Source organism: Chryseobacterium daecheongense (assembly GCF_003729955.1).
GTDB classification, from domain to species: domain Bacteria; phylum Bacteroidota; class Bacteroidia; order Flavobacteriales; family Weeksellaceae; genus Chryseobacterium; species Chryseobacterium daecheongense.
Window position 1 is genome coordinate 1,730,145 of record NZ_RJTX01000001.1, and the last position, 48,042, is coordinate 1,778,186.

The window sequence follows — 48,042 nt, forward strand, 5'->3', positions numbered from 1 at the left end:
ATGTAATTCACATTTTTTAATCCTAAATTATTTACTTTTTGAACCAACTCACCAATAGCCTGATCAACCAAATGAACAGCATTTTCAGTTTCTTTGGTATCAGGGCCATAGTGGTGTCCGCTTCCGTCTACTTCCGGAAAATACAATGAAATAAAATGAGGCCTTTTATCCATAGGCAATTGCAACCAATCAATCACTTTATCAACTTTCTCGGAAGGCGTAAATTTTTCGTGATATGGGTAATAATAAGTGGGTCTCTTCCCTCCTGCATCGCTTGCAGAGCCCACCCACATTAATGAAGCAGAGATCATTCCCTGTTTCTCGGCTAATCCCCAAAGTGGAACTCCACCATACCAGCTTCCATCTTCAGCATTTTTCTTATCACTCATCGCATAACCTTCTTTTCTTTGATAATCATAAAAATAATTATCAATTAAGCCGTGATGGGATGGATAAAGTCCGGTAACCAGGGTCCAATGGTTTGGGAAGGTAATGCTTGGATAGCTGGGAATCATTGCTTTTGCCTGAATACCTTGAGATGAAAATTTCTGAAGATTTTCAGCTTTATATTTCCGGGCATAATCATAGCGAAAACCATCCGCAGAGATCATGATGACATAAGGCTTCGTCTGTGCTTCCACGCTGTTATATCGATTCGGAATCACTATTTGAGCCGTATCTACATTGCCTTTTTGGGCAAAGACTGACAACGAAATAAACAGCAAGAATAATTGTATTCCACGCTTCATGAGAAAAATTTTCAGCAAAGTTACTATCTGTATTCCGCTGCTGAAAGTTTGGCAGGTTAAAAAAACATTAAAAGCCCTTTTTAGAATTGTTGTAAATAAAAAAGCCACTTTTCAGTGGCTTTTCAATTTATTCTTTGATTAATTTTTCATAAGATAAAGTTCCATCCTTTAAAGTAATCTCGAAATAATAGCTTCCTGATTTCAAACCGGAAACCGAAATACTTTCCCCATCCATTTTCACAGATCTTACTTTTCTTCCTGAAGATTCATAAATATCAATCGATTTTATTTTATCAGCATTTTTGAAGTTCACTGTTTCTCTGGCCGGATTTGGATACAATTTAATGGCTTTGTTTTCCAGTTCTGCATCATTTACGCCTAATACTGCAAAAGTTCCACTTGTAACAGATGTATTAGCAGCTCCTCCATGTGGGCTGATTGTTAAACCTGCTGTACCTGTAATGACACATTTGGCAGAGATCGTACTCGCTGTAGCATAATTAAACTGATAATCATTAGCACCATCTGCAGTCGTTAAATTACGTTCGTACGACATTGAAACTGTTGAACCTGATATAGAAGGCGCCGTAACCACCGTCCAATCCTGGGTATCTGAATTATAAACTCCAATACCGCCAAGGTTTCTGTCATTAAATCCCACATCACTATAAGTCAAAGCATCAGTAGGTGCTCCGGACATCCCAAAGTTTGCCCCGCTTCTGAATGTAAATCCAAACCATCTGTCGGATGGTCCCGTTAAATCCAATCTAACTTTATTTGTTGTATTGTTTAAAGTAATATTAGCCGTCACAGATCTTGTACCGACGGTGCATGTCATAATTCCTGTGGATTTTTGCTGAGAAGATGCTAAAAATCCTGTTATTAATAGTAAAGAAGATAATACTCGCTTCATACTTAATTTTTTAATAAGTTAATAATTTCGTGATTTTTAGAGAAGATAGCATATTCAAATGCTGTTTTCCCTTGTTTATCTGCCAATTCTTTGTTTGCTTTATTTTTCAGTAAAATGCTTACCAAATCCTTATCCTGAAGCTGAACTGCATAAATTAATGGGGTAATCCCGTTTGTATCAGCAAGATTAGGATTGGCACCTCTTTCCAATAACTTTTGAGTGAGTTGCTTATTGCTTTTAAAGACAGCAGCAGTAAGTGCAGATCCCTGTGTACTGCCATAGTTAAGATCTTTCACATTTTCTATTAAAAATTCTGCAACAGCATTATTTCCTCTATAGCAAGCTAATATTAATGGCGAAAATCCATTTTCGTTAGTCGTATTAATAATATCCGGATTTTTCTTCATCAATTCTTTTACTTCAGCAACTGTTCCGGTTCTTGCAATATCAAAAATTGATTTTGTAGTTTCCTGAGCTGATAAAAATGAACAGCTTAGAAACATTCCTATTATTAAGAGAAGATTTTTCATTGTTTTACCAGTACATAATTGTATTCAACATTTACATTTTCAGCAATTTTCTTCGTAACCATTTTAGGGATTTTCACATTGTAATCCGCTGGTCTTGCTACGAAGCCTCCCTGTACATATATTTTCCCATCCTTAGAGTAAATGGTTGCGGAAGAAGTAACCGCTTTATCCACTCCATGAAAATTAAGTTTTCCCTGAACGGTATATTTTTGAGGAGATGCAGTAAGCTTGGTTTTATCGAAGTTCAAAATTTTTCCTGTAAAAGTAGTCTTTGGGTATTTTGAGGATTCGGCATAGCTTTCATTGAAATGCTCTTCCATTAATTTCACCTTAAAATGAAAGTTTTTTACTGCAGAAATAGAAGCCATATCTCCTGTGTCCCCATTCAAAACAACAACATTATTGTCATCCTGTGCAAAAACGTCTTCAAATAAAGGAACAGATGCCTCAAACGTTACTTTTCCCGTTTTGGAACTATACTTTTGTGCCAAAGCCAGGTTCCCGAACAGTAACGCAACCATGATTAATATTACATTTTTCATTTTCCTATTTTTTCTTTTTTCTAATTTTCCACAAGACCATCTGCTTTCCACTTAATGAAAGTATTGATCTGTGTCTGTGATAAAGCCCCGCCTTGAGGCATTTTTGCCGGATCGCCATTAGGCCTCTGTATCCTGTCTAAAATATTATCAATATGGGTTTTCACCTGATTATAGCTCGTCCATGGCTGAAAAGAAGCAGCTCCTCCTGCGGAATGACACACAATACAATTGGCTTCCACGATTGGTTTTACGTCCTTGTTATAAGTTACCTTTTCAACAATAGGCGTATTGTCTGAAATTTCTTCATAGGTTCTGCTTTCACAAGCAATTAAAGTAACGGCGAGTGATGATATAAATAGTATCTTCTTCATTCTAAAAAACTCTATAAAGATTAAACCCAAAGAAAATATGACCTTTTCCCCACTCTCCCGTTGCATTGGATAAATATCCTATGTCGGAATTGAGTTGGGAGTTGGTGAATAAAAGCTGGAACACATGTCCCCCTGTTTCTATATCCACTCCTAATGACAATGGATTTTTATAGAAACTGTGATTATCAAAATTGACAAAATATTCTGCATTCACGGAGATTCTTTTAGACACTTTATAGCGTCCTCCTAGTCCTGCAAGAAATTGGTTTTTGTCTTCTATATTCGGATCATATAAATTTTTATGTACATAAGAAGGGGTCAACTGCAAGGAAAATTGATCATTAAATCTTCTTGAAATCAAAGCCTGTGTAAGATAGGAAAGTCTATCCCCAAATTTTAAATGCGGATAATTGTCCTTATCCAAATCTGTATTTACAGCCATTACATTGTAGCCTACAATATCCACAGGAAAATTATCATTTTGTTTTACCAGTTTGTACTTGGCAGCACCTTCAAAAGTTTTCATGTTGGTCTCTCTTGAAAAGCTTAAGGAAAGTCCGTCTGTTACTCCATAAATAACTCCTAGTTTAGTAGAAGCATCATCCAATCCAAAAAAGTTTTTAAAGCCGGTACTTATATCTCCAAAGCGGTGGGCAACCACAATATACCATTCATTTTTTGCTGAAAGCTTGGTAGACTGTGCGGTAACTACCTGTAAGGCTTTGAAGGCGGGTGGTGAGGTTTCGGTTGTTTTGAGTGTGTCAATATCTTTCAGCAAATCTTCCTGGGAATAGGCAAGACCTGAAAGGAATATTGACAAAAATAATAAAGTTTTCGTCATATAAATTTAAATTAAAATGTATATGACAAACTTATCGAGTTATGATTCTAAAATTATGTGATAAAAGTCACCTACTAGATTGTTTTTATCAATCGGGATATTAAAAATAGTAAACAATATTTATTAGACAATTCTAACATTTTCATTAGAAGGGATTTTCAATCCTTCTTTTGTCTGGAGGATTTCACCTTCATTCTCCATTTTTTTCAAAACTCTGCTTACTACTTCTCTGGATGTTCCCAGATTATTAGCAATTTCTCTGTGGGTAAGTTTTATAGGATTGTGCCCGGTAATTGAAATCTGTTGTTTTACATAGCTCAAAATTCTTCGGTCCAATTTATGGAATACAGCTTCATTCACCATGTTCATTACATCGGTAAATCTTTTGTCGTATTCATAATAAAAGATTTTATTGATTTCCGGGAAACGGATCAGCCAATGATGCAAAACGGAAACGGGAATCAATAACACCTCCGAATCTTCTTCGGTAACCGCATATACTTTGCTTGTATAATCTCCAAAAATAGATGCAAATGTCATCAGACAGCTATCATCTGGCCGTACGTAGTAGTAAATAAGTTCCCGGCCATCATTTAAAGTGTACACTTTAATGGATCCCTTGATCAAAAAAGGAATATATCTTACTTTCTGCCCTTCACGTATGATCTCAGTTTTAGCTTTTATAGTATCTACCACAGCATGTTTCTGCATTTCGCTTGAAAAATCGCTGCCTAAAAACCCGAATTTGTTAAGAATAAACTTATGATCGACCATATCCATTACATATTTATAACAAATATATAAAATTGAAGTATTGATATGACAAGAATATGTTAAACTTTTATTATAAATTACAAATAAAACATGAATATATTTTTAAAATCAACATGTTTTATGATTTTCATTTAAAATATTAAAAAGAGTGCATAAAAAAATGCCTCAGTAAACCGAGGCATTCTTATGATGTATTGTAAAAAAATCTTACGCTTGTACATTGTTACCACCTAATACGAAAGGCTCAACTTCTTTGATTTCTCCGAATTGCTGCTCGTAGTTAGCGATGTTTTGTTGAAGAGCACTTAATACTCTTTTAGCATGAAGCGGAGCAAGGATCACTCTTGATCTTACTTTAGCTTGCTGAACACCAGGCATTAATTGGATGAAATCTACTACAAACTCAGATGGAGAGTGATTTACCAATGCTAAATTAGCATAGATCCCAGCAGCTACCATTTCGTTCAATTCGATGTTGATGTTTCCGTCTTGATTTTGATTTTGATTGTCCATGTTTTTTTAAAAAAATTTTAATTTTTATATCTTAAATTATAGACTACGAATATAAATCATTTAAAACTTAAAATCCGTAATCTATAATTAAAAGTTTTAGTTAATATCCTCGAATTCTTTCTTAGAACCAACGATTACATTCTGATATTCTTTAAGACCTGTACCTGCAGGAATTCTGTGTCCTACAATTACATTTTCTTTAAGACCATTCAGATCATCTACTTTACCTGCAACAGCCGCTTCGTTAAGAACTTTTGTAGTTTCCTGGAACGATGCTGCAGACATGAATGATTTAGTTTGAAGAGCTGCTCTTGTAATCCCTTGCAATACAGGCGTTGCTGTAGCAGGAAGTGCTTCTCTTACTACCACTAAAGCTTGATCTTCACGTTTCAGCTTAGAGTTTTCGTCTCTTAATTCTCTTGCCGTAATCATCTGACCTGGCTTGAATTCTTTAGAATCTCCAGCATCTACTACTACTTTAAGACCGAATACTCTGTTGTTTTCTTCTAAGAAGTCATACTTATGCTCTAAAGCACCTTCAAGGAATTGAGTATCACCTCCATCAACAATCTCTACTTTCGTCATCATCTGTCTTACGATGATTTCGAAGTGCTTATCGTCAATTTTTACCCCTTGTAGACGGTAAACTTCCTGGATCTCATTAACAAGATATTCCTGAACCGCAGTTGGACCTTTAATTCTCAAGATATCTTCCGGTGTAATAGAACCATCAGAAAGCGGAGCTCCTGCTCTTACGAAGTCATTCTCCTGAACAAGGATCTGGTTGGAAAGTTTCACTAAGTACACTTTTCTTTCTCCGGTTTTCGCTTCAACAATAAGTTCTCTGTTACCTCTCTTAATTTTTCCGTAAGAAACTACCCCATCGATTTCTGTAACCACCGCCGGGTTTGAAGGGTTTCTTGCTTCGAATAATTCGGTAACTCTCGGAAGACCTCCGGTGATATCCCCTGCTTTCGCAGATTTTCTCGGGATCTTGATTAAGATTTTACCTGCTTTGATTTTTTCACCGTCATTAACCATTAAGTGAGCTCCTACCGGTAAGTTGTAAGCTTTTTGCTCAACTCCTTTAGAATCTACTACTCTTAATGTAGGTACGGCTTTCTTATTTCTTGATTCAGAGATTACTTTTTCTTCGAATCCTGTTTGTTCGTCAATTTCAAGCTGGAATGAAACCCCTTGGATGATATCTTCATATTCTACCTTACCTGATGTTTCAGCAATGATAACCGCGTTATACGGATCCCACTTACAGATCAGATCTCCTTTCTTCACTTTATCACCAGGCTTCACTGCCAATACGGAACCGTAAGGAACGTTGGCAACCATTAGCGGAGTTCTTGTTTCGTTGTCCGCAACCAATCTGAATTCTGTTGAACGGGAAACTACAACTTCAGCAGTGTTACCATTTTCATCTTCAGAAGTAATGGTTCTTACTTCATCCATTTCAACGATACCGTCTCTTCTTGCAACAATTGATGGGTTTTCTGATACGTTTCCTGCAGTACCCCCTTGGTGGAAGGTTCTCAATGTTAACTGAGTTCCCGGTTCCCCGATGGATTGTGCTGCAATTACACCTACCGCTTCACCCATGTGGATCACTTTACCTGTTGCCAAGTTTCTTCCGTAACATTTAGCACAGATACCTTTCTTAGCTTCACAAGTTAATGGTGAACGAACCTCAACTGCTTCTAATCCTGCCTCTTCGATTCTCTTCGCCAATACTTCGTTGATTACCTGGTCTGCTTCAGCGATTAATTCGTCTGTTTCAGGATCATAAATGTTATGAAGAGAAACTCTACCTAAGATTCTTTCGGAGATTTTTTCAACGATCTCGTCATTTTTCTTAAGTGCAGTAACTTCAGTACCTCTTAAAGTACCACAATCGTCTTCTGTAACGATAACGTCTTGTGCAACGTCTACCAATCTTCTCGTTAAGTAACCAGCATCGGCTGTCTTAAGAGCGGTATCCGCAAGACCTTTACGTGCACCGTGGGTAGAGATAAAGTACTCAAGGATCGAAAGACCTTCTTTAAAGTTCGCAACGATTGGGTTTTCGATGATTTCCGCTCCGGTAGATCCGGCTTTTTGCGGTTTTGCCATCAAACCTCTCATCCCTGATAACTGACGGATCTGTTCTTTAGATCCCCTTGCTCCAGAGTCAAGCATCATATATACAGAGTTGAATCCACCTTGGTCAGATTTCATTCTGCTCATGATCATTTCAGTTAATCCAGCGTTGGTGTTTGTCCAAACGTCGATTACCTGGTTATAACGTTCTGTATCTGTAATAAGACCCATGTTATAATTCGCTCTAATCTCATCTACATTTTCAACAGCCTGAGCAATCATCTGCTTCTTCTCAGCAGGAACCACAATGTCTCCTAATGAGAATGAAAGACCTCCTTTGAATGCGTTTGAATATCCTAGATCTTTCATGGCATCCAAGAACTTCACGGTTGTAGGGAAGTCTGTATCAGCAAGGATCTTACCGATAACGTTTCTCAATGACTTTTTAGTTAAAAGCTCATTGATATATCCTACCTGTTTAGGTACAATCTGGTTGAATAGAATTCTACCAACAGTAGTTTCAATTAATCTTGTTACTAATTCTCCGTTTTCTTTAACCGGTAGTTTACATCTTACCTTAGCATTTAAAGAAACTTTTCCTTCAGCATAAGCAATTTCCGCTTCTTCAGGAGAATAGAATGCTAAACCTTCACCTTTTACTTTATAATCTTCAGTAGAACTAGCTTCTTTAGTCATGAAATATAGACCAAGTACCATGTCCTGAGAAGGTACGGTAATAGGAGAACCGTTTGCAGGGTTCAAGATATTCTGAGAACCTAACATCAATAACTGAGCTTCAAGGATCGCTTCTGGTCCTAACGGTAAGTGTACCGCCATCTGGTCACCATCGAAGTCGGCGTTGAATGCAGTTGTTACTAATGGGTGTAGCTGGATTGCCTTACCTTCGATCATCTTAGGTTGGAAAGCCTGAATACCTAATCTGTGAAGCGTAGGTGCCCTGTTCAATAGTACCGGGTGACCTTTCATCACATTTTCAAGGATATCATATACTACGGGTTCTTTTCTATCAATAATTCTCTTCGCAGATTTTACTGTTTTTACAATACCTCTTTCGATTAGCTTTCTAATGATAAACGGTTTGTACAATTCCGCAGCCATATCTTTAGGAATACCGCACTCGTGAAGCTGTAAGTTTGGCCCTACAACAATTACCGAACGCGCAGAGTAATCAACCCTTTTTCCTAATAAGTTCTGACGGAAACGACCTTGCTTACCTTTCAATGAATCTGAAAGTGATTTCAATGGTCTGTTGGATTCAGATTTTACTGCTGAAGATTTTCTTGTATTATCGAATAATGAATCTACTGATTCCTGAAGCATACGCTTCTCGTTTCTCAAGATTACTTCTGGAGCTTTGATCTCCAATAATCTCTTCAAACGGTTATTTCTGATAATTACTCTTCTATAAAGGTCATTCAAATCGGAAGTTGCAAAACGTCCTCCATCCAATGGAACTAACGGTCTTAGTTCTGGCGGGATAACAGGAAGCACACGCATGATCATCCACTCAGGCTTGTTGATCATTCTTGTATTAGCACCTCTCAATGCTTCTACAACGTTCAATCTTTTTAAAGCCTCAGTTCTTCTTTGCTTAGAACCTTCGTTGTGAGCTTTGTGTCTTAAGTCGAAAGACAATGCATCAAGATCGATTCTTTTTAATAGATCCTCAACAGCTTCAGCCCCCATTCTGGCGATGAATTTGTTTGGATCTGAATCATCAAGATACTGGTTTTCCACAGGAAGAGTTTCCATAATATCAAGGTACTCTTCTTCTGTTAAGAATTCCATATGTTCAAAATCAGAACCATCTAATTTTTTAGCAATACCCTGCTGGATCACCACATATCTTTCGTAGTAGATGATCATATCTAATTTCTTAGAAGGAATTCCTAAAAGGTATCCGATTTTGTTTGGCAATGAACGGAAATACCAAATGTGCGCAATTGGAACTACAAGGTTAATGTGCCCGATTCTCTCTCTTCTTACTTTTTTCTCAGTAACTTCTACCCCACAACGGTCACAAACAATCCCTTTATAACGGATTCTCTTATATTTACCACAAGCACATTCGTAATCCTTTACAGGACCAAATATTTTTTCACAGAACAACCCGTCTCTTTCAGGCTTGTGCGTTCTGTAGTTAATAGTTTCCGGCTTTAAAACCTCCCCTCTCGATTCCTGAAGAATGGATTCCGGTGAAGCTAAACCGATGGTTATTTTATTAAATCTACTTGATTTATTTTTATTTGACATTTGTTAGATTTTAAATTTTAGATTTTAGATTTTAGATTAATTTCTGAATGTTACCATTCAACATTATAATTTAAAATTTAAAATTATTCCTCTAGTCTTACGTCTAATCCAAGACCTTGTAGCTCGTGAAGTAATACGTTGAAAGATTCCGGAATACCTGGTTCAGGCATTGCTTCTCCTTTCGCGATCGCTTCATAAGTTTTCGCTCTACCAATCACGTCATCCGACTTCACAGTCAGGATTTCTCTTAGGATATTGGATGCTCCGAATGCTTCAAGAGCCCAAACCTCCATCTCCCCGAATCTCTGACCTCCGAACTGAGCTTTACCTCCTAACGGCTGCTGAGTAATCAATGAGTAAGGACCAATAGAACGTGCGTGCATCTTATCATCAACCATGTGTCCTAGTTTCAACATATAGATCACCCCTACAGTTGCAGGCTGAGTAAATCTTTCTCCGGTACCCCCATCATAAAGGTGAGTATTACCAAATCTCGGAAGACCAGCTTTATCTGTATATTCAGTGATCTGATCAAGACTTGCTCCATCGAAGATTGGTGTAGCGAACTTCAATCCTAATTTCTGACCAGCCCATCCAAGAACTGTTTCATAAATCTGACCGATGTTCATACGGGAAGGTACCCCAAGTGGATTCAATACGATATCTACCGGTGTTCCGTCTTCAAGGAATGGCATATCTTCTTCACGAACGATTCTTGAAACGATACCTTTGTTACCGTGACGTCCTGCCATTTTATCTCCTACGTTCAGCTTACGTTTCTTAGCGATATATACTTTAGCCAGCTTCATAATACCTGCAGGAAGCTCATCCCCAATAGAAACTGCGAATTTCTCACGGTTTTTAACTCCTTGGATATCGTTGTACTTGATTTTATAATTGTGAATTAATTGTTTAATCAATTCATTCTTATCAGCATCAACTGTCCAATCTGAACCACTAACGTTTACGTAATCTTCAACTGATGTCAATAATTTATGAGTAAACTTCACTCCTTTACCGATGATTTCTTCATCAAGGTCGTTTTTCACTCCCTGAGAAGTTTTACCGCTTACGAGTGTATTTAATTTTTCAATTAAAGTGTTTCTCAAATCATCAAACTTAGCTTTGTAAGTGTTTTCAATTTCTTCAAGCTTAAGTTTTTCTTCAGTTCTCTTCTTTTTATCTTTAATATTTCTTGAGAACAATTTCTTATCGATCACCACCCCTCTTAATGAAGAGTCAGCTTTTAATGAAGCATCTTTCACATCACCTGCTTTGTCACCGAAGATCGCTCTAAGAAGTTTTTCTTCCGGAGTAGGATCTGATTCTCCTTTTGGAGTGATCTTACCTATCATGATATCTCCAGGCTTCACTTCTGCACCGATTCTGATCATACCATTCTCATCAAGATCTTTGGTAGCTTCTTCAGAAACGTTTGGAATATCCGCTGTTAATTCTTCCATACCTAACTTGGTATCACGAACTTCAAGAGAGTATTCATCTACGTGGATGGAAGTAAACCAGTCTTCACGTACTACTTTTTCATTGATTACGATCGCATCCTCGAAGTTATATCCTTTCCAAGGCATGAACGCAACCACTAAGTTTCTACCAAGAGCTAATTCTCCGTTTTCAGTAGCATAACCGTCACAAAGTACCTGTCCTTTCTCTACCGTATCTCCAACTCTTACGTTTGGTCTTAGGGTAATCGTTGTACTTTGGTTGGTTTTTCTGAACTTAGTAAGGTTATATGTTTTAGTAGCAGATTCGAATTGTACTAAATCCTCATCTTCGCTTCTTTCATATTTGATAACGATCTTGTCTGCATCTACGTACTCTACAACACCTGTACCTTCAGCATTGATCAAGATTCTTGAATCTTTTGCAACTTGCTGTTCCAGGCCTGTACCTACGATTGGAGCTTGCGGCTTCAATAAAGGAACTGCCTGACGCATCATGTTTGATCCCATCAATGCACGGTTCGCATCATCATGCTCCAAGAAAGGAATCAATGAAGCGGAAATACCGGAGATCTGGTTTGGTGCAACGTCGATAAGGTCTACCTGATTAGGCTCCACTACCGGATAGTCACCATCCAATCTTGCAATTACTCTGTCTGTACTGATAGTACCATCATCGTTCATTTCAACGTTTGCCTGAGCAATTACTTTTGCTTCTTCATCTTCAGCGTTTAGATAAATCGGATCTGAATTCAAATCAATTTTACCGTTTTCCGCTTTTCTGTATGGCGTTTCAATGAAACCTAATGTATTGATTTTTGCATAAATACCTAGAGAAGAGATCAAACCGATGTTCGGTCCTTCCGGAGTTTCAATCGGACAAATTCTTCCGTAGTGCGTATGGTGAACGTCTCGAACCTCGAAACCTGCTCTTTCTCTCGATAAACCACCAGGCCCTAGTGCAGAAAGTCTACGCTTGTGCGTGATTTCTGAAAGCGGGTTGGTTTGGTCCATGAACTGAGAAAGCTGGTTGGTACCAAAGAATGAGTTGATTACAGATGTTAAAGTCTTCGCATTAACAAGATCAAGAGGTGTGAAGATTTCGTTATCTCTAACGTTCATTCTTTCTTTGATCGTTCTTGCAATTCTTGAAAGACCTACTCCGAACTGTCCAGCCAATTGCTCTCCAACAGTTTTAATTCTTCTGTTAGAAAGGTGGTCAATATCATCAACCTCAGCTTTAGAGTTTACAAGCTCAATAAGGTGTCTTACGATCGCAATAATATCTTCTTTTGTAAGAACTTCAGTAGTTGTAGGAATGTTAAGACCTAATTTTTTATTCAATCTGTAACGTCCTACTTCACCTAATGAGTATCTCTGCTCAGAGAAGAATAATTTTTCAATGATTCCTCTTGCCGTTTCCTCATCTGGCGGATCTGCATTTCTTAACTGACGATAGATGTATTCTACCGCTTCTTTTTCAGAGTTGGTAGGGTCTTTTTGTAATGTATTCTGGATGATAGAGAATTCATTGCTGTTTTCTTTGTGGATCAGAATTGATTTCACACCAGCATCCAAAATAAGGTCTAAATGTTCTTTTTCAAGAACAGTTTCTCTATCCAGGATGATCTCGTTTCTTTCGATAGAAACTACTTCCCCTGTATCTTCATCTACGAAGTCTTCGAACCATGTGTTCAATACCCTCGCAGCTAATGTTCTTCCTTCTACTTTTTTAAGGGCAGCTTTAGAAACTTTTACTTCTTCAGCAAGGTCGAAGATCTGAAGGATATCCTTATCAGACTCATATCCGATTGCTCTTAATAAAGTTGTTAATGGTAATTTTTTCTTACGGTCGATATACGCGTACATTACGCTGTTGATATCGGTAGTAAATTCCATCCAAGATCCTTTGAAAGGGATAATTCTTGAATAGTACAATTTAGTTCCGTTAGCGTGGTACGTTTGCCCGAAGAATACACCAGGTGAACGGTGTAACTGGGTAACAATAACTCTTTCAGCACCGTTGATGATGAAAGATCCACTAGGCGTCATGTATGGAACCGGGCCTAAATATACATCCTGAACTACGGTTTGGAAATCTTCGTGTTCAGGGTCTGTACAATACAATTTAAGTCTTGCTTTCAGAGGAACTGAATACGTTAAACCTCTTTCCACACACTCATCGATTGAATAACGTGGAGAATCTACCAGATAGTCTAGGAATTCTAGTACGAATTGGTTTCTTGAATCCGTAATAGGGAAGTTTTCCTGGAAGGTTTTGTATAAACCTTCGCTCCTTCTGTCTTCAGGAAGTGTATCAAGCTGGAAAAATTCTTTAAACGACTCGATCTGGATATCCAGGAAGTCCGGAGTAATGATTTTTCCTTTCGCCGATGAGAAATTAATTCTCTGATTTCCCTGAGCTGTTGCTGTTGTTTTACTCATAAAACTTTTAAGAAAGGGGTTAAAAAATATTTTGATTTATTAAAAAATATCAGGAACAGAGAAAAGAGGAGAGAGAAAAGATAAACGACTTCAAATGTTTGGCGCTATTAGAAATAGTCTTTATTCTTTTTTCTTTATTCTTAAAATCTAATTCCTAACTGCAACACTGGTATATCTTTTCACAGCGTAATGCAAAATATTTTTATTACTTTTGAGGCAGAAATCACCCGAATATCTATATACACGAAATCCCTTCCATTCTAATGAAAGAGTTGATTTCTAGTATTTTATAGATTTACAAACAATTATTCGCGCCAAAAGAGGAGCAAAGGTACAAAAAGTTATCCACATTCACAAATAAAACCACTTCAAAATGAATAGGTTATTTTTTGTATATCTTCTAAGGCTGTTTTAAGTTGATAGTGACACTTCATATATAATTAAAAATAAGTTTCGATCAATTATTATAAAAAAGGTCACCCAAAAACGGGTGACCATCCTTATTATGAAAGTTATACTACACGCTATTACTTAACAATAACTTTGTAAGTTTTTACTGTAGATTTTGTTTCAATTTTAATTATATACAATCCCGCCGGAAGTGACGAGGTATTGATTTCTGTACCTCTTGTGAACTTATCAGATTTTACTAATTGTCCTTGAGTTGAGAAAATGGTATATGTTCCTTCTTCCGAAGATCTGACATTAAGGTTTTCACCTGCTTTTACCGGATTAGGATAGATTTTAATATCATTCATTGCTGCTGTTGCATCCGCAATATCAGATGCTTTAGAAGCTGTTGCCTGACCATTTTTAGCAAACGTTGCATATGGGGAAAGTGGAGAGTTTGGAGCTCCTCTTTTCACAATATCTGTATCTGCAGGATTAGTAACTCCAGTTGCAGGATCCATAATACCATCTAGATCCGCATCGATTACAGGAGTAATGAAGCCTCCTCCATATTGGTCTAAATTTGCTTTTCCAATGGCATGTAGATCATATTGTGTATTATTACTTGCCACATTTAAGAAGTCAGGTAAATTAGTTCCACTTGTATTTTTCAATGCATATTTCGGTGTTCCTGAATCCGGAGTTGTTTCCAAAACATCTGCGATACCATTGTTTCCAACTACTACACCTGCATCAATAATACCGTCGTGGTTAGCGTCGATTGAATTGATAACTGATTGAGGGATACCTGACTCGAACAGATCTAGTACACCATCATTATCAGAATCCAGATCTTTATAGTTGGCAACACCATCTCCTAAAATGTTTACAAAACTTAAATTTCCTTCAAGATCATCATCCTCAAAGAATGCATTATTATCAAAGTTCTCATAAACATCCATGATACCATCATTATCTGAATCTCCATCACAAGCATCAGCAACTCCGTCTCCATCTGTATCAATAGCATTTGATTTATCATTTAAAGCAGAACATCCTTCAGCACAATCCGGAATACCATTACCGTTAGTATCAATGTTGTCATTACCATTAGGACATTTGTCGTTACAGTTCGGAACTCCGTCTCCATCATCATCCATCTGAACAAATGCATTATAGATCATATACGATTGAAGCAAACCTGCACCTAAAGGATTACTAATTTCAATCTTCATTCTGTCGAATGGTTTGGTAGATTTAAATCCTACATAAAATCTGTTAGAAGATGTTACGAAGAAATCACCGCTTAAAAGCTGCCCTCCTGTTTTTCTTTCTGTTTCTGTTGTTCCGTTATAGAAAATTACATTGATAGATTTCAAAATATCTACAGAAATAACACTTGCCGTTTTTTCCAGTGTGAATCCACCAAATGTATTGGCAGGATACAGACCTGTATTACTTTTTACTGTTAACCTTGCTCCTGTTAAGAAAGATACCAATGGCATATTAATAGTAGCAAAATTTGTTAAGTTAGTATCTGTTACATTATACGGATTGTATAAAGTTGCTTTTAAAAGTCCCGGAATAAGAAGCCCGCCAAAAGCACTTGTCCAAGATGATCCCGGTACAATTTCTCCTAATCTGGAAGACCCCGAAGTCTGAATATATTCATTACAATCACAGCTTTGAGGCTCTTCAAATGCATAATACACTTTTAAACTTCCTAAATTAAATCCAAGAGTCTGGGTAACTTTTAATCTTATTTCATTGAAAGGCTTAGTTGAAGTTAAAGTTACTTTTTGCTTTCCTGAGCCATAACTTAATACTTTGATATTGATAAGTCCTCCGCCATCACTTAAAGTTTTAGAATCCTGTAACTGTCCGAATAAATAAGTTTCAATCGTAATGTTTTTCAAAAACTCAGCACTTAAAATCTTACCCTGATCATCCGGCTCAATAACAAATCCGGCTCTGTTTCCGGCAGGATAAACCTGATCCTTATCCAATACCCCCACAGAGTAAGATCCTAATAAACCTGCCGGTAATACGATTGCACCATAAGAACTTTTATCTCCGTCTCCAATTCTCTCTCTGTTTTCCACATAAGAAAGAGGAGCTAAAAAGCTACTGCTTCCTGATACATTTCCATCAACACCACTTCCTGCGATGATATCATCACAAATCCCATTATTATCAGTTGGAACGGTAGTCGGGTTGAAAGCAAATGCATAATACACATTCATTGAACCGAATAATCCTACCAAACCAGATTGGTATAATCTTACTTCATCAAAGCTCTTAGTCGTTTTAAAATGTAAGAATATTCTATTTTTAGACCCTCCAAAAGCAGGAACAGAAATTAATGTTGCAGTTGTGCTAGATTCCTGTAAAACACCTGCTTTATACGTACTTATTTTCAATGAACTTAATAATTCCGCTGTAATAAAACTGGTTCCCGTATCTACATTAAAACCTGTAATGTAACCCGCCGGATAGGTAACGTTATTGTTCTTAACTGAAATCCCATTTCCACTTAACAAAGTCGCAAAGTTTCCCATGCTTACTTTATTATTAAGATCTGCATCTACAACAGGGTTCATACTCCCGTTGTAGCATCCTAAACATATACCGGTGTTGTTTACCGGTTTAGCTTCTGTTCCCATCCCTCTTATCGGAATGTAACCTTGAGCAATCCCTTCTACCGACATCATCAACGTCAGCAAAACGGTTACTACATTCTGAAATAATTTTTTACTCATTTTGTTATTTTTTTAAGTTTTTTTATAATTATAGATTAAGTTGGCTCCAAGTATATGTACTACCCGCAGTTCTTACACAACCAAAGAAAGAACCTGTAGTGGAATTGATAAGAAAATATTTAATTGATCCTTCTTCTGCAGCACCACATGGCTGTGATTGTGGAGTAGTTGTTACTGCTGTTGGCAAATATTTAATTGAATTCTGTATGAATAAATCCGAGTTTCCAGTTAAGGCCGTTGCAGCAGGTACATTGATGGCAACCTGGGTTTTAGCAGTAATGGATGTAGGGTTTGCAGTTGCCTCCGATCCATAAAAATAATGTGTGCTATTAGCATAGGTCGTAGAATTGGTTTTTGCTGTCATCCCGTTATACCCGATAATCATTGAATTATTTGTACTTACATTATTTTCTTTACCAAAGGCAAAGGTGTTTGAAGATGTTGTCCCAGAAACTTTATTTGTAACCCCAAAAAGGAAAGCGGCACCTGAACCCAACCCAAATGTTGAGGCTTCATTTGCAAAACCAATTGCAAGCGATTGTGTTCCGGATGTCAATTTATTATCCCTTCCTATGGCATAACCTCCTACAGTTACGCTATTTGTATGACCTATTGCAACTGCAGCCGTACCTATACCAGGAGCTTTAACCGCATTAGTTGAACCTAATGCAATGCTTGTCCCATTATTCGTAGGATCAATACTATTAGATACCCCCCAAGTAAAGGAAGATAAGTTTTCTCCCCCGCCGGTTAAAGTTCCATTAGTGTCTAAAATACCATGTACCTTAGTATTAGTAACCACAGCTAAATTTTGATTTGAGGTTGTCCCAATAAAGTTATTATTCGGTGCAGTACCTAAAGCTGTGCTAGACGCTGTAGTGTTATTATTTCCTGTTATTTGCCAGTCGGCAGTTGCTGCCGCAGGGGTTGTAGGTGCCCAGTTGGTTCCATTAAATGTTAAAACCTGATTGGCTGTTGGAGCCGTATTACTTATTGCAGTTCCTTGTAACTGGTTTGCATTCCAAAGTGGAGCGGTATTATTGACCGTTAAACTGATATCACTTCCTCCCACTACAGAGCTTGTTATTCCTCCTGATAATACGAATGCATCAGTTGCACCCGATGCACTTGTACCTTCCGCAATATTATTTCTGTCAATTCCAATAGTGGTTGCTCCACTTGCTGTAGAAGCTGTTATTGGAGAAGTTCCAGTAATACTTGTAATACCAGCCGCAGATGCTGTCTGCCAAGTTCCCACTCCATTCGCATCTGAAGTCAAAACTTTGTTAGCACCTTGTGAACCGTCTACCAGCTGAAATCCATTTCCTGATGATGACACAATATGAAGCTTAGCATTGGGATTAGGAACACTGATTCCTACATTTCCATTATTAAGCACTGTGACCATCTCAGTATTGGAAGAATTATTAATTTCCAATGCTTTGGTTGCGGCTGTATTTCCCTTCGTCACAACGTCCATCATAGCACTTGGCGTTGGAGTATTAATACCAACTTGTGCGTATGCCAGACACCCGCAAAAGGATAAGGCCGCCACCGTAAATAATTTGTTTTTCATTTGTAATGATATTTGTTGTTTTTTGTGTGTTTTTTTATTTTGAAATGTGTTTTGTTTAAAAAAGTATTGATGAAATGGCCATCAACTCTTAGCCAAATGATGATAAGAGTTAACCATTTTCATGAGTATTCATCATATAAGAAGTAGCTGTCCAATATTCATCCGGACAGTATCATTACTTTTAAATTTTTGCAAGCATTTGCTGTTTGAAACAGCAAAAGAATTCAGTTTTTCTTTCCCTACTGATGTGTTTAATCTTTCCGAAGCCAGAGCCATCCAAATTTGAAGAATAGCTACAAAGAAGCTTTGGAAAAGAAGGTAATTTCTTTTCAATCTAGTGTGTGTTTTTTCAGGTGCAAATATAGTATTATTTTCAAATAAATGTCATTTTTTTTGAATAAAAAATATTAAATTAAATAAAACACATAATTACTATTTACCACATTGTTTATTTTTTTACCAATTATTCAATTATAATTATATATACATAGTCATATTCCAAAAATATACAAATACCTTTATGAACAACTCACCATGTATTGAGGTACAAAAACAAAAAAAGCCTGAGCAAAATGCTCAGGCTTATTATTTTAGAGTTAAATTGAATTATTTCAATTCTACTTCAGCACCAGCTTCTTCTAATTGCTTCTTAAGAGCTTCTGCTTCGTCTTTAGATACACCAGTTTTGATTGGAGCTGGAGCACCGTCTACGATATCTTTAGCTTCTTTAAGACCAGCACCAGTTAAATCTTTTACTAATTTAACGATAGCTAATTTAGAAGCACCTGCAGACTTAAGAATTACGTCGAATTCAGTCTTTTCTTCAGCAGCATCACCTCCTGCAGCTCCACCTGCAACTACTACAGCAGCAGCAGCTGGCTCAATTCCGTACTCATCCTTAAGGATAGCAGCTAATTCATTTACGTCTTTTACTGTTAAGTTTACTAGCGTTTCAGCTAAATTTTTTAAATCTGACATTGTTGTAATGTTTTTGTTGATTATTTATTTAATTTTTTGAGTGTAATTATTCAGCAGCTGGCGTTTCGTCAGTGCTTTCTGCAGCAGGAGCTTCCGGAGCTTCAGCAGCAGGAGTTTCTTCCACAGCAGGTGCAGCTTCTTCAGCTTTAGCTTCTACTGTTTCAGGTTTGTTTTGAAGAGCAGAAACAACTCTCTGGATTGGAGACTGAAGTAATCCGATAATTTCACCGATCATTTCTTCTCTAGACTTGATGTTAGCCAACGCGTCTAGGTTATTGTCACCAACGTAGAAAGTTTCCTGAAGGTAAGCAGACTTCAAAGCTGGCTTCTCTTCTTTCTTTCTGAACCCTTGGATTAATTTTGCAGGAGCATTTGCAGTTTCAGAGATCAAGATCGCTGAATTCCCTTTGAAAGTTGGGAACATCTCAGAGTAATCTACTCCTTCGATTTGCTCCATTGCTTTTTGTAAAAGGGTATTTTTCACCACTTTTACTTTGATATTTTGTTTGAAAGCTTGTCTTCTGAAATCTGAAGATTTAGCAGCGTTCAATCCTTCTAGATCTGCTACGTATACTACTTTTGCATCCTGAAGCAAGTCTTTGATCTCTTGTATTGCTACAACTTTTTGGTCTTTTGTCATTGTCTTAAGGATTTAATATTAGTTAACAGATTTAGTATCGATTGCAATACCTGGGCTCATTGTAGAAGACAGGTAGATGCTTTTTACGTAAGTTCCTTTAGCAGCAGTCGGCTTCATTTTGATCAATGTCTGGATTAATTCCTGAGCATTTTCTTTCAATTTAGCAGCATCAAAAGATACTTTTCCAATTCCTGCGTGAACGATACCATATTTATCTACTTTGAAATCGATTTTACCAGACTTCACTTCAGAAACAGCTTTACCGATCTCCATAGTTACAGTACCTGATTTAGGGTTTGGCATTAAACCTCTTGGTCCTAAAACTCTACCTAAAGGTCCTAATTTACCCATTACAGCAGGCATAGTAACGATAACGTCTACATCTGTCCAACCGTTTTTGATTTTATCTAAATACTCGTCAAGACCTACATAGTCTGCACCAGCTTCTTTAGCTTCAGCTTCTTTATCCGGTGTTACAAGAGCTAATACTTTAACATCTTTACCAGTTCCGTGAGGAAGAGATACTACACCTCTTACCATTTGGTTCGCTTTTCTTGGATCTACTCCTAGTCTTACAGCGATATCTACAGAAGCATCAAATTTTGCAGTGTTAACTTCTTTTACAAGAGCTGAACCTTCTTCAAGGTTATAAATTCTACCTTTTTCTACTTTGCTTAAAGCTTCTTTTTGCTTTTTTGTTAATTTTGCCATTTCTTTAAGTTTTAAGCGTTAAAAGTTGGTTTAGTTCCTGTTACTCTTAATCCCATAGATCTTGCAGTACCTGCAACCATAGAAACAGCTGAATCCATTGTAAAGCAGTTAAGGTCTGCCATTTTATCCTCAGCGATTTTCTTTACCTGATCCCAAGATACAGAACCTACTTTGTTTCTGTTTGGTTCACCGGAACCTCCCTTGATCTTAGCCGCATCCATTAACTGGATTGCTGCAGGTGGAGTTTTAATAACGAATTCAAAAGATTTGTCTTCGTATACTGTAATTACTACAGGTAAAACTTGCCCTGGCTTGTCCTGAGTTCTTCCGTTAAATTGCTTACAAAACTCCATGATGTTTACACCTGCAGAACCTAATGCCGGACCTACTGGCGGAGACGGGTTTGCTGCCCCTCCTTTCACCTGAAGCTTTACCATTTTAAAGACTTTCTTAGCCATTTTTTGTTTTTTAAGTTTGAATAATTAATGAGTTTGGAAGCATTATTATTCAGCAGGTTATCCATTCTCACATTAGATAAACCTACTTTTCGGACTGCAAAAGTATAAAATATTTTTGAAATAGCAAATGGAATGTGTTGATTTTTAGAAAGATTTCATAATAAAACTTTTTACATAAATTTATAACAAACAAAATATTATGAAATTCAAATTTTTATTTTTTGGTATATTTTTTATACTCTTCTCCCTTGTCAGGGCACAAAATGAGTTCATCACTGTCTGGAAACCTAGCAATACCGGCTTTATTCCCAGTCAAAGCACTGCTAATCAGATTTATTTCCCGGGAATAGGCGACAACTATACTATTTATTGGGAGGAAGTTGGCTATCCTTCTCATAACGGAACATTATCAAATGTAACAACCGTTCTTAATGTTCCTCTTTTAATTGATTTTGGAACACCATTGAATCCTGTAGCCAATAATGCAACTTACACTGTAAAAGTAAGCCAGGGAAATGGCAATTTTAACCGTATTTGTTTTTATGCGCCCAATATGTTCTATCGTGGAGACAGCCATAAAATCATTAATATAGCTCAATGGGGAGATGTTCACTGGTCAAGCATGGAGAGAGCCTTTAATTACTGTACAGAGATGGATGTCACGGCCACAGATATTCCCGACCTTTCTAATCTTTCTACACTGGCTGGAATGCTTGCCGGATGTTATAACATGATAGGAAACCCTTCTATTAATAATTGGGACACTTCTAATGTAACCAATTTATCAGAATGTTTCAATTTTGCCACCAAATTCAATCAGCCAATCAGCAATTGGGATATTTCTAATGTAACTGATATTTCCTATATGTTTGGAAACGCTTATTTATTTAATCAGCCTATTGGAAACTGGAATACTTCTCATGTCACAAATATGGCCGGCGTTTTTCTTGGAGCACTTGTCTTCAATCAACCACTTGCCAATTGGGATACTTCAAAGGCGACCAATATGAGTCAATTATTTTCCAATGCCGAATTATTTGATCAGCCCATAGGGAATTGGGATACTTCCAAAGTAACCAACATGGCCAATCTGTTTCATGGCATTAAAATGTTCAACCAGCCTATTGCAAGCTGGGATATTTCTAAAGTTACCAGTATCGCTTACATGTTTAGTGGAGCTCATCAATTCAACCAACCTATTGAAAACTGGGATACTTCTAGTGTAACAGATATGAGAGGGGTGTTCAGGGAAAATAAAGCCTTTAACCTGCCTATAGCAAACTGGAACACTTCCCTGGTCACCAATATGCTTGATATGTTTGCTTCATCAGAAAAATTCAATCAGCCCATAGGAAACTGGGACACTTCAAAAGTTACGGATATGGCTTATATGTTTTATGAAGCAAGGGCATTTAACCAGCCTATTGGAAACTGGGATACTTCAAAGGTGATCAATATGTTATATATGTTCACGGGAGCTCAGATGTTCAATCAGCCTCTCGGAAACTGGGACACTTCAAAAGTAACGGATATGCGTCATATGTTTAAAAATGCTCCTAAATTCAATCAGGATTTAGGTACATGGAATTTATCCCTTGTAACACAGATGGACAATATGCTGGATTCCTCTGGCATGAAGTGTAACAATTATAATTCCACTTTATATGGCTGGGCAAACAATTCTTCTACTCCCAATAATTTAATTTTAGGAGCTTCCGGCTTGAAATATTCCACGGCACAGGCTATTGCCGCAAGAAATATACTATCTAATACTAAAGGTTGGTTCATTGTTAATGATATTTATGATCCTGAATGTGACGTATTAGCCACTTCGGAAGTCCATAAGAAGAATTTGAAGTTTTATCCTAATCCTGTAAAAAATACCTTATACTTTTCTGAAGATTTACAAAACATTGAAATTTATTCTATGGATGGAAAACTACTGAAAAGAAACACAAAAGCAAATCACATGGATATTCCGGAACTATTGAAGGGAATTTATATTTTAAAAGCGACTGATCTTTCAGGAAATCTTATATCTGAAAAAATTATTAAAGAATAAGATCTAATGATATCCGAAAATAAAAGACCACTTGATAAGTGGTCTTTTTACGTAAATAAATCCTGAACTATTTCTTGATGAAATTTTCAGTTCTGGTTTTATTTTTTGTTTTTATCTCTAAAATATAAGCTCCGGATGGAATATTTCTAATATCAAGTTGTTTAACATTCTTTTCAAAATTTATTATTTTTTGTCCAGAATTACTATAAACTGAAATTGATGTGATCTCATCATTTGTTTGTATATTAATAAAATCTCCAGCAGGATTAGGATAAATTTTAAATGATAAATCCGTTAAGCTTTCGTCTTTAAGGTTTTTGGCTTCTGCCTTATTCATTGTTTTGCTTAGAATTTCATTCTCTAGTGGTATTAAATCTCTTTTAATTAATTTTAGCATTACCCCTTCTCCTGGTAAAAGTTCAGGAATAGTAATTGTTGTTGTATTGGTAACCGTATTAAATAATTTAGGTATTGTACCGAAGGAATTATTAGGAGAAATGTACGAGTCTACTCTTGGAGAAATATATGATCTAAAATATTGCCCTCCAAAACTTAATGTAGTAGAAAATGCACTGGTCGTTATATCTTTATTTACAACCCAAATATAATATTCCGTATCTGTAGAAATTGCTCCGGCTTTTTGATATAATGATAAGAGGATATTATCGTTGTTCACATCTTTAATGACCCCGGTGTTATTTGAAGCAACCAGTTCATCGCTCCCAAACGGACGCCCTAGATTCATATAAGTATCACTTTTATGTAATGTAGCAATGTGCTCCGAAGTCATTATAACCGGACCTATAACTTCTTTTAAATATCTATTGACCTTCTGAACAGAGGAGTAAGTGGATGGATATTCATCAATTCCATTTACATAGGACCAATACACTAAGCCTTTTGCTCCATAAGCAATTGCACTTGATGTAATAAATTTAAGCTTAGGCTCATAAGGTGCAGTAGTAAAGTTTCCAAATATTCCATTGTGAGATTGAACCACAAACCAAAAAGGCCTATTATTACCTAAGTTATCTTTAAATACTTTCATATTATAAAAAAAGTCTGTCTTAAAAGGTTCATTATTCTTTAAAGGATAGTGGTCAAAGGACACAAAGTCAGTTTCGTTGGCATTGATATATGTATTCAAATAATTTTCATATTCAGCGTCATTCTGTGGCACGTCCCAGTATCTGGGAAATAGATTATAATAAAGTGGATTTTCTGGAAAATTCAGCTTAAAAAAGTCAGTCCATTTTTTAACATTATCATAGTCAACGACTCGCGGTTCATCACCTAAAAAAATCCCCATGACTGCTTGATCTAAACCCGTAGGCAGATCATTCTTAAAACGGCTTAGCAATTCTTGTTTATATGCTGGCAATCCATCAGGATTCTGATAGCTTGCAATATTATATCCTGATAAAAAAACCTTCAAAGAACTTTTTTTGGCTAATTCTAAATAAGCATATATTTTAGCATAATTATTACTACTAAACATAATATCGGGAGCTACCAAAAAGTCAACATATGCATCTTTAACTTTTTGAAACTTAATAAGGTCATTATAATAATATGAAAGTGTAGGACCAAGTAAATAATTATAATCTGTATAATTTCCAAGAAGAAGATTATAATCCCAACCTCCTAAACCTGTTATAGACTCGTCTACCAACCAACTCCCTGTAGAAAGTGATATTACACTCAGATCACTTTTATTATCATGATCATAATCAGCTGGAACTGGGTAATAATCTGCACCTCCATATTGATCGTAAATTTGAATGAAATTACCGAACCCATCTCCAGCATAATCAATTTTCCACTTCTCTCCTTCTTTTACTGCTATATCTGCAAAACCATCTCCATCATAATCTGCAGGTACAGGGATTGTATCAGCTAGCCAATTTGTAGATATTATTTCTTCCCAACCCCCAAATCCAGAATTTGGCGCACTAATAACAGCATAATCAATAAGCCATTCTCCATTATCTCTTTTCACAGCAAGATCTGTAATACCATCATTATTGTAATCAGCAGGAACCGGACGTGCTTCATGTCCGCCATATTGAGTTAAGTCAATATCCCAAGATCCAAAGCCATTATATGCCAAATCAATTCGCCATTGTCCACTATCAGTTTTCACAGCTATATCCGTCATATCATCATCATCATAATATCCGGGGACAGGTATTGCATCACTACCCCCATAATTAAAGTTAATAAGAGGCGCCCAACCTCCAAATCCATCGATCGCATAATCAATTAACCATAATCCTGAATCCGTTTTTACTGCAAGATCCAATTTGCCATCCCCATCATAATCTCCAGGAACAGGTATTGCATCATCACCCCCATATTCAGGATAGCTTGCATCCCAAGAACCAAAGCCATTATTTGGACTATTAGGATTAGAGTCAGCATAATCGATAAGCCAATATCCTCCAGAAGTTTTCACACTCATGTCTGCGTAACCATCATTATTATAATCTGCCGGCACGGCTCTAAAATTGGCTTTCATAGACGGGGGAGCAAGTACTCCGATTTGAAAAGTATTTGTCTGACTAAACGATATATTAAAAAATATAACGAATATTATTAGATAAAAACATTTAATTTGCAGATAAGTATTTCTCATGGGTTAGAATTTATTTTAATATCTAATATAGCAATAATGCATTTTAAATTAAAAAATAAATATATAATGACCATTTTTTATGAGTTTAGTATATCCATACTTGTTCTACCTGTATATAGCCCAGTACCATTGTGATCCGTACCGAAAATAAGTATAGAAAATTCAATTTCTTAAAACCACATTTAAGAATAAAAAAGAGAGTACAGTTTGTACTCTCTTTTTTAACATACGTTCTTTTTTATGACTTCTTAATAATCATTGTAGAATGCATAAGCCTGAAATGAAGATCCTGCAAAGGCACCACCTTGAACACAACTGGAAGCCGTTGCAAAATCAAAACAGGTTCCTAATAACTCAATACTGTGTGTCCCGGCACCTAATAAAGTGATATAACTTCCAGTATTATAAAATATCCCGGTAATATTGGTTCCAGATGCCGTATTATTAGTATAAGTATTTGTAGACCTTACTACATTCGTTCCATCTACATTCAGATGGGTTCTCAATATTTTTAATCTACCATCCGAAGGTGCCGAAGCCAATGTTACAGGTACTGAAAAATTAATAACCACAAATGCGGGTTTTGTTAAAGTAATGGACTGATTACTTATGCTTACAGGGGTAGGAGTTCCCGTACCACCTGCATTTACTGAAGGTAATGTGGTTAGATTAAATAATTGCACCATCTGCTGATTGAGATGGTTTTTTTTGACATAATCCACATTTCCATTCGCATCGGAAATCAAAACATTATCATACGAAACGTTTGAAGACTGATCAGTTTGTGTTCTTACTCTTAATGTTCCATTAACATCTATAGTTCTGGAAGGGGATGTTGTGTTAATCCCTACCTGCGCATGAAGACATACGCTAAAAAGCGAAATAATAATAATTTTTCTCATAATTGTTTTTTGTTTTGGGTTAAAGTTAATATAATATCCCAAATGACAAAAAAAAATTCGCTACCTAACGTAAGAAATAGGTAAATATTTTAAAAAATAAAAAAATAATACATCTAACTAAAAGATTTAACTTTCAAAATATTTTTTATTGGTCAAAATCATTAAAATCAAACATATATTATGTCAAAAATAACATTATGTTCATTAGAAAGTAAGTTTCTTTTTGAAATTCCTAATAACAGGGGGAAATAACAAAAAAAGACTGCTTGAAGCAGTCTTTTTTTATATTGTAAAAGTAAAGATTAAATTTTCTCTACCTGCATATAGCTAAGTTCCATTGGAGTTTTTCTACCGAAGATCAGTACAGAAACTTCAATCTTCTTCTTATCTTCAAGGATTTTTTCTACTGTTCCGTTGAATCCGTTGAATGGTCCGTCAATTACTTTAACGTTTTCACCTACTACATAAGGGATTTCAACATCAGTAGCAAATTCTGAAAGCTCATCCATTCTTCCCAACATTCTGTTCACTTCAGATTTTCTCATTGGTACAGGATCACCACCTTTTGTTAAGCTCAAGAAAGAGATAACTCCAGGGATATTCTTGATAATATGAGGAATCTCACCCATCAGATCAGCTTCGATCATCAGGTAACCAGGATAATAAGGTCTTTCCTTAGGAACTTTTTTACCGTTTCTAAGTTGGATAACCTTTTCCATAGGAATAACCACTTGAGTAACGTACTGCTCAAACCCTAAACGTTTGATTTCTGTCTCAATATAGTTTTTCACTTTATTTTCCTGTCCGCTGATTGCTTTCAGCACATACCATTTCAATTCGCTCATTATGGGAAAATACTTTTTTAGTTGAACACGTTGATTAGCATTCCTATTATGTTGCTGATTGCTTTAGAAAACAATTCATCAACTCCAAAGGTAAATAACGCAAGGATAACAGTTGCAATGGTTACAACGATAGTAGATGACTGTAAATCGCTCCACTTTGGCCATTCAACTTTATGTCTGAATTCGTTATAAGAACCTTTTAAAAAATCGATAAATGAACTCATAATTTATATTTGCACGGGCACAAGGATTCGAACCCTGATCAACGGTTTTGGAGACCGGTATCCTACCATTGGACGATGCCCGTAGATTAAAAAGTTCCGTAAGCTTCCTTACGGAACTTTTATTTATACTAAATGATTAGTCTAAGATTTCAGTAACCTGACCAGCACCAACTGTTCTACCTCCTTCTCTGATCGCAAATCTAAGACCTACGTTAAGAGCGATTGGTTGTAACAATTCTACAGTGATTGTTAAGTTATCACCAGGCATTACCATTTCTACACCTTCTGGTAAGAAGATCTCACCTGTAACGTCAGTAGTTCTTACGTAGAACTGAGGACGGTATTTGTTGTGGAATGGAGTGTGACGTCCACCTTCTTCTTTAGAAAGGATATAAACCTCAGCTTTGAATTTTTTGTGTGGAGTTACAGATCCAGCTTTAGCGATTACCATACCTCTCTTGATGTCAGTTTTTTCAATACCTCTCAACAATAGACCTACGTTATCACCAGCTTCACCTCTATCTAGGATTTTTCTAAACATCTCAACCCCAGTTACAGTAGAAGTTAACTTCTCATCACCCATACCTACGATGTCTACAGCATCACCAGTATTGATAACTCCAGCCTCGATTCTACCAGTTGCTACAGTACCTCTACCTGTAATAGAGAATACGTCTTCGATTGGCATCAAGAATGGCTTATCCTGATCTCTTACTGGTTGCTCGATCCAAGTATCAACAGCATCCATTAATTCTTCTACAGTTTTAACCCACTTCTCATCTCCGTTAAGAGCACCAAGAGCAGATCCCTGGATTACTGGAGAGTTATCTCCATCATATTCGTAAGTAGATAATAAATCTCTAAGTTCAAGCTCAACAAGCTCTAATAATTCAGCATCATCCACCATATCCACTTTGTTCATGAAAACAACGATTCTTGGTACATTTACCTGACGGCAAAGTAGGATGTGCTCTCTAGTTTGAGGCATTGGTCCATCAGTTGCAGCACATACTAAGATAGCTCCATCCATCTGAGCAGCACCAGTTACCATGTTCTTTACATAGTCGGCGTGACCTGGACAGTCAACGTGTGCATAGTGACGTTTTTCAGTTTCGTACTCAATGTGAGCTGTATTAATAGTGATACCTCTTTCTTTTTCTTCTGGAGCAGAGTCAATAGAAGAGAAGTCTTTTTTCTCAGCAAGACCCTTGTTAGCTAATACGCTACTGATTGCAGCAGTAAGAGTAGTTTTACCATGGTCAACGTGACCAATAGTACCAATGTTCAAGTGTGGTTTGTTACGATTAAACGTTTCCTTTGCCATGATTTAAAATTATTTATTTATTGTTTATTCAAAATTTCGGTTTGCAAATATAGCGATTTTTTAAATATGAAAACCTTTTTATTAAAAAAAGTTTTCATATTCAAAATCCAAAGAATTACAAACTCATATTTCTCTGTATTGAGATTGCAAATTTACACAAATTTCTCAATTGAAAAAATCCTAAAAAGGTATTTCCTAAAAAACTCTGCATTTTATATAAATTATCTGCTATTAGGAATAAAGAAGACCTCTTTTTCTTATCCTATTCAGGAAAAAAGTTATTGTAAATCCAAGACAGATAAACTCTCGTATATTCTTTTAATCAACCTAAAAAATAAACATTATGAAAAAGTTTTTACGAGCCTTATTCGCAGTGATAATATTAGGAACTTCTTTATCCTGTGATGATTCAGAAGATGTCAACATGCCTGAAAATACCATTCAGGGGCCAGATCTTGTGGTATATGGCGTTACACCCGCCAATGAGCTGGTTTCTTTCAATGCAAAAAAACCGGACATGTTCTTATCAAAAAGTGCTATAACCGGAGTTGCTTCCGGAGAGCAAATTTTAAGTATCGATTTCAGACCTTCTACAGGCGAGCTCTATGCTTTGTCCAGTGCAAGCAAGTTATATGTCATTAATACTTCTTCTTCATCAGCAAGAGCAATCGGAACCGCTGCATTTACACCTGCTTTATCAGGAGCCATTGCCTCTATTGATTTTAACCCAACTGTAGACAGAATAAGATTAGTAAGCAATACAGGGCAAAACCTCCGTCTCCATCCTGAAACCGGAGCAACAGCCGCCACAGATATGGCTATTAATGGGTCGGGAACACCTTCCATTACAGGTATTGCCTATACCAACAGTAAAGCAGGGGCATCTTCAACAATTTTGTATGATATTGATGTTGCTTCAGGAAAACTGTTCAAACAGGATCCACCTAATAATGGAACTTTAGTGGAAGTAGGCAGCTTGGGGATTACCTTGAGCGGACAGGCAGCGTTTGACATTAATCCCAATAATAGTGTTGCTTTATTAGGAGCAGGCAATAATTTATATTTAGTTGATATCAACAACGGAAAAGCCGGTCTTATAGGTTCACTTCAGGAGCCCATCCGAGATTTGGCAATTCCAACAGAGCCCGTAGCTTACGCGGTGGATTCCTCCAATAATTTACAGATCTTTAATCCTGAAAACCCGAGCCCTATTTCGAAAGCTATTGCCGGGCTTCAGTCAGGAGAAAATATCCTTGGTATAGATTTCCGTCCTCTGAACGGGCAATTATATGCGCTGGGAAGCTCAAGCAGGCTTTACACCATCAATCTTGCTACCGGAGCGGCTACAGCAGTAAACACCACTCCATTCTCAACGATGCTTCAGGGAACTGATTTCGCCTTTGACTTCAACCCTACCGTTGACAGGATAAGAGTGGTAAGCAATACAGGGCAAAATCTACGCATCAATCCGAATGATGCCACCATTGTCGCTGTAGACGGAAATATTAACCCAGGTACTCCTGCCGTAAGTGCAGCTGCTTACACTAATAATTTTGCAGGAGCTACGGCAACGGTTTTATTTGTTATAGATCATAATAGTGATAAACTTTATCAACAAAACCCGCCTAATAATGGAACTCTAACAGAAACAGGATCTTTAGGCATCGACATAAGCAGTGCCAATGGATTCGATATAGGTAGTAAAAGTCAGAAAGCTTATTTAATGGCAACTGTAAATGGTACTACAAAAATATATACAGTAAATACCTCAACGGGAGCTGTAACATCTCTTTCCAATTTCCCTAATGCAGTAAAAGCTTTTTCCATAGGATTAGGATTTTAGCTCGTAATGCGATTTCAATAGGTAGAAGCCCGGGGCAAATAAGTTCCGGGCTTCATTCATTAAAAATATTAAAAAAGATGATCAGATCTCCTGTGATTTCTTTGTTCTGTTAAATATCCAGAAAATAACGGGGAAAATAAGCAATGTCAGTATCGTTGCTGTAATTAGGCCCCCAATGATGACAATAGCCAATGGTTTTTGAGACTCAGAGCCAATTCCTGTAGACAGTGCTGCCGGTAAAAGCCCGATGGAAGCCATTAAAGCAGTCATTACCACAGGTCTTGTCCTGGATCTCACACCGTTTAGAATAGCAGAATCAAGAGACAAACCGTTTCGGACATTTTGATGGAATTCCGTGATCAGGATTACCCCATTCTGAATACAGATTCCCAATAAAGCGATCATTCCCACTCCGGCTGATATTCCAAAATTCATTCTGGTGATGTGTAACGCAATAATTCCTCCAATCAAAGCAAAAGGCACATTAGCCAGAACCAAAAGAGAGTCTTTCATGTTCCCGAAAAGCACGAACAAAAGGAAGAAGATCATCAGAATACTTACCGGTACCACCTGGGCTAACCTGTGAGAAGCTCGCTGCTGATTTTCAAATTGCCCGGTCCAGCCAATGGAATATCCATCCGGCAGATCAATTTTTGCCACTTCTTTTTGTGCATCCGCAATGGTACTTCCCAAATCCCGGTCTCGGATGGAAAATTTCACTCCGATGTATCTTTTAATGTCATCTCTGTAAATAAACGCAGCACCATTATCTTTAACGATATTACTGATTTCTTTGAGAGGTATCTTTGTGCCGTCCTGTGTGGGAACCATTAATGAGGCAATATCATTTTCATCTTTCCTGTATTCCTGCGAGTATCGTAAGCGAATAGGGAATTTTCTTTCTCCATCGAACATTTCCGAAGCTGTTTTCCCACCGAAAGCCATTTCCAGTACAGCCTGTGCATCTGCCGGCATTACTCCGTAAGCAGCCATTTTATCTCTGTCCAACACAACACTTACTTCCGGCTGGCCTATATTTTTGATGATTCCCGGGTCTTTAACTCCGTTAACATTTTTAATAGCTTTTAAAACTTCTTCTGCCAGTTTATCCAGTGTTTCGAGATTATCTCCATAAATTTTAATTCCGTTTTCCGCTTTGAATCCTGCAACAGCTTCCGCCACATTATCGGAGATCGGCTGGGAATAATTAAAAGTAATCCCCTGATAGCTTCTGAGCTTTTTATCGATTTCTTCAATGAGCTCTTCATAACTGATGTTCCTTTTCCATTCTTCTTTAGGCTTAAGGTTGACGGCAAACTGTACAAATCCGAATCCGTTCGGGTCTGTTCCGTCATTACTTCTACCCGTTTGTGCCAAAACATCAGTGACTTCCGGAAAACTCATAATGTCTTTTTTTAGCAGATCCGCAGTTTTCAAAGATTCTTTTAATGAGGAACTCATGGGCATTTCCGCGGTGATCCAGAGTGAACCTTCGTTCAGCTGTGGTAAAAACTCCGTTCCTAAAAATTTAGCAGAAAACAGAGTAATCCCCAGAAATGAAAGAGCCACGATTAAACTCATTTTTTTATGTTTAAAAGTATAGTTGAATCCCTTCAGCACAATCCTGTCCCAAAAGTTGACAAACGGATTGTTTTTTTCCTTTACGTTTTTATTTAACAGAAGGTGTGAAAGAACCGGGACTAAAGTCAATGTGAAAATTAAAGCTCCTATTAATGCAAATCCTAATGTGAAAGCTAAGGGGGAAAACATTTTACCTTCTACTTTTTGGAATGAGAAAATAGGGATCAGCGAAGTGATGATAATTAATTTTGAAAAGAAAATGGCTTTTCCCAATCCTGTTCCGGTCTGTTTAATCCATCCTGCTTTGGCTAGTTTGTTAAACCTTTCCGTTCCATATTGGTGGGCTTTATGATCGAGCATTACGAAAAGTCCTTCCACCATGACGACGGCTCCATCAATAATAATCCCGAAGTCAACAGCACCCAATGATAGTAAATTAGCACTCATTCCTGCCATTTTCAAACACAGAAAGGCAAACAATAATGATAACGGAATAATGATGGAAACAATGAAGGTGGTTCTCCAGTCTGCCATAAAGATCAGCACCATTACCGTAACCAAAATGATCCCTTCAATAAGGTTATGCATTACGGTGTGGGTTGTAAAATCCATCAGATTGTCACGGTCGTAAAAAGTGACCATTTTTACATCTTTCGGCAATACCTTCTCATTGAGCTCTTTAATTTTAGCTTTTACTCCTACCAAAACTTCACGGGGGTTCTCGCCTTTTCTCATAACAACAATTCCTTCCACCGTATCTTCATGATGATTCAACCCGGCCTGTCCTACTCTCGGCATTGAGCTTTCATGAACATCGGCTACATTTTTAACCAATACCGGATTCCCGCTGTCATTTTGAATGGTAATATTTCCGATATCGGCTACTGATTTCACTAAACCAATACCTCTTACCACATAAGCCTGTCCGTTTTTTTCAATCACATCACCCCCTACATTCAGATTACTTTTCGTTACAGCATCATAGACCTGAAGCGGTGTAAGATTGTATTTATCCAATGCTCTCGGATCAATGCTCAGTTCAAAAACTTTATCCTGTCCTCCGAAGACATTAATGTCTGCTACTCCGGGAACTCCTCTCAAAGCCCGGTCTATCACCCAATTCTGCAAAGTCAGCAATTCACGGGAATCTTTGGTTTTGCTTTCCAATGTATATCTGAAAATCTCACCGGTTGGCCCATAAGGCGGCTGTACTTCCGGATCTACCTCATCAGGAAGGCTGACAGTTCTTAATTGATTGTTGACCTGGTTTCTGGCAAATGTATCATCCACTCCATCATCAAAAAGAATCTTGACAATAGACAAACCAAACATCGTTGTACTTCTAACGCTTGTTTTTTTCTGAACCGGACTCATTGCCAATTCTATGGGAGTGGTTACAAAACGTTCCACTTCTTCCGCACTTCTTCCGTTCCATTGGGTAATGATGACAATTTGCGTATTGGTAACATCCGGAAAGGCTTCAATGGGCATATTTTTAAAACTTATGAAGCCTGAAATTGCCAGAATCGCTACCCAGATAAAGGTGAATGCCTTATTTTTCAATGAAAAGGCAATGATATTTTTGATGAATTTGTTCATGCTATGATTTTGATGACCTAAAAAAGCCGTTGAAGAAATTTAGATTTTAGCTGTTCAGAGACCGGTAAATCAACAATTGGTTATCTGTAATTACCTGTTCTCCTTCAGATAATCCTTCAGAGACGTAAGTGGTGTCTCCCACCTGTTTTAATACCTTTATCTCTTTGACCTTTACATTCGTCCTGGACTTGAAGATCACTACAAAACTCCGGTTATCATCAAAGATCACTGCTTTGGACGGAACGGTAAGTGCCTTATTATTTTCCGAACTGGTGACTTTAATGGTAGCTTTGCTTTCAGGAATTAATAATCCGTTGGCATTATCCAGCACTACTCTTGCCTGCATGGCGTTGGTTTGAGGATCGATGATCTTGAAGATCTTATCTATTTTTCCGTAGAAAACTTTATCGGGATATGACAACGTGGAAACTTCGGCTTTCATTCCGAGGCTTATTTTATCAATATCGGATTCATTAACGTTCATGATAGCCCATACATTGGTGGTATTGGCTACATCGAAGATATTATCGCTTCTGTCGCTTCTCAGCTGCATATCCTTATTGATATTTTTCTGAACGATATAACCGCTGATCGGGGCTATAACACTGTAGATATTTCCTTTTCTTACGTTATATACCGTACTCACTGCGGAAGCTCTCTGCAACTGGTCCTGTGCTTTTTGTAGTTCACTTCTGGCTTCCAAGACATCTTTTTCCGTATTTAATCTGCCTTCATACATTTCTTTGGCTACCCGTAAATTATTTTGAGCTACTACCAGATCTGTCTTAGCATCGCTTACATCTTTTTGAATTTCCGCCAGTTCTGTACTTCTGATGGTAGCTAAAATCTGTCCTTTCTTCACATAATCGCCCAATTCAACATTCACGCTCAAGACATTCCCGCCTACTAAAGGATACACATCGATATAGCTGTTTTTATCCGCAGATATTTTTCCATAAAAGCTGTAATCATCTTCTATGTATTTTTCCTCAACTTTTGCCAAAGAGATGGATTTTAACATGGTGTTGCTTAATTCAAAGCCTCTTTTAGATTGTAGAGCTGTTTCCTCCTGCTTTTTCGAGCAGGAAAAAAATAAGAGTATGAATACAGAAATGATATAATTTTTCATTTTAATAGAAGATTTTCGTTTGCACTAGTTGGTTGAGCTCTTCCGCCGATTGAATGACCTCATTTTTCATATCGTAGATCTGAAGAGCGGTTTGTCTGTAGCTTTCCATAAAATCTACAAATTCAATGAGGTTGACATTCCCGTTTCTGAAGTTTTTAAGCATTCCGTTGTACACCAGATCCAGGTTATCAAGATCGGTGGTTTTAATTTCCATTAATTGGTCATACTGATTTTTCCAGGTCTTAAATGCTGCTTCTACCTGGGTTTCAAGACTGAGCTTCTGATACTCTGCGTTTTTCTGATTTTGCTGAATGGAATAATTGGCCTTTTCTACATTTCCCTGATTGGCTTTCCACAAGGGCAATGGGATTCCTACCATCAGATTCACTTCATTCTTAAAAGTCCCTCCATTCTGGTCCCATCCTGCCCCTACATTCAAATCCGGAACATTTAAGGATTTCTGCCATTGAGCATACAGCTTACTGTTATCAATCAGTTTTAAATAATATTGGTAATCCGCATTATTTTCCAATGCTTTTCTTTTTAGTTCTTCATCATCTCCGAAAGGCTGAGAGGCCAGTAGTTCTTTTGCTTCGTTATCCGAAAGCCGGGGTTCAATATCTTCCGTAATTCCGGTTAAAACCTTCAGATTTCGTTGCTGCTCCAGTATATTTTTATTGATTCCCAGTTTATCATTATTAAGCTGAATTACGATACTCTGTAATCTGACCTCATCTTTAAGAGATACATTTCCTTTGGCAGATTGTATTCGGTAAGCATTGAGAAGATCATTCATATATCTCAACTGTTTGTTGGTATTATCCAGTTTCAGGTTTTCGTAGTAAAGATTAAAATAGGCGGTATGAAGCTGAGTTCTTAGGTCAACCAGCAATTGGGAGAACTGAAGCTGGGCCAGCTCTTTGTTTGACTTGGCAAAAGCTATTTCATTTTTCTTTTTTCCACCCATATAGATCAATTGGGTTACCTGGGCGCCTTTTGCATGTCCCACATCAAATGCTTTCTTGCCTTCAGGATTATACGCATTGATTTGTCCGCTCAACTGCGGAAGCTCCCAAATTTTACTCTGCAAAATATCTGCATCTGCAATATTGATGTTGTATTGTTCAGCAAGTACCTGCAGATTGTTATTCCGGAAGGCTTCTTCACAATCCGAAAGCGACATTGGACGTTGTGCTGCCATGAATGAAGAAATGACCACAAACAGTCCCGCAATTCTGTTTATTTTCTCAATTTTCATGAGACAAAATTGCTTTTCTGCAATTAAAACGAACTTAAAGGGGGCTTAAAAAAAAATTAAATTATTTTTTGAAAAATACTGTGAATTGATTAATGTGCTCTTCAGGAGAAGAATAAGTAATTTCCGCACCATGGTATTCAAGGATTCTTTTGACAATTCTGAGACCTAATCCGGAACCTGAAATATTCTGGGAATTGTTTCCTCTCATAAAAGCTTCAAATAATTTGGGCTGTTCTTCTTCAGGGATTGTACTTCCTTGCGAAATCACATCTACAGTAAGCTGAGAATTGGTTTCCGTAATCAAAACATCCACTTCTGTATTATCAGAATATACTGCTGCATTTTTGAATAAATTGATGAATACAATATCGAGTAAAGACTGGATTCCTTTTATGGTCAAAAGAGCATTCTCAGAAGTGTTTTCAGAGATCAGGAAATCCATTTTAAGATTCGGATAGCTTTTTTCTACGATTTCAAAAGATTCAAAGATCACTTCATCTATTCTTACTTCTTCGTAAATGCTCTGGATATTTTCTTTATCAAATTTGGTAAGCAAAAGCAGAGAATTCGTTAAGTCTGATAATTGATAAACATCTTGTTGAATTTGTTTTAATGAAGATAATGTTTCCGGAGCGTGCTGTTCCAGCTTGATCAGGTTTTCCAACTGAAAGGCCATTCTGGTAAGAGGCGTTCTGATCTCATGAGACGCACTTGCTGTAAAGTCCTTTTGTGACTGAAATACATCGTTCAGTCTTACAATCATGGTATTGAAAGATTTCGCCAGTACATTGATTTCATCTTCTGATTCCTGAACCGGGATCTGAGTCGTTAATTTGTGGGCGGTAACTTCTGAAATTTCCTGGTTTAAGTCTTCCAGCGGACGCAGAAACTGCCCCATAAAATAATAGCTGAAAAAACCGATGAGAAGCACGCTCATTACATATGCCGTTATTAAAAGATATTTCAAATAAGCCAGCTTAGACTTTCCGTTACTGTCAAAAGCACTCGTAAGGATATAATAATTTTCTCCGTTAATGGTTTTTAGAGCGGCATATATTTCCGGAACCGTTTTCTCAGAGTATATCGCTTTTTTTTGATCCAGTTCTTTTAGCAAAGCATTATCCCATGTCACATTTCTGTCTTTTATGGTGCTGTAAATAAGCTCCTTTTGACCGTTAAAAATCAGAATGGTTTCATTTAAAAGGATATTGTCTGAATTTTCATTAAAAAAAACAGGGGCTTCTTCTTCAAAGTCTTTTGATTTGGAAATAAAATGGGAAGTGAATTCAAGTCTCTGCCTGAATCTTTCTTTAAATTCTTCTCTTCTGAAATCATTGAAAGATATATAAATAACCGCCATTACAATACCAAATAGTAATGAAAAGGCTATACTGATCGTTAATGCTATCTTTCGTTTTAAAGACATGTTACAACGGGCTTAAATAGTATCCAAAGCCGGAACGAGTATGAATGAGCTTCACTTTAAAATCCTTATCAATCTTTTTTCTTAAAAAATTGATGTATACTTCTACCGTATTGGTATTGGTGTTGAAATTATGCTCCCAGACATGTTCTGTGATCTGCTGTTTAGAAACGGTTCTTCCCTGTGCTTCAGCAAGATAAACCAACAACTGGAATTCTTTTAAGGTAAGTGCTATTTCATTTCCGCCTCTGTATACTTTTTGCTCGGTTTTATTGATGATGAGATCATCAACTCTTACGATATCTTGGTCTGTATTATCTGCGGGTCCTTTTCTTCGCATCAGAGAATTGATGCGTAATAACAGTTCTTCAAACTGAAAAGGTTTTACCAGATAATCATCCGCCAGTCTGTTAAAGGCATCTTTTTTATCCGAAAGATCTCCGTAAGCTGAAATAATAATGATAGGCGTATTCTTATCGAAAGAGCGAATGGTTTGGCAGACATCCAATCCGTTTATTTTAGGGACATTAATATCCAACAGGTACATATCGTAGGTATTGCTTTTGATCTGGCGAAGAAATGTTTCCCCATCATAAATCTTATCACAGGTAAAGTGATTTGATTCCAAAAACTTGCACAGTTCAGCCGAAAGAATAAGGTCGTCTTCCAATAAAAGAATATTCATCGAAGTTTATTTTATACGAATTTAAAGATTTTTTTAAGGATTTGAATCAAATAGCAATCCATATATCAGCCTAATGGATAATTTTAATTAAATTTTAAGCATCTGCAAGGAGATTTCTTAGAATAAAAAAATCCCGGAAGAATCCGGGACTGAAGTGAGCCAACTACGGGACTTGAACCCGTGACCTCTTCCTTACCAAGGAAGCACTCTACCGCTGAGCTAAGTCGGCGTCAAACAAAAAAATCACACTAAGCTGCGTGATTTTTGTTGAGCGGAAGACGGGGGTCGAACCCGCGACATTCAGCTTGGAAGGCTGACGCTCTACCAACTGAGCTACTTCCGCAATTTTGTTTCCAAAACTATTGGTAACGCTGTGCAAACTTATAAAAAACCTTTTAAATCTGCAAGTTTTCTTTTATAATATAAATGTGGGGAGAGCAGGATTCGAACCTACGAAGCCGAAGCAACTGAGTTACAGTCAGTCCCATTTAGCCACTCTGGAATCTCCCCTCATGTTATATTAAAATTGAGCCTCCAGAGGGATTCGAACCCACGACCCCGAGATTACAAATCACGTGCTCTGGCCAACTGAGCTATGGAGGCAATTTTAAAGGACTGAAAGCATTCAGGGAAACTCTACCCTACGCTATATCAGGTGTAAAAAAAAATCACGCCTATTGGGTGATTTAATGAGCGGAAGACGGGGGTCGAACCCGCGACATTCAGCTTGGAAGGCTGACGCTCTACCAACTGAGCTACTTCCGCAATTTTGTTTCCAAAACTATTGGTAACGCTGTGCAAATCTATAAAAAAGCTTTTAAATCTGCAACTTTATTTTGAATATAAAATGTGGGGAGAGCAGGATTCGAACCTACGAAGCCGAAGCAACTGAGTTACAGTCAGTCCCATTTAGCCACTCTGGAATCTCCCCTCATGTTTATATTAAAATGAGCCTCCAGAGGGATTCGAACCCACGACCCCGAGATTACAAATCACGTGCTCTGGCCAACTGAGCTATGGAGGCATTTTAAAAAAAGAATTCAAAAGATCACTGTTCCTTTTTGCGAGTGCAAATATAGAACGGATTTTTTGAATTCTCAAATTTTTTAATAACTTTTTTTTAACTTTTTTCTTAGGCCATTTCTTTTTTCTTGATTAATAGCTTTTTAGCAGTATCAACACAAAGGTCTAAACTTTCTTCAAAAGTTGTGGTTGTCTTCTTTACGACGATGTCATCTCCCGGAACTGCCAAAATAATCTCAGCCGTTTTATTTGCTTTATCTGCGTTATTTTCTACTTTTAGAAAGACTTTGCATTCCTGAATTTTATCATAGAAAGTCTCAAGTTTGTTTACTTTTTTGTCAATGTGAGATTCTAATGGTTCGTGAGGAGTTAAACCAATTGATTGTACTGTGATCTTCATAATTCTTCTTTTTTTGAAGCTCTAGGATGAGCCTGATTAAACACTTTTTTCAATTGTTCGATGTTAGCATTCGTATAGACTTGAGTACTTGCAAGACTGGAATGCCCTAATATTTTCTTTACTTTTGAGATCTCAGCCCCGTTGTCTAAAACATGTGTAGCAAAGCTATGTCTCAGAATATGGGGACTTCTTTTTTGTTTCGAAGTTATAAGACTAAGGTACTTATTAACTACCACATAAACAAATTTTTCAGTGAGTTTTTTCCCCTTTTTGTTCACAAAAAAATAGGATTGATGTTCATGTTGAGGATTCCTTATTTTTAAGTAATCCTTGAGCAGATTAGTAAGATCTTCGGAGATCGGAATAAACCTTTCCTTATTTCCCTTTCCTATAACTTTCAGTTCTTTTCCGTTTATGTTTACATTGTCAAATATCAGGCCACAAAGCTCTGCTTTTCTCATCCCCGTCTGGTATAGCACTTCCATAATGCATTTTTCCAACACATCATGCATGGCTTCAAAAACACGGTCATTCAGCTCCTGCATTTCTTCTTTAGACATGGGAATCTGCTTCTCCGGATAAAACTTTAGGGAAGAGATACTTTCCGTAGGAGAAACAGTGATTTCGCCTATCCTCAAAAGAAAAAGATAAAAACTGCGAAGCGAAGAAAGTTTTCTGTTGATACTTCTTTTTGAAATACCGTTTTCACTAAGCTCTACGATAAAATTTCTGATAACTTTTTTGTCAGCATTGGAAATATCTTCGGAGGATTCCGTTTTAAGATAGAAATGTGAAAAATCCTCAAGGTCTTTTTTATAGCTTGTAATGGTGTGAGGAGAATACCTCTTCTCGAACTGTAAATATTCTAAAAATTTATCTAACATATATTTAGAGTATAAACAAAAAAATTCACTCCTCAAATATAACAATTTAAGAAGTGAATTTAGTATGTGTTTAAGAAAAATATCTTAAGCCTGCTCTTCTTTGCTAAGTGCTCTTTGTTTGTGAGCAGCTTTCAATCTAGCTTGTCTTAAAGTTACAGAAGGCTTAATAAACTGTTGTCTCGCTCTTAATTGACGAACTGTTCCAGTTTTATCAAATTTTCTTTTATATTTTTTTAACGCTCTATCGATGGATTCTCCATCTTTTACAGGAATTATTAACATATTTTACATCTCATTTTGGATTGCAAAAGTAAACATTTTTTATTAATCTGCAAACTTTCAGTTCAATGTTTTTTACTTACCTCCTATTTTTTTAATCAAAAAAAATTGTAAAATATTCAGAATCAGCACAACATTTTAATAATATTACAACATTTTAATGGCATTAATTGTAATTATTTATTTAGATTTGCAAAAAAACTAATAATCGAATAAATGAGAGCACAAAAATCATCCATCCCCACGAGCTAGACTAGCAAAACTGTGCTTTTCTCTCTTTTATCAAAAAAGCTTTTCCAACTATTTCATTAATAAAAAACATTAACCAGGATATGATAAAAAAATTATTATTTTCGTTATTATCCATTTTCTATATTTCACTTTCTGCTCAGGAGGATTGTATTTCAGCCATTACTGTATGCGGAAATTCCAATATCAATTATACTCCGGCGGGAGTTGGTAATATCTATGAAAGCCTTGGTGGGTGCCTGTCTTCCGGTGAGCATCATTCTGTATGGTATAAATTCACTATCGCAACAAGCGGAACGCTTACCTTCAATCTTACGCCTACAGGACCTGTAGATTATGACTGGGCTATTTATGGTCCCAATACCACATGTTCCAATCTGGGATTTCCTATCAGATGTAATGCATCAGGAAATCTTACGAGCACAGGAATGAACATGACCAACACCAACACAACTTCTGCGGGAGGACCTACAACGCCTTATTGTAAGTATATGGATGTCCTTGCCGGGCAAACCTATTATTTATATATTGATAACTGGTCTACTACAGTATATACATTTAACTTAACGTGGGGCGGAACCGCTACTTTTGTATCTCCTTTTTCAAGTTCCAGCATTGCGCCTAATCCATTTATAGCACCCGGAGTTCCTGGACCTAATCCCAATTCACCAAGAGAAATATCGATTTGTGATCCCACCGTTCCTTTTAACTTTTCCACTTTATCTTCCGGAATCGTCAACGGGAATACGAATTTTACAGTAACTTATTTTGATGATCCTAATAATGCCGCTACAGGAACCAGTCCCATTACAGGGCCTGTTGTTGTAACTCCAGGCTCCACTTATTACTATAATATCAATTATAATGACCCCAATAATCCAAGCAGCAGTCTTAACTCCTGTAAGCAGACGGGTTCTTTTATTTTTAAAGTCAATAGCTTGACAGCATCCATCACGGCATCATCAACGACATTATGCCCCAGCGGAAGTGTTACTTTAACCTCTAACAATGCCACAGGTAATACCTGGTCTACGGGAGCCACTACTCCATCTATTACCGTGACGGCACCGGGAACTTATACCCTTGTAAGTACCAATGGCAATTGTACAAGCCCGCAAGCATCAGTAACCATTACTGCCGATACAGATCCTAATGTACAAATCATAGGCAATCTTTTATTATGTGATACTCCGACACAATTAACAGCCACTTCTACGGGAGTAGGAAATATTTACACCTGGTCTACGGGAGCTACGGGAAACAGTATTTCAGTCTCCACCCCGGGAACCTATACCGTAACAGTTAAAACTCCGGCTAATTGTACCTATCAAAAATCTGTCACCGTTACACAAGGCGTCGTTCCAGCTGTACAAAATACAAGCTTAAACTTATGTTCAGACACCTCTACTGCCACTTTTAACCTGACATCAGCGCAAAGCAATATCAGTACTACTCCGGGAGTAACTTTCGATTATTATCTCAACCTAGCAGATGCTATTGCAGGAAACACCAGTACCATTGCCAATCCAACAGCTCATGTTTCCGGAAGCACAACTGTATATGTACGCGTAAAATCACCCACTTGTTCAAAAGTTGCGAATTTGCAATTAATTGTGAATCAAAAACCAGTTCCGGTAATCACAACTTCTGCCAATGTTATCTGTAATAACGGAAGTGTAACTTTAACCTCAAATTTTGCGACTGGAAATACTTGGTCAACAGGACAAACCACTCAAAGTATCACAGTTAATTCCGCAGGAACTTATACTTTAACAAACAATAATGGTTTATGTACAAGTGATCCGGTTTCTGTTGTCATTACCAATAGCCCTAACCCCAATGTGCAGATCTCCGGAAATTTAACTTTCTGTGGAGGGGCTTCAACGACTTTAACAGCTACCGCTACAGGTACAGGAAATACTTTTTCCTGGTCTAATGGAGTTACAGGTGCCACAAATACGGTAACAACACCCGGAACCTATACTGTTACGGTAACGACTCCTTTAGGATGCCAGTATCAAAGTTCTGCTACTGTAACAATGGATCCTGCTATTACCATCAACATTGCTACTCCTGCTGAGATTACCTGTACCAATACTCAAGTTACACTTAATGCTTCAGCATCAGTGTATCAACCCGGTTCAACGTTCTCATGGACTGCTTCCGGTGGAGGAAATATTGTTTCGGGAGCCAATACATTAACTCCAGTAGTTAATAACGGAGGAACTTATACCCTTACTATTACCAGTGCTTTAGGCTGTACAAAGCAAGGTTCTGTGACTGTAGTTAAAAATATCACTCCTCCTACGATCACTCTTAATGCTTCTTCTATTAATATTTGTAAAGGAGATTCTGTTGTTCTAACGGCATCAGGAGCCGCCACTTATACATGGACAGGTCTGCCTGGTACCGGAAATACCCAAACCGTTTCTCCAACATCAACCACAACGTATACTGTGACCGGAGTAGGAATTAATGGCTGCCCTGCTCAAACAAGTGCATCGATTACCATTAACGTAGTGCCCGAAATAACATCATCATTACCTAATGTCGAAATATGCCCGGGAGATAAGGCTACTCTTGATGCCGGAGCAGGGCCTAATTATTCTTATAGCTGGAGTACTGGTGCAACAACACAAACAATCACCACCTCTGTACCTGGAACGTATACCGTGACCATTAATAATGGCTCTTGTTCTAAAATACTTACAGCAGTAGTTTCCTATATTAAAACTCCTGAAATCACCAGTATTACTTATCAGAATAATACTTTAACAATTAACGTGAAAAATCCCGCCAATGAACCTTTGGAATATTCCATTGACGGCGGCGTGACTTGGCAATCGTCCCATATTTTCACCAATGTGCTTAAAAATACACAGTATTCCATCAAGGTAAGAAAAAGAGGTATTTTATGCGACACTCATACGGAATATTACACTTTCCTAATGACCAACACTATCACTCCTAACAGCGACGGCATCAATGATGTTATTGATTTCAGCGTGATCAGCAAGTTCGGAAACTTTAAAGGAAATATTTTCGATAAATATGGCAAAGTAGTTTTTCAGGTGAGCTCTAAAAATCCGATCTGGGATGGAAAATATATAGGAAGACCTTTACCAACAGATACTTATTGGTATAGTTTATCCTGGATGGATGACATTAGCAAAAAGCCGGTAGAGCTATCAGGTTGGATATTATTAAAGAACAGAGAATAAGTTGACTATAACAGGCATTTAAAAAAGCTATAGATATATTAACTATATTTAAACAAAATGTGCTATTTTTGCTATCCTTATTCATGGGGTTGACTGGTTTCGACAGCAAGATCAATGGGTAAGTAAGCATGCAGAGAACCGTAGCGCGATCTCTATAATCCCTTGCTACAACATTTTAACTGGCAACGAAGAGTTCGCTCTTGCAGCTTAATATCGAAGTATAGTAGATCAAGCGTTTTCCTGAAGATTTTAGTAGGGAAGCAAGATATCTCACAAATGCTCTGTTCTGCGGCGTTTGATCCTGAGATATAGGAATGCGGAAATAAGGTTTTAGATGCTTCGGCTAAAACTCGAAAATCTCAGAAGATAAGCTGAAAGTTGGGTGTCTGCTCTCTGCTTTCAGTCGAAAACCAATAGTAGAATAAGCATGTAGAAAGCTTATGTATTGCTTGTTTGGACGAGGGTTCGAATCCCTCCAACTCCACAAAAAAACCTGTAAATTGCTCATTTACAGGTTTTTTTAATTTCAGGTGCTAATTAAGGTGCTAATTATAGAGTTTTCTTTTTTTCTCTTTGTTTAAAAAAATTTTCAGACATTACTTTAATATCATTATTATCTTCAAAATTTGTTAATTTTAAAAACTGTGTAAGGAAATCACTATTTTTTACAACATCTGATTTTATAAAACATTCTCTAAAGGAAGGATAATTAGGAAGGGTGACATTTTCATTAAATTTTTTTTTCTTAAGGGCATATTCTTTGAGACATTTTACTAGATCAAACTGATTATTATAATATGTCAACTCAACTAAAGAATTCAAATCAATCATTGCCAGATTATGAATTTTCTTAAAGCCAAGATCTAATGTATTAACTTTTTCTATCATTTTCAGACCTAAATAATGCTCCAAAGCAGGAATATTATAAAAAGAATTTGAGACTACTAATATTGAATATATTTCTACATTGTGTAGTTTAATATTTTTTTTGACAATAATGTCATTAAAATCTGCATTATTTTTCAACCTTTTCATCATTGAAATCAATTGAGAAACTCCTTTTTTTTCTACAAAATTTTCGCTAATGATTTTCTCTACTTCCTGATAATTGTAAATGGAATCTAATTTATTAATACTTTCATAATCTTTAAATTCAAATAAGAAGATATGCCTGTTATTAAATATTAAACAGTCTAATAATGACTTATCATTATCATTAAATATTATTTTATAATACTTATTTTTCAAAGACAGCTTAATCAAATTCCTAAACAATATTTCTTCCCCTCCTTTTTCCGCATATTCGGAAGAAAAGTCGTTATAAGTATTAAACACCTTATATTCATCTTTTAAAAATTGAAATGCTTGGAATTTGATCTTATGATAAAAATTGAGAAAAAAGTATGCTTTATTCAATACAAAATAGCCATTAGAATTTTTCGGATCCTTTAGCAAAGGATAATATTTTAATTCAATATTGTTAATTTTCCCTCTATTAAAAACTGAATTAATACATAATTCTTCACAGTATTCTCTTATCTGAATCTCATAGGTATTTTTTAAATCAAAATCTATATAGTTTTTATCATTCAAATAGTTTAACAATGATAGCTGGTCAAAGATATATTTATCTAGTCCATTTATCTGATATTTTTTTTCAAACTTTTGTAGAAAACCTTCATAATTTCTACATAAGTATTCAAATAGCGATCTTAACCTCACAAAGATGAAAAGTTGATGATAAACGAAATCAAAATCAATAGTCTTTGCGGAAATAATGAACTGAGCTAAGCTTTTAAAATATTTATCTGGAATATCATCCATAAATTTATTTTTTGGAAAAACTTCTTCATTAAAAATTAAATACGCCTGAATAAATGGAAATGATTCAAAAACATTAGTTGCCTTTTCTTTTAAATAATTATAATTTTCAACTATTTTCTTTATTAATAAACTATTCGCCTTTACATTAAAAATACATTTCGAATCTCTATTATAAGAGTTAGAGTCTTCCGGAGTTATCGAACTTAATATCTTATGTATTTTATATCTATATTTTATTTGTTCAAAATCTGATAATGAATTAAGCAATTTTAGTTCAAACGATTCTTTTGCAACAAAAGATTGATTTATCGCGCAAATAATTAGTAAAAGAAAATCAGGATCTATTCCCGTTAAAATGTCTATAACATCTCCCTTTTCGATCTTTTCCGGAAATATATCTTTCCAACTGAGAGCAACAATCAACTTTAAACGCGTTGTAGTTTTATATTTTGCCATTAATAATTTTTTTGTGTTTTTTAGTAAATCTAAATAGGTGCTTCGTTTTTATGAAAGTCTATTTACAGATTATAACAATCAATAAAATTACACCTTTTAAAGCTACTTACTCTCTAACACAATCCTATTTGTATTTTATAAGAGTAAGACGTATTGTTCTAAATAGATCTACCTTGACAAGTGAAAGTGAAAGAAAAATTCTCGAATTTCTTGGCTAATTAACAATAAATTTAAGAATAAGTTATATAATATACACATAGACTACTAGTGTTTTGTTTAAGAGCTATTGAATTTTCATTAGCCTGACATTTAATAAGTTGATATTTTGCTTATCTTTAGAATAAATTAGAAATCCTCATAAATAACTTTTGGGAAATGCTACAAGCATTTTGCAGGATAGATATAACAATAACGTTCAGCAAGTTCAAAACACAGTAAATTCTCTATCCGATCAAATCAACAATTTAGACGTAACTGATGAACAAAGAATACTTATTTCAGACATTTTTCAAAAAAAATGTGTTGATGAAATAAACCGAGCAAGAATTAATTATTCGTCAGCGAATGAAACGAATCGTGTTATAAAAATGTAACAGTATCCAGTTTCAATCCTTATGGCAATAGTAGTAGCTCTCAAAATAATTCCTCAAATGATTACAGTAACGACAGTAAAATGATTGCCTATAGAGATGAAAAAAACAAAGTTTATAATGAAAGCAAAAAGGTTATGAGTATTCATCACAATGGGGAGACGTATTTATCCATGAGAATTTAAAATATGTTGAGTTTCCAAGGGAGTTTAGCAATTGGGGATAACTATACTTATTATATAACTCCCTCAAGAAATAGATGAATTTTTTATGTAGGTTAGCCTTGATCAATTCTGGATAAAATGGAACAAAGAGACAGTAAGGCATTCTGCAACCAAACAATAGAATTGCATCTTAAAGATAACACGACACGCTTTGTCGTTATATAGGTATATATTTGCTTTTATGATACAGTATATAACTAGATTCATATTAATTTGATCTAATACAAAATAAATAGTTATTAAAAAACGTTAAATTTGCAAGGTTTTAACAATAAACACTAGTATTAACTTTTAAATACACAAGATAGATGAAAAAAATCTACATGAGTGCACTTTTCTTATGCACTACCGCTGTGCTGTATTCTCAAAA

Annotated in this window: 33 protein-coding genes, 8 tRNA genes and 1 other RNA gene (1 of these 42 cut by a window edge); 4 read left to right on the top strand and 38 right to left on the bottom strand. The window is 36.5% G+C overall.

Going from position 1 to position 48,042, the window contains the following annotated elements; genetic code table 11:
• From EGI05_RS08075 to rplK, 16 genes are all read right to left on the bottom strand, one after another.
• A protein-coding gene (locus tag EGI05_RS08075) for an alkaline phosphatase family protein (RefSeq protein ID WP_123262501.1) crosses the window boundary here: on the bottom strand, window positions 1-749 show its 5' portion. The gene continues 529 nt to the left of window position 1, outside the view; 749 of the gene's 1,278 nt are visible here — the first part of the coding sequence; the start codon lies at window positions 747-749; its stop codon lies beyond the left edge, outside the window.
• 127 nt (window positions 750-876) lie between these two features.
• Window positions 877-1,662, bottom strand: a complete 786-nt coding sequence (locus EGI05_RS08080) for a T9SS type A sorting domain-containing protein (RefSeq protein WP_123262502.1) — start codon at window positions 1,660-1,662, stop codon at window positions 877-879.
• 2 nt (window positions 1,663-1,664) lie between these two features.
• On the bottom strand, window positions 1,665-2,192 hold the full coding sequence (locus EGI05_RS08085) for an ankyrin repeat domain-containing protein (protein ID WP_123262503.1): 528 nt from the start codon (window positions 2,190-2,192) through the stop codon (window positions 1,665-1,667).
• Entirely contained in the window at window positions 2,189-2,734 is a 546-nt protein-coding gene (locus EGI05_RS08090) for a YceI family protein (RefSeq protein WP_123262504.1), read from the bottom strand. The genes EGI05_RS08085 and EGI05_RS08090 overlap by 4 nt, the downstream gene beginning before the upstream one ends.
• 20 nt (window positions 2,735-2,754) lie before the next feature.
• A complete protein-coding gene (locus tag EGI05_RS08095) occupies window positions 2,755-3,105 on the bottom strand; it encodes a hypothetical protein (protein ID WP_166668369.1) in 351 nt (116 codons plus the stop codon).
• Between the two features lies 1 nt (window position 3,106).
• Complete coding sequence (locus EGI05_RS08100) at window positions 3,107-3,946, bottom strand: DUF5777 family beta-barrel protein (RefSeq protein ID WP_123262506.1); 840 nt, start codon at window positions 3,944-3,946, stop codon at window positions 3,107-3,109.
• Window positions 3,947-4,069: 123 nt separating this feature from the next.
• On the bottom strand, window positions 4,070-4,720 hold the full coding sequence (locus EGI05_RS08105) for a Crp/Fnr family transcriptional regulator (RefSeq protein ID WP_228428568.1): 651 nt from the start codon (window positions 4,718-4,720) through the stop codon (window positions 4,070-4,072).
• 207 nt (window positions 4,721-4,927) lie between these two features.
• Entirely contained in the window at window positions 4,928-5,233 is a 306-nt protein-coding gene (locus EGI05_RS08110; RefSeq protein WP_121459920.1) for a DUF3467 domain-containing protein, read from the bottom strand.
• A 96-nt stretch (window positions 5,234-5,329) separates the two neighbouring features.
• Window positions 5,330-9,595 (bottom strand): DNA-directed RNA polymerase subunit beta', encoded by a 4,266-nt coding sequence (gene rpoC, locus EGI05_RS08115; protein ID WP_123262508.1) that lies wholly within the window; start codon window positions 9,593-9,595, stop codon window positions 5,330-5,332.
• Between the two features lie 83 nt (window positions 9,596-9,678).
• The gene (gene rpoB, locus EGI05_RS08120) at window positions 9,679-13,500 is read right to left on the bottom strand and encodes a DNA-directed RNA polymerase subunit beta (RefSeq protein WP_123262509.1); all 3,822 of its coding nucleotides are present in this window, start codon (window positions 13,498-13,500) and stop codon (window positions 9,679-9,681) included.
• Between the two features lie 527 nt (window positions 13,501-14,027).
• Window positions 14,028-16,649 carry a T9SS type A sorting domain-containing protein gene (locus EGI05_RS08125; protein ID WP_123262510.1) on the bottom strand — a complete coding sequence of 874 codons (2,622 nt, stop codon included), beginning with the start codon at window positions 16,647-16,649 and terminating at the stop codon, window positions 14,028-14,030.
• Window positions 16,650-16,677: 28 nt separating this feature from the next.
• Window positions 16,678-18,225, bottom strand: a complete 1,548-nt coding sequence (locus EGI05_RS08130; RefSeq protein WP_123262511.1) for a hypothetical protein — start codon at window positions 18,223-18,225, stop codon at window positions 16,678-16,680.
• A 606-nt stretch (window positions 18,226-18,831) separates the two neighbouring features.
• Window positions 18,832-19,203, bottom strand: a complete 372-nt coding sequence (rplL, locus tag EGI05_RS08140; protein WP_123262513.1) for a 50S ribosomal protein L7/L12 — start codon at window positions 19,201-19,203, stop codon at window positions 18,832-18,834.
• 46 nt (window positions 19,204-19,249) lie between these two features.
• Window positions 19,250-19,843 (bottom strand): 50S ribosomal protein L10, encoded by a 594-nt coding sequence (gene rplJ, locus EGI05_RS08145; protein ID WP_123262514.1) that lies wholly within the window; start codon window positions 19,841-19,843, stop codon window positions 19,250-19,252.
• An 18-nt stretch (window positions 19,844-19,861) separates the two neighbouring features.
• Window positions 19,862-20,554, bottom strand: a complete 693-nt coding sequence (gene rplA / locus EGI05_RS08150; protein ID WP_123262515.1) for a 50S ribosomal protein L1 — start codon at window positions 20,552-20,554, stop codon at window positions 19,862-19,864.
• Window positions 20,555-20,565: 11 nt separating this feature from the next.
• On the bottom strand, window positions 20,566-21,012 hold the full coding sequence (rplK, locus tag EGI05_RS08155; RefSeq protein WP_027375531.1) for a 50S ribosomal protein L11: 447 nt from the start codon (window positions 21,010-21,012) through the stop codon (window positions 20,566-20,568).
• A gap of 199 nt (window positions 21,013-21,211) precedes the next feature.
• Between rplK and EGI05_RS08160 the strand changes: the two genes are divergently transcribed.
• Window positions 21,212-23,074, top strand: a complete 1,863-nt coding sequence (locus tag EGI05_RS08160) for a BspA family leucine-rich repeat surface protein (protein WP_123262516.1) — start codon at window positions 21,212-21,214, stop codon at window positions 23,072-23,074.
• A gap of 67 nt (window positions 23,075-23,141) precedes the next feature.
• On the opposite strand, the gene EGI05_RS08165 is transcribed toward EGI05_RS08160, so the two are convergent.
• The 6 genes from EGI05_RS08165 to tuf form a co-directional block, all read right to left on the bottom strand.
• Window positions 23,142-25,709, bottom strand: coding sequence for a T9SS type A sorting domain-containing protein (locus EGI05_RS08165; protein WP_123262517.1), 2,568 nt, complete (start codon window positions 25,707-25,709; stop codon window positions 23,142-23,144).
• A 248-nt stretch (window positions 25,710-25,957) separates the two neighbouring features.
• A complete protein-coding gene (locus EGI05_RS08170; RefSeq protein ID WP_134197500.1) occupies window positions 25,958-26,611 on the bottom strand; it encodes a hypothetical protein in 654 nt (217 codons plus the stop codon).
• Between the two features lie 302 nt (window positions 26,612-26,913).
• Complete coding sequence (gene nusG / locus EGI05_RS08175) at window positions 26,914-27,456, bottom strand: transcription termination/antitermination protein NusG (protein WP_121459911.1); 543 nt, start codon at window positions 27,454-27,456, stop codon at window positions 26,914-26,916.
• 17 nt (window positions 27,457-27,473) lie between these two features.
• The gene (secE, locus tag EGI05_RS08180) at window positions 27,474-27,680 is read right to left on the bottom strand and encodes a preprotein translocase subunit SecE (protein WP_121459910.1); all 207 of its coding nucleotides are present in this window, start codon (window positions 27,678-27,680) and stop codon (window positions 27,474-27,476) included.
• Between the two features lie 12 nt (window positions 27,681-27,692).
• Window positions 27,693-27,763, bottom strand: a tRNA-Trp gene (locus EGI05_RS08185).
• Between the two features lie 53 nt (window positions 27,764-27,816).
• Window positions 27,817-29,004, bottom strand: a complete 1,188-nt coding sequence (tuf, locus tag EGI05_RS08190) for an elongation factor Tu (protein ID WP_121459909.1) — start codon at window positions 29,002-29,004, stop codon at window positions 27,817-27,819.
• Window positions 29,005-29,347: 343 nt separating this feature from the next.
• Between tuf and EGI05_RS08195 the strand changes: the two genes are divergently transcribed.
• Complete coding sequence (locus EGI05_RS08195) at window positions 29,348-30,847, top strand: DUF4394 domain-containing protein (protein WP_123262519.1); 1,500 nt, start codon at window positions 29,348-29,350, stop codon at window positions 30,845-30,847.
• Between the two features lie 81 nt (window positions 30,848-30,928).
• Here EGI05_RS08195 and EGI05_RS08200 read toward each other — a convergent pair whose 3' ends face one another.
• The 15 genes from EGI05_RS08200 to rpsU all read right to left on the bottom strand — a co-directional run bounded on the left by EGI05_RS08200 (window position 30,929) and on the right by rpsU (window position 41,111).
• Entirely contained in the window at window positions 30,929-34,027 is a 3,099-nt protein-coding gene (locus EGI05_RS08200) for an efflux RND transporter permease subunit (protein ID WP_123262520.1), read from the bottom strand.
• 46 nt (window positions 34,028-34,073) lie between these two features.
• On the bottom strand, window positions 34,074-35,156 hold the full coding sequence (locus tag EGI05_RS08205; RefSeq protein WP_123262521.1) for an efflux RND transporter periplasmic adaptor subunit: 1,083 nt from the start codon (window positions 35,154-35,156) through the stop codon (window positions 34,074-34,076).
• Window position 35,157: 1 nt separating this feature from the next.
• On the bottom strand, window positions 35,158-36,414 hold the full coding sequence (locus EGI05_RS08210; RefSeq protein ID WP_228428569.1) for a TolC family protein: 1,257 nt from the start codon (window positions 36,412-36,414) through the stop codon (window positions 35,158-35,160).
• Window positions 36,415-36,475: 61 nt separating this feature from the next.
• A complete protein-coding gene (locus tag EGI05_RS08215) occupies window positions 36,476-37,840 on the bottom strand; it encodes an ATP-binding protein (RefSeq protein ID WP_123262522.1) in 1,365 nt (454 codons plus the stop codon).
• Between the two features lies 1 nt (window position 37,841).
• Window positions 37,842-38,522: a response regulator transcription factor gene (locus EGI05_RS08220; RefSeq protein WP_123262523.1), complete on the bottom strand. Its 681-nt coding sequence runs from the start codon at window positions 38,520-38,522 to the stop codon at window positions 37,842-37,844.
• Between the two features lie 157 nt (window positions 38,523-38,679).
• A tRNA-Thr gene (locus tag EGI05_RS08225) sits at window positions 38,680-38,751 on the bottom strand.
• A gap of 41 nt (window positions 38,752-38,792) precedes the next feature.
• Window positions 38,793-38,865, bottom strand: a tRNA-Gly gene (locus tag EGI05_RS08230).
• A gap of 86 nt (window positions 38,866-38,951) precedes the next feature.
• Window positions 38,952-39,032: transfer RNA gene (locus tag EGI05_RS08235), tRNA-Tyr, on the bottom strand.
• A 19-nt stretch (window positions 39,033-39,051) separates the two neighbouring features.
• Window positions 39,052-39,125, bottom strand: a tRNA-Thr gene (locus EGI05_RS08240).
• A gap of 89 nt (window positions 39,126-39,214) precedes the next feature.
• A tRNA-Gly gene (locus tag EGI05_RS08245) sits at window positions 39,215-39,287 on the bottom strand.
• Between the two features lie 85 nt (window positions 39,288-39,372).
• Window positions 39,373-39,453 (bottom strand) — tRNA-Tyr (locus EGI05_RS08250).
• A 19-nt stretch (window positions 39,454-39,472) separates the two neighbouring features.
• Window positions 39,473-39,546 (bottom strand) — tRNA-Thr (locus EGI05_RS08255).
• A 108-nt stretch (window positions 39,547-39,654) separates the two neighbouring features.
• Window positions 39,655-39,945, bottom strand: coding sequence for an HPF/RaiA family ribosome-associated protein (locus tag EGI05_RS08260; protein ID WP_123262524.1), 291 nt, complete (start codon window positions 39,943-39,945; stop codon window positions 39,655-39,657).
• Entirely contained in the window at window positions 39,942-40,829 is an 888-nt protein-coding gene (locus EGI05_RS08265; RefSeq protein WP_123262525.1) for a tyrosine-type recombinase/integrase, read from the bottom strand. The genes EGI05_RS08260 and EGI05_RS08265 overlap by 4 nt, the downstream gene beginning before the upstream one ends.
• 84 nt (window positions 40,830-40,913) lie before the next feature.
• Entirely contained in the window at window positions 40,914-41,111 is a 198-nt protein-coding gene (gene rpsU / locus EGI05_RS08270) for a 30S ribosomal protein S21 (RefSeq protein WP_007846872.1), read from the bottom strand.
• A 329-nt stretch (window positions 41,112-41,440) separates the two neighbouring features.
• On the opposite strand from rpsU, the gene EGI05_RS08275 reads away from it, so the two are divergent.
• Together EGI05_RS08275 and ssrA are read left to right on the top strand one after the other, a co-directional pair.
• Complete coding sequence (locus EGI05_RS08275; RefSeq protein WP_123262526.1) at window positions 41,441-44,578, top strand: T9SS type B sorting domain-containing protein; 3,138 nt, start codon at window positions 41,441-41,443, stop codon at window positions 44,576-44,578.
• Window positions 44,579-44,663: 85 nt separating this feature from the next.
• Window positions 44,664-45,065, top strand: a transfer-messenger RNA (tmRNA) gene (ssrA, locus tag EGI05_RS08280).
• Window positions 45,066-45,127: 62 nt separating this feature from the next.
• On the opposite strand, the gene EGI05_RS08285 is transcribed toward ssrA, so the two are convergent.
• On the bottom strand, window positions 45,128-46,858 hold the full coding sequence (locus tag EGI05_RS08285) for a hypothetical protein (RefSeq protein WP_123262527.1): 1,731 nt from the start codon (window positions 46,856-46,858) through the stop codon (window positions 45,128-45,130).
• Window positions 46,859-48,042: the final 1,184 nt, after the last annotated feature.

Excerpts from the sequence above, each read along its gene's own strand:
- EGI05_RS08170 (WP_134197500.1), bottom strand. The coding sequence starts at position 26,611 with ATGAGAAAAATTATTATTATTTCGCTTTTTAGCGTATGTCTTCATGCG.
- EGI05_RS08200 (WP_123262520.1), bottom strand. The coding sequence starts at position 34,027 with ATGAACAAATTCATCAAAAATATCATTGCCTTTTCATTGAAAAATAAG.
- rpoB (WP_123262509.1), bottom strand. The coding sequence starts at position 13,500 with ATGAGTAAAACAACAGCAACAGCTCAGGGAAATCAGAGAATTAATTTC.
- EGI05_RS08215 (WP_123262522.1), bottom strand. The coding sequence starts at position 37,840 with ATGTCTTTAAAACGAAAGATAGCATTAACGATCAGTATAGCCTTTTCA.
- EGI05_RS08275 (WP_123262526.1), top strand. The coding sequence starts at position 41,441 with ATGATAAAAAAATTATTATTTTCGTTATTATCCATTTTCTATATTTCA.
- rplA (WP_123262515.1), bottom strand. The coding sequence starts at position 20,554 with ATGGCAAAATTAACAAAAAAGCAAAAAGAAGCTTTAAGCAAAGTAGAA.
- EGI05_RS08220 (WP_123262523.1), bottom strand. The coding sequence starts at position 38,522 with ATGAATATTCTTTTATTGGAAGACGACCTTATTCTTTCGGCTGAACTG.
- EGI05_RS08265 (WP_123262525.1), bottom strand. The coding sequence starts at position 40,829 with ATGTTAGATAAATTTTTAGAATATTTACAGTTCGAGAAGAGGTATTCT.
- rpoC (WP_123262508.1), bottom strand. The coding sequence starts at position 9,595 with ATGTCAAATAAAAATAAATCAAGTAGATTTAATAAAATAACCATCGGT.
- EGI05_RS08095 (WP_166668369.1), bottom strand. The coding sequence starts at position 3,105 with ATGAAGAAGATACTATTTATATCATCACTCGCCGTTACTTTAATTGCT.
- EGI05_RS08130 (WP_123262511.1), bottom strand. The coding sequence starts at position 18,225 with ATGAAAAACAAATTATTTACGGTGGCGGCCTTATCCTTTTGCGGGTGT.
- EGI05_RS08160 (WP_123262516.1), top strand. The coding sequence starts at position 21,212 with ATGAAATTCAAATTTTTATTTTTTGGTATATTTTTTATACTCTTCTCC.
- EGI05_RS08110 (WP_121459920.1), bottom strand. The coding sequence starts at position 5,233 with ATGGACAATCAAAATCAAAATCAAGACGGAAACATCAACATCGAATTG.
- EGI05_RS08125 (WP_123262510.1), bottom strand. The coding sequence starts at position 16,649 with ATGAGTAAAAAATTATTTCAGAATGTAGTAACCGTTTTGCTGACGTTG.
- rplK (WP_027375531.1), bottom strand. The coding sequence starts at position 21,012 with ATGGCTAAGAAAGTCTTTAAAATGGTAAAGCTTCAGGTGAAAGGAGGG.
- EGI05_RS08205 (WP_123262521.1), bottom strand. The coding sequence starts at position 35,156 with ATGAAAAATTATATCATTTCTGTATTCATACTCTTATTTTTTTCCTGC.
- tuf (WP_121459909.1), bottom strand. The coding sequence starts at position 29,004 with ATGGCAAAGGAAACGTTTAATCGTAACAAACCACACTTGAACATTGGT.
- EGI05_RS08080 (WP_123262502.1), bottom strand. The coding sequence starts at position 1,662 with ATGAAGCGAGTATTATCTTCTTTACTATTAATAACAGGATTTTTAGCA.
- EGI05_RS08195 (WP_123262519.1), top strand. The coding sequence starts at position 29,348 with ATGAAAAAGTTTTTACGAGCCTTATTCGCAGTGATAATATTAGGAACT.
- secE (WP_121459910.1), bottom strand. The coding sequence starts at position 27,680 with ATGAGTTCATTTATCGATTTTTTAAAAGGTTCTTATAACGAATTCAGA.
- EGI05_RS08105 (WP_228428568.1), bottom strand. The coding sequence starts at position 4,720 with ATGGTCGATCATAAGTTTATTCTTAACAAATTCGGGTTTTTAGGCAGC.
- EGI05_RS08260 (WP_123262524.1), bottom strand. The coding sequence starts at position 39,945 with ATGAAGATCACAGTACAATCAATTGGTTTAACTCCTCACGAACCATTA.
- rplJ (WP_123262514.1), bottom strand. The coding sequence starts at position 19,843 with ATGACAAAAGACCAAAAAGTTGTAGCAATACAAGAGATCAAAGACTTG.
- rpsU (WP_007846872.1), bottom strand. The coding sequence starts at position 41,111 with ATGTTAATAATTCCTGTAAAAGATGGAGAATCCATCGATAGAGCGTTA.
- EGI05_RS08210 (WP_228428569.1), bottom strand. The coding sequence starts at position 36,414 with ATGAAAATTGAGAAAATAAACAGAATTGCGGGACTGTTTGTGGTCATT.
- EGI05_RS08285 (WP_123262527.1), bottom strand. The coding sequence starts at position 46,858 with ATGGCAAAATATAAAACTACAACGCGTTTAAAGTTGATTGTTGCTCTC.
- EGI05_RS08085 (WP_123262503.1), bottom strand. The coding sequence starts at position 2,192 with ATGAAAAATCTTCTCTTAATAATAGGAATGTTTCTAAGCTGTTCATTT.
- nusG (WP_121459911.1), bottom strand. The coding sequence starts at position 27,456 with ATGAGCGAATTGAAATGGTATGTGCTGAAAGCAATCAGCGGACAGGAA.
- EGI05_RS08090 (WP_123262504.1), bottom strand. The coding sequence starts at position 2,734 with ATGAAAAATGTAATATTAATCATGGTTGCGTTACTGTTCGGGAACCTG.
- EGI05_RS08165 (WP_123262517.1), bottom strand. The coding sequence starts at position 25,709 with ATGAGAAATACTTATCTGCAAATTAAATGTTTTTATCTAATAATATTC.
- EGI05_RS08100 (WP_123262506.1), bottom strand. The coding sequence starts at position 3,946 with ATGACGAAAACTTTATTATTTTTGTCAATATTCCTTTCAGGTCTTGCC.
- rplL (WP_123262513.1), bottom strand. The coding sequence starts at position 19,203 with ATGTCAGATTTAAAAAATTTAGCTGAAACGCTAGTAAACTTAACAGTA.